Genomic DNA, 57,671 nt, shown 5'->3' with positions numbered 1-57,671 from the left:
CCACGGTCAGGCCCGGACGGTCACCGATCTCACGGACACCGAGCAGCACCCCCGGGACAAACGAGGTGCGGTCGATCGAGTCGTGCCGGATCGTCAGGGTCTCACCCTGTGTCCCGAAGAGGACCTCTTGATGGGCGACCAATCCGGCGAGCCGGACCGAATGCACGCGGACGCCGTCGACATCGGCACCGCGGGCGCCCTCGAGTTCGGCTGTGGTCGCATCCGGGCTGATCGGCACGCCGGCTTCGGCCCGAGCTTGCGCGATCAAGGCCGCAGTCCGGTATGCAGTACCCGACGGCGCATCGGCCTTGTGCGGGTGGTGGAGTTCGATCACCTCGACCGAATCGAAGAAGCGTGCCGCCTGCTTGGCGAATCGCATGCTCAGCACCGCGCCGATGGCAAAGTTCGGTGCAATCAGGACCCCGACTCCGGGCTTGGCTGCAAGCCAACCGCGAACAGTGTCCAGTCGCGCGTCGTCAAAGCCCGTCGTGCCGACAACCGCGTGGATCCCGTTCTCTATCAAGAACTTCAGGTTGTCCATCACCACGTCCGGGTGGGTGAAGTCCACCACGACAGAGGTCGAGGTCTCGACGAACCGCGACAACGGGTCGCCCTTGTCGACGCCTGCGCTGAAGTCGAGGTCTGCTGCGGCCTCGACACCCGCCACGATTGCCTGGCCCACTTTGCCGCCGGAACCGAGGACACCTACTTTGATCTGGTCAGTCACCCCGCCGAGTCTAGTCAGCTCGACGCGGCCACTCCGACCAGGGAGACCTGACATCCGATCAGAAGATCGGCGCCGAACCGCGAAGATGCTCGAACACCAGCGACGTGGTCGTTCCGGCCACCTCGGGCCGTGCATTGAGCGTCTCGATGAACTTTCGAAGCGCCTCGGTGTCCGCGGTGGCCACATGCAGAAGATAGTCGTCTGCCCCGGCCAGGAAAAAGACGTCGATGACCTCATCTTTCCGGCCGAGTTCAGCCACAAGTCGCCGGATCTGGCCACGCGCATCCGACTGCAGACTCACCGCGACCATGGCACGCAACGGCCGACCGACAGCAGCCGGATCGATGTCGGCGAAGAAGCCGCGCACCACCCCGATGTCGATCAGACGCCGGATCCGCCCATGGCATGTCGATGCCGCGATGCCCACCTCCGCTGCCAACGCACTGTTCGGCATGCGCGCGTCGACCTGCAGCAGGGCAAGCAGTCGCCGATCGATGTCGTCGAGCCCGGCCGCGCGGGCCCGAATATTGTTCGACTCAAGAGCCATCACGACCTCCAATCCCGCAACATCTTCACCAGAGACTACCTATTTGAGAATCTTTGTCACTGATCTTGCAGGCTTTCCGCTGTTTCTTCACCCTTGAAGTCAGGGCCGAGCCCCACCACTACCGAGGAGTCATTCATGCGCGTCGGCATCCCCCGCGAGATCAAGAACAACGAGTTCCGAGTTGCCATCACGCCTGCGGGTGTAGCCGAACTCACCCGCCGCGGCCACGAAGTGATCGTCGAACACGAAGCCGGCACCGGGTCCGCGATTGCCGACACAGATTTCAAGGAGGCCGGAGCGCAGATCCTCGGCACCGCCCGGGAAGTGTGGGAGCAGGCCGAACTGCTGCTGAAGGTCAAAGAGCCGATCGCCTCGGAGTACGAACTCATGCGCGAAGGCCAGACGCTCTTCACCTACCTGCATCTCGCTGCCGGCCGGGCCTGCACCGACGCCCTGCTGCAGTCCGGCACCACCTCGATCGCCTACGAAACCGTGCAGGAAGCCGACGGATCGCTGCCGTTGCTCGCCCCGATGAGCGAGGTCGCCGGACGACTCGCCCCGCAGGTCGGCGCCTACCATCTGATGCGCTCAGCCGGTGGCCGCGGCGTACTGATGGGCGGAGTCCCCGGAACCCTGCCGGCGAACGTTGTTGTCATCGGCGGCGGCGTCAGCGGAGTCAACGCAGCCACGATCGCGGTCGGGATGGGCGCAGAGGTGACGGTCTTCGACCTCGACATCAACAAGCTGCGGGCCATCGACGCGCGTTTCAACGGTCGGGTCCACACCCGTTACAGCACCAAGTTCGACCTCGACGAGGCAATCAAGCAGGCCGATCTCGTCATCGGAGCCGTGTTGGTCCCCGGCGCGAAGGCGCCGGTCCTGGTCTCCAATTCCCTGGTCGCACAGATGAAGCCCGGTTCCGTACTGGTCGACATCGCCATCGACCAGGGTGGCTGCTTCGAGGATTCCCGGCCGACCACTCACGACGACCCGACGTTCATGGTTCACGATTCGGTCTTCTATTGCGTGGCCAACATGCCCGGGTCAGTGGCCCGCACCTCGACGATGGCGCTGACCGGAGCGACCCTCCCCTACGTCCTGCGCCTCGCCGATCTCGGCTGGACCGAAGCCCTGCGGCGAGATCCGGCACTGGCCAAGGGTCTGTCCACCCATCAGGGTGAATTGCTCTGCGCGCACGTCTCCGAAGCTCTCGACATCCCGCTCGGCGTCTCACCCCTGCGGATCTGACCCGTCCGGCTCGGCCCATTGCCGGACCGACATGTAGTGGGACATATTGTCCATTCGCCGCTGGACTGCCGACACCTCACGGACCGCTTGTCCGACGAGGCTGCGGTCCAGCGGCGAAAGGCGTTGCATGGTCAGCACATCCGATGCCGCCTCACCATGATCGAGTTGCGCGACCTGGTAGGTCAGACGAATCTTCTGCAGCACCTCGAACACCTCGATGAGCGTGTTCGCGTTGTCTTCGCTGAGCATTGCGCTCCCGGCGGCCGCCGACAGCCGTCCGCGGGTTCCGAGTTCGGGACTCTGAACGCTCAGCGCTGCCCACCGGGCGATATTGATCACCGGAACCAGCGCATGACTTTTGATGTCGAACGTTCCACCCCGCCGCGCCAGCACGTCGCGCATCGACCGCAATTTCGCCTTGTACGACAGTGATTCGGCAAGCAGCAGCCGCATCGTCCCAGGGTGTCGGCGCAGATCACGGAACACCTCGGAGACCGCGGTCGCTCCCGGGTCACCCCAGATCGGACGGCCGTCGAGTAGCAACGAAGCCAGGATCATCCCCTTGTTGTCGAGCGGGGACTCGAGCCACTGTTCGGCAACCTCACGCCATTGGCTGTGGGTCCTGGAGAACAGCGGCATGTCCGCAGTGGCACCGTTGGTGTCTACGCCGAGTCCACTGCGGCGCAGCACTTCGCCGACGTCGGCGAACGCGGCACGGTAGGCGGCGATCCGTTCGGGATCGGACACCGACTCGTCGAATGAGACCGCAGAATCGACGTCTGAACTGAGCACCGACTCCCGACGTGCGTTGCTACCCAACGACAGCCAGGTCAGCGCGGCCGGATCGAGGTCGGGGCGCGAGGTCAGCTCGATCTCCAGAGCCCGCCGGACCACCGCGTCCGTCAGCACGGACAGGACCGCGGTCACCTCATAGGACGGCCGTCCCCGACGCAGGAGATCGGCTGCCACGTAGCGCATTCGCCGACCTCGCTCGGCCAACGTATCGAAAGAGTCGGCGCGCGCGATCTGTTCGCGAAGGGAGACACCGGCGCCGGCCGGTGCGTTGACGAAGTCCTCCGGAACCACCACACCGCGCAGCGTCCCGTGCGGGTCTGTCACCGGTATGCAGGTGACCCCACGGTCCAGGATGTCCACCAGGACATCGGATGCCGGGGTCGTCGTCAGTGCCGTGACCGCCGGATAGGACATCACCTGATGGACCGGCTGATTCAGGTCCGACCCGGTCGCCACCACGCGGGCGCGGATGTCACGGTCGGTCAGTACCCCGAACCGGCCGTCCGGACACGGGATCACGATATAGCCGCTGTGGTGTTCGGTGATCTTCTGCGCGGCCTGCTGGACGGTCATGTCGGCGGTCCCCACCACCGGCGGCGTCCGGATCAGTTCGTCGACTGTCCCGAAGTTGCTCACCAACGGTGAGTCGGCACGTTGCGCGACCGTGAGTTTGCGCGCCAGGAACTCCGCACCGGCCAGTGACGAGAAGACCGGGCGCACGGTGTGGCCCGGAATCCGGCAGACCCGGACCGGACCGGCCGCAAGTGCCAGCGGGCCGATGGACGATCCGGTGAGCATTCCCGAGTAGCCGAAAACACCGCCCGGGCCCAAGATCTCGTCGGGTCCGTCCGGTTTGTGATCGGGAGAGTTCCACAATTCGACCTGCCCGGAAACCACCACCGCAAGCTCTTCGATCGGCTCGGTGAAGCCATTCATGATCGTGCTGCCGGATCCGTGGTCTTCCATCCGCGACACGGCAGCGACCGTCGCCAACTCGTCGCCGGAGAGCGCATCAAAGGGCGGGTGCCCGGAGAGAAACTCGGCGATCGACGTCATGGCGCAATCGTGCCAGGTCGCCGGCCGCAGCGCGCCGCGCCCGTCAATTCACCAGCGAGGTCAATGACTTGGGTAGCTGGCGGTGGCTGCGGTATGGACCGATCACGGCCGCACCGAACGGTTGTCCGAGCAGTTCCCGAGCGACCCTGGTGGTGTCGGCAGCGTTCACACGGTCGATCTTGCGCAACGCCTCGTCGACCGTCATCCGCTTGCCGTAGTTGATCTCACCGCGACCATTGCGGTGCATCCGGGACTGCGAATCCTCCAGGCCCAGGACCATCGCCCCGCGGAGCGACCCCTTGGCACGGTCGAGCTCTTCTGCGGTGATCCCGTGTTCTGCCACCTCGGTCAGGATCGTGGTCATGACCGACGTGACCTCGGCGAGATGGTCGGGCGAGCAGCCCGCGTACACCGAGAACGCACCCACGTCGGCGAACGAGTCAACCGACGAATACACCGAATAGGCCAGTCCCCGCGATTCGCGAATCTCTTGGAACAGCCGGGAACTCAGTCCCCCACCCACTGCGGTGTTGAGGACCGACAGTGCCCATCGGTCGCCGCTGCCACGACCCGGCGCCCGCACGCCCAGCAACAGGTGCGCCTGCTCGGTGTCGCGATAGGACACCTCCAGCGTGGGTCGGCCGCCGATCGCTTTGGCACCCAATCGAATCGGTGCCGGTTTTGCTTCCTTGTCCAGATGTCCGGCGAACGTCGCCCGGGCCGCGGCAAGAACCTCGGCATGGTCGACGTTGCCCGCCACCGACAAAACCATCTTGTCGGGCGTGTAGCGGCGCTGGTGGAAGGAACGCACCTGCGTGCGCGTCATCGACGTGATCGACTCGGCCGAACCGATGACCGGCCGTCCGAGCGGATGATTGCCGTACATCGACGTCATGAACAGGTCGGCGAGCAGATCTTCGGGATCGTCGTCGCGCATGGCGATCTCTTCGAGGACCACCGCGCGCTCGATCCCGACGTCTTCGGTTCGGCATTCGCCCCGCAGGACGACGTCGGCGACGATGTCGATGGCTGTTGCCATGTGCTCGTCGAGGACATGGGCGTAGTAGCAGGTCTGCTCTTTGCCGGTGAAGGCGTTGAGCTCTCCGCCGATTGCATCGATCTGCTGCGCAGTGCTCGCCGCAGATCGGGTCGGCGTCGACTTGAACAACAGGTGTTCAAGGAAGTGTGCCGCCCCGGCAACCGAGGGCTTCTCGTCTCTTGATCCAACCGCGACCCAGAGTCCCACCGACGCCGAACGCACGCCAGGAAGATACTCGGTGACCACCCGGAGCCCACCGGGCAGTACGGATCTCCGTACTGCCCGGTGGGTAACTGAGGACACAGACTTATGCGTCCCGGTTAAATCTGCTGTGCGGCTCAGGCTTTCGCCTCTGTAGCAGCGTCGGTGGGAGCAGCGGGCTCGTCTTCGACGGGGACCAGGCTGATCTTGCCGCGATCGTCGATGTCGGCGATCTCGACGCGGATCTTCTCGCCGACGTTGACAACGTCTTCGACCTTGCTGATCCGCTTGCCCTTGCCCAGCTTCGAGATGTGGACGAGGCCGTCGCGGCCCGGGAGCAGCGAGACGAACGCACCGAAGGTGGTCGTCTTGACGACGGTTCCGAGGAACCGCTCGCCCACCTTGGGCAGCTGCGGGTTGGCGATGGCGTTGATCATGTCGATCGCGGCCTGGGCAGACGGTCCATCGGTGGCGCCGACGAACACGGTGCCGTCGTCTTCGATGGAGATGTTCGCACCGGTCTGCTCGGTGATCGAGTTGATCATCTTGCCCTTGGGCCCGATGACCTCGCCGATCTTGTCGATCGGAACCTTGACCGTGGTCACGCGCGGCGCGTACTTGCTCATCTCGTCCGGCTCGTCGATGGCTTCTGCCATGACCTCCAGGATGGTGTTCCGCGCGTCCTTTGCCTGGGCCAGAGCCGAGGCCAACACGCTCGAGGGGATGCCGTCGAGCTTGGTGTCGAGCTGCAGGGCCGTCACGAAGTCCTTGGTGCCTGCGACCTTGAAGTCCATGTCACCGAAGGCATCTTCGGCGCCGAGGATGTCGGTCAGTGCCACGTAACGGGTCTGGCCGTCGACCTCGTCGGTGACCAGGCCCATGGCGATACCGGCAACCGGCGCCCGCAGCGGCACACCGGCGTTCAGCAGCGACATCGTCGATGCACAGACCGAGCCCATCGAGGTCGATCCGTTGGAGCTGAGCGCCTCGGATACCTGACGGATGGCGTACGGGAACTCCGCGACGGTCGGGAGCACCGGCATCAGAGCGCGCTCGGCGAGTGCGCCGTGCCCGATCTCGCGACGCTTCGGCGAACCGACGCGACCGGTTTCACCGGTCGAGTACGGCGGGAAGTTGTAGTGGTGCATGTAGCGCTTGCTGGTCTCGGGTCCGAGCGAATCGACCTGCTGGGCCATCTTGACCATGTCGAGGGTGGTGACGCCCAGGATCTGGGTCTCGCCGCGCTCGAACAGGGCGCTGCCGTGTGCACGCGGGATGATCGCGACCTCAGCGGACAGCGAACGGATGTCGGTGACACCGCGTCCGTCGATCCGGAAGTGGTCGGTCAGGATGCGCTTGCGCACGAGCTTCTTGGTCAGCGAGCGGAATGCAGCGCCGATCTCCTTCTCGCGGCCTTCGAACTTGCCTGCGAGGTCGGTCACGATGTCCGACTTGAGCTGATCGGTCTTGTCGTCGCGCTCCTGCTTGCCTGCGATGCTCAGGATCTCTCCGAGACGCGCAGCGCCGGCAGCTTCGACAGCGGCAAAGACGTCATCGCCGTACGGCGGGAACAGCGGGAAGTCGCCGGTCGGCTTGGAAGCCTCGGCGGCGAGCTTCTGCTGTGCTTCACAGAGACGGGCGATGAACGGCTTGGCTGCCTCGAGGCCCTCGGCGACAATCGCCTCGGTCGGCGCCTGGGCGCCACCCTCGATGAGCTCGATCACGTTGTCGGTGGCCTCGGCCTCGACCATCATGATCGCTACGTCGGCGCTGTCTCCTTCACCGGAGACGATGCGGCCGGCGACAACCATGTCGAAGACTGCGCCTTCGAGCTGCTGAACGGTGGGGAATGCAACCCACTGGCCGGCCTTGTTCTCGTCGGTCGGGATCAGGGCGACGCGGACGCCACCGACCGGTCCGGAGAACGGCAGTCCGGCGATCTGGGTGGACGCAGAAGCCGCGTTGATCGCGACGACGTCGTACAGGTCCTTGGGATCGAGACTCAGGATGGTGACGACAACCTGGATCTCGTTACGCAGGCCGTCGACGAACGACGGGCGCAGCGGCCGGTCGATCAGGCGGCAGGTCAGGATCGCGTCGGTGGACGGACGGCCTTCGCGGCGGAAGAACGATCCGGGGATGCGGCCTGCGGCGTACATCCGCTCTTCGACATCCACGGTCAGCGGGAAGAAGTCGAACTGTTCTTTGGGGTGCTTGCCGGCGCTGGTGGCCGAGAGCAGCATGGTCTCTTCGTCGAGGTAGGCGACAACTGCGCCGGCTGCCTGCTGTGCGAGACGTCCGGTCTCGAAACGGATGGTGCGGGTGCCGAAGGTGCCATTGTCGATGATGGCGGTCGCTTCGGTGATCTCGTCGTCGTACTCCACAGCGTCTGTGCTGGTGACGTCGGTCATGTGTGGGAATCTCCTACTGTTGGCTTTCAGGTTCGCGACCGACCTGCAAACAGTCGGCCGGCTCGCGGGCAAACACACGCGAGTAGGCCCTGCGCCAGGAGAATGTGCGGCTGTCGCCGTGTGACGGCCGTCGATCGAAGCCGCCGGACGAAAATACCTACGTTCCGGGAGCCACTACCGAAGACCGCTCACCAGTGCGGACGCACAGACGAACATTTTCCTGACACAAAAGCCAAGCCGAGGATATCACTTGACATCCTCGGCTTTGACGATCTTGGGGTTTACATCTGTCCGGGCTGGCCGGTCAGACACGCTTTACCTGGCGAATCGCCGGGGCGAGTCGCCGACGGTAACTAGCGGCGCAGACCCAGGCGCTCGATCAGCGTGCGGTAGCGCTGCACATCGACCTTGGCGACGTACTTGAGCAACCGGCGGCGCTTACCGACGAGCAGCAGCAGGCCACGACGACTGTGGTGGTCGTGCTTGTGCTCTTTGAGGTGCTCGGTGAGATCGACGATCCGCTTGGTCAGCATTGCGACCTGGGCCTCGGGAGACCCGGTGTCGGTCTCATGCAAGCCGTACTCGGCGAGAATGGTCTTCTTTTCTTCAACGGTCAGTGCCACAAAAACTCCTGGTTATGACGATCGCGCGTGAGTGTGAGAACACCCGGCGATCTTTCGAACGCCGCGTGCACCGGTGCGGCCACCGCGAACCGCAGCGCACACCAACGAATGACTCTACCGGCGGCGTGACCGCCCGGCCAAATCGTCCGGGATCGGCGGTCAGCATGGCTACGGGAGCAGCAGGCGGGTCTGGTCCACATCTGCGGAGATCTGGTCGGTCAGGTTCGAGACCTCGTCGTACTTCACCTGACCGCGGATCCGGGCGACGAAGTCGACCGCCACGTGCTGGCCGTACAGATCGGCCGAGGTGTCGAGGACATACGCCTCGATGGTTCGGGTGCGGCCGGAGAACGTCGGGTTGGTACCCACCGAAACCGCTGCGCGGTAACTCTCCCCCGGTTCGACCTGTCCCACCACCGGACCGGCGCCGAGGACCGTGAACCAAGCGGCGTACACACCGTCGGCCGGGATCGCCGAATACATCGGCGGGGCGATGTTGGCTGTCGGGAATCCGAGGTCGCGGCCACGGCCGTCGCCGCGAACGACAACACCTTCGACGCGGTGCGGTCGTCCGAGCGCTTCGGTGGCGGTCGCGACGTCACCGGCGTCGACACACGATCGGATGTACGTCGACGACAACGTGACCGCATGTTCTCCGAGGAGTGAGACGGCCTCGACCTCGAAGCCGAACCGTTCACCGAACTTGCGCAGTGTGTCGACGTTGCCTGCGGCCTTCTTGCCGAACGTGAAGTTGTCGCCGACGACCACGACCTGGGCATGCAACCGCTCGACGAGCACCTCGTGCGCGAAATCCTTGGGTGACTGTGCGGCCAGGACGGGCGTGAACGGCATGACGCAAAAGACGTCGATGCCAAGTTCCTCGGCCAATTCGGCGCGACGCGTCAGGGTCGAGAGCTGCGGCGGATGGGTTCCCGGACGCACGACTTCGGCCGGATGGGGATCAAACGTCATCAGGACCGCAGGCACGCCACGTTCTTTGGCCGCCCGGATAGCCCTGGTGATCAATTGCGCATGTCCTCGGTGGACGCCGTCGAAAACGCCGATCGTGACCACACATCTGCCCCAGTCCGCGGGGATATCGTCGAGCCCTCGCCAACGCAACACCGCACAAGCGTACGACCCCGCACCGCCGGGTGCGACAGCGCACACTCCGTCCACGCGTCCAGACCCGGAAACGGCGCACTGTTGGTGCGGCAATGACACAGATCCCAGTCGGTCGTCATAAACTCGATCGGTGCCCTCCTCAGAGACTCCCCCCGAATCCACGGTGGACGCCGCCACCCTGGCCGGGCTGAAGGCGGTTTCCGAGCTGTCGACGGTCACCCAGGACTATCTGAAGGTCATCTGGACCGGGCAAGAATGGAAGCCCGAGAAGATAACCACCAAGATGCTTGCCGAAAAGCTCGGTGTGTCCCCGTCCACGGCCTCTGAGGCGATCCGCAAACTCGCCGACCAGGGTCTCGTGGTGCACGAGCGCTACGGGTCGATCACCTTGACCGACACCGGCCGTACCGCCGCGATCCTGATGGTCCGCCGCCACCGTCTGCTCGAGACGTTCCTTGTCCGAGAACTCGGATACAGCTGGGACGAGGTCCACGACGAGGCCGAGGTTCTCGAACACGCGGTCTCCGACCGGTTCATGGCACGCCTGGACATCAAACTCGATCATCCGACCCGCGACCCGCACGGCGATCCGATCCCGTCCATAGACGGTTCGGTCCCCACCCCGGATGCCTCGCTGTTGGCAGATCTGGAAGTCGGCGCCGGAGGACGCATCGCACGGATCGCCGACACCGATCCAGAGATGCTGCGCTACTTCGATTCCGTCGGTATCGCTCTCGACCGCAAGGTCACCATCCGCGAACTGCGGCCGTTCGCCGGAACCATCGAGATCAGCATCGACGAAGGCACACCCATCGACCTGGGAGACATTGCCGCCCGGGCGATCTGGCTCGTCACCGCCTAGCGGAGCTCAATGCCCGCGCAGGGTCGCCGGCCGCACAACCATGACCGAACTGGCGCGACGGCCCTTCTCTTGCAGCAACGCGATCGTGTGACCGTCCGGGTCGATGGCGGCGTAGGTGCCCTCCAAACCGATGGGCTCCAACCAGCGACCCTGGCTGATCGATTCGGCTTCTTCGGTTGTGATGTTCCGGTGCGGGAAGGCGAACTGTGCGGCCGCGTCGATGTCGAGGGAGACACCTGGATAGTCGGCGACTTCTTCGAGGGTACGGGCGACATCCAGTCCGAACGGCCCAACCCTGGTGCGGCGCAATGCCGTCAGGTGTCCCCCGACGTCCAGTGCGCTCCCGAGATCGCGGGCCAGCGACCGGATGTACGTGCCTGCCGAGCATTCGACCTCGACATCGACATCGGTGTAGGTGACGCCATCGGGATTGTTCTCGCCGGGCGGCACCAGGCGGACCTGCCCGACCTCAAAACGTGACACGGTGACCGGCCTGGCCTTCAATTCGAACTCGGCACCGTCGCGGGCCAGTGCATGCGCCCGACGGCCGTCGACCTTGATGGCGCTGACACGCGCCGGGATCTGGCTGATGTCGCCGGTCAGGGCCGCGACCTGTTCGGTGATCTGGCCGACGTCGATGTGCCCGGCGTCGGTCGACGAGATGATCTGCCCCTCGGCATCATCGGTGTCCGTTGCCGCCCCGAGACGGATGGTGGCCGTGTACGCCTTGGTGGTCAGGGACAGCAGGCCCAGAATCTTGGTGGCCCGCTCGACGCCGATCACCAGCACGCCGGTGGCCATGGGATCCAGAGTGCCTGCGTGCCCGACCTTCCTGGTCTTGAGTAGCTTTCGGCACGCGGCCACCACATCGTGACTGGTCAGCCCCTGGGCTTTGTCGACGATCAGCAGGCCGGCGCCGTCGAGGCCCGAACTCAATGTGCTCATAGCGAGATCACCGCGATGATCAGTCCGCGCTCGACAAGCCACCGGCCGTCGAACCCGAGAAGCGGTTCGCCGCCGTCGATCGTGGCACCGTCGACGAGCAACTCGCTGCGAAACGTGCCCATGGTCCCCGTCTCTGCCTGTTGGAAGGTGATGTGTGCGTCCTCGAAACCGAGCCATCGTTTGGTCAGCGGAAACCAGGCCTTGTACGTTGCCTCCTTGGCGCAGAACAGGAGTCGATCCCAGTGCATGGAATCATCCCGTGCTGCCAAGACCTCCCGCTCCGGTTCCAGACTCACCGCGTCGAGCACCCCTTCGGGCAGCGGTGCGTGCGGTTCGGCATCCACACCCAGCGACCGCACCTGCATCGAATATCCCGCGATGGCAGCACGATAGCCGTCGCAGTGGGTCAGGCTGCCGACGACCTGGCGCGGCCACAACGGCTCACCCTTGTCGCCACGCATGATCGGCACCGGCTCGATCCCCAACTGGCCCAGAGCTTCTCGTGCACAATTTCTCGTGGTGACGAATTCCTTGCGACGCTTCTCGACAGCCCGCGCGACCAACCCGGCCTCGGCGGCCAAGGGTGCAAGATCGGGCATCTCACCAAACGATTCGGCCACCGCAACCCCGGAGGGCAACAGCTTTTCGATCATGGTGTCCCGCCTCGATTCTCTTCACGCTGCGCTCTGCGCGCCTTGATGTCTTCACGCTTGCGCGTCAATTGTTCGGTGAACTCCGCCGCCCGCTCCCGATAATCGGGCGGTAATTCGAACCGGGCGCCGTGTTCGGGTAGGTGCTCGGGCCGCAGACCCTCGTCGGGCGCGATCTTGCGGAGCAAGGGTTCGGGCAGACCACGCCGGTTCCATTCGCGGGGATAGCCGACCGATACCTCTTCGAAGCGGATGTCGTCGTACCAGGTGGTCCGTGGGATGTGCAGGTGTCCGTACACGCAGCACGACGCCTTGTATCGCGTGTGCCAGTCGGCGGTCAGCTCACTGCCACACCACAACGCGAACTCGGGATACATGAGTGCGTCGGTCGGTTCACGACGCAAAGGCCAGTGGTTGATGAGCACCTTGGGCTCGGTCCGATCGAGTTGATCCAACCGCTTTCGGGTCTGCTCGATCCGGGCGCGTCCCCATGCGTCACGGGTCGGGTAGGGCTCTGGCGAGAGCAGGAACTCGTCGGTGGCCACCACGTTGTTCTCACGGGCCACAGCCAGCGCCTGCAGCTTGTTCGTGGTTCCTGCCGGGCGAAAGGTGTAGTCGTACAACAAGAACATCGGGACCACGCGGACCGGGGTCGACCCGTCACCGGCATCGAATAGCGGATAGATGTCTTCGGGCGTGACGACGCCGAGGTCGCGGCACATCTGGACGAGGTAGTCGTATCGCGCCACTCCGAAGATCTGCATCGGGTCTTTGGCTGTGGTGTACAGCTCGTGGTTGCCCGGGACCCAGATCACGGTCTCGAACCTTGTCTTCAGGCGGCGCAGCGTGTCAGAGAGGTCGTCGGTGCGCTCACTCACGTCACCGGCGACGATGAGCCAGTCACCTTCGCTCTGCGGCTGGATCCTGTCGATCACCGATTCGTTGCCGCGATGTGCGACATGTAGGTCGCTGATCGCCCACAATGTCGCCATGGATATCCCTTCGCGCGCGCCTGAAAGAGGCGGTTTGCCCCAACACGCGAGGGTAGTCGACTACCGGACGGTGCTGTGTCCGGGCTCTTCGGCGCCCCGCGTCGTCAGCTGTGCTGCGACGGTTTGATATCGGTCGTCACCGACGCCATCGATCCACCACTTGACACCGGCAACCGGCAGCGAGCCACCGCGCTCGACAACCCACCGCCGATACACGTCGTCGGCCAGGTCCACGGCGACGTCGGCGTCCTGATACGTCCCGGCGCGGCGTTCGAGTACCCGCCATCCGCGCTGGAAACGTGAACCGAACCGTTTCGCAGGCGTCAACGAATCGACCATCGCACTCAGTGCGTTCAGTACCCGGTAGGGAAGTTTCAACGTCTTGTGCAGCATCACGTCCTGCGGCTCGGTGACAAGCCGACTGTCTGCGAACACCAGCCCTGCCGCACGCGCCTCGTCGACCATCCACTTGAGTGATCTGTTCGCGAGCTCGCACTCCTCGTAGCCCCCGCCGACATCGCTGTGCACACCGTCGAACCAGATCTGTCTGACGTCTGGGGTCGCCTTCTTTTTCTTGTTCTCCGTCCACAGAGCCGGCGCAAAAGCCCGCCGACGCTCGTGAATTGCCAAGGCGTGCCTGGCTGTCGCGACCTGGGGTGTCAGCGCCACGTTGTGGAAGCGGTAGTTCCGGCGTGTCACACCCGGAACACCCAGGGTCCCGACCGTGTCGAACACCCCGAGGAACCGGACGATGACGTCATTCTGGTCGTAACAGTCGGTCTGGAAATCGGCCACACTCCTGGACCATTCGGGGGTGGGCTTCTCACCGTCGGCCGGTCGTCCCCGATACAGCCCCATCACCTTCGACAGGTTGTTCTCCGCCAGCCCGTCGGGTGTGAGCAGACCGATCGCATCGATCATCCCCACCAGGCTCCGCGCCGTGTAGGCACCGCGACTGAATCCGAAAACGTAGATATGGTCTTCCTTTTCGTAATTCAATGACAGGAACCGGTAGGCCCCGACGATCGCCGCGTCGAGTCCCAGACCGAAGGCGCCGCCGACGAGCTTCTCGAATCGCGTGGCACCGGTACCGACCCCGGCGGCGTAGTAGACGATCTGGACCGGAAGATCTTTCGGTGTGGTCTCGATCGCCCGGGCGATCTTCTCGATGTTCGAGACGTCCTTGTCATCGGCGTTCTTCCACGTGCCGTCACAGCACACCACCAGGTTCTTCACGCCATGCCCTCCCCCGAAGCAGTTGTCAGTTCTCGTTTTTCAGCAACGTCGCCAAGTCCGCGCGGTCAGAGAGGTCGAGTTTGGTGCACGCCCGGTAGATGTGTCCTTCGACGGTGCGCACGGACACCGTCAGCCGCTCGGCGATCGCCTTGTTCGACAAACCTGCCGCGACCAGCGTGGCGATCTCCCGTTCCCGGGCGGTCAGCGGCAACGGATGGGCGGCCGCGATCATGGCCGGGGTCCGCAGTCCGCCACATTCCGCGGAGAGCCGGGCCGCAGTGGACGCCGACGCCGCCATCGCTGCGCGTTCGTCGGCGGCGTCGTGGACAGTGGCGGCCTGCGCGGCCGCGTCTGCGGCAGATACGAGCGCACCGATCTGCGCGAACTCGTCGGCACTGGCGTCCAGTGCGGCACCGTCGCCTGCGGTCACCGCATTGGCGTGACGTGCGTACGCACCGACCAGAACACCGTCGATCTGACCTGCCAGTTCGGTCAGCCGCGGTGCTGCGGTCTCGTCACCGAACCGGGCCGCGGCATGCAGGGCTTCGGCCTCGATGCTGTACTGGCCCGCGTCGGCAGCCTGCTCGGCCGCCGCGCGGGCACCTGAGATCGCCTCGCCCGTGACCCCTTGTGCCGCGGCGAGCCACGCCGCGGTGAGCTGCACCTGCGGGCCGAACACACTCACGTAACGACCACTCCGCTGCTGGGCATCGGTCAGGACGCGAAGCGCATCGGCATCGCGACCCAGCGCCGAATAGCATTGGGACAACATTATTCTGGCCGGAAAGGTCCAGGCCGCAGCAGAGGTGGTCTCGAGGGCGGCCAGAGATTGTTCGAAGCGGCCGACGGCCGGCTCCAGGCGCCCTCGGGCCAGGTCGACCAAACCCATCACGACGTTGGCTATCGCCCAACCCAGGAACTGCCCCGCAGCCTTGAATTGCAGATTGCGGCCGGCCTCTTCCTCGGCCTCATCGAATCGCCCGGTGTAGACCAAGCCCAGAACGCCTCCGTATCCGGCCATGAACTTCAGCAGACCATCGATCTTCAGTTCCACCTCCCGGCCGCGTGCGGAGATCTCGGCAACTTCGGAGCCACGCCCGCTGAGAGCCCGCGCACAGCCACCACCAAAACAAGCCCATTCCAACGCCCAAGGAGACGTCTGCGGCGCCTCGAGTACCCGCTGCGACCGCTCCAGGGCCTCGTCCAGGCGCCCTTCGAACAGGGCGCAGGCCGACGCGATGCCGTCGACCGCCTGCTCCAGCGCGGGATGATCGACCCGCTCGGACACCAACGCGAGCACCTCATCGGCGCGACGGCTCTCGCCCATCGACCACAGCAGGTTGCTGATGCGGGTCAACCCCCACTGCACCAGCTGCACCGGATCCATCTCGTCCGGGTCGAAGGCGGTGAGAGTCTTCTCGGCAGCCTCGGCCCGTCCCTGCCAAAGCAGTGCCCGGGCAAGCAGATTCGCTGCAGCAAGACCTCCACCGCCATCAAGCGACGCCTGCGCGAAACGTTCACCGAGGGGCACATTCGCCAAGGAGATCGCATCATTGGCCGCCCGGCCGAGCAACTCGGCGTCCACCTTCTCGTCGCTGTCGAGGGAGAGCTCCGCCAACCGGATCCGCTCCGCCGGGCCGCCGACTTCCCGGCCGGCCAGCGCTTTCACCAATTGACCACGCAGCCGGCGTGACGACGCGATACCGAGCCGGCGTCGGATCACATCACCGAACAGCGGATGTGTGTAGTGGACGTTGAACCGCGAACCCTCACGCGCAACCCGGATCAGTCCTCGGGCCTCGGAATCGTCGACGGCCGCGTCACCGGCGAGTTCGCTCAACACGTCCATGTCCAACGGTTCGCAGAACGTCAGGAGCTTGAGCACCTGCAGCGACGAGTCCTCGAGTTGGTCGATCCGGCTCTCGAGCAACGATGCCAGCTCGGATGTGACCGCGGCCCGCCCCCGCAGTTGCCACACGCCGCGGACCTGCCGCAACGCACCGGACTCCAAGGCGCCTTCGACGAGGTGGTGCAGAAAAAGGGCGTTGCCGCCGGAGGCGTTCCAGATCACGTCGGCGCTCAGACCTTCGAGGTGGCCGCCGAGGACTGATTCGATCAGCTCGACACTCTGCTCCTTGGAGAACGGTGAGAGCACCAGACGCACCAGGTGCCGGTCTTTCCAGAGCGAGGTCACCGCGTCGGGAACCACTTCACCACTGCGCACGGTCGCGATGATCCGGACCGCCCGATCGATGGCGAGTTGATGCAGCAACGTCGCGGACAGTTCATCGAGGAGGTGCGCGTCGTCGACACCGATCACCGTGTCGCCACCGGCCAGCAGGGCCGCACGAGCAGCGGACATGAATGTGACCGGGTCGGTCGACGTCGACGGCCCGACCAGATGCGCAAACGCACCCAGCGGGATGCTCCGCGCCGATTCGGTTCCGGCCACCCAGCGCACCTGCCCGGACAACGTGCCGGTGGCATAGCGCGCCAGAGTGGTCTTGCCCACGCCGGGTTCACCCGTGAGGACAACACCGAGGTCTGGTGCCTCGGACGCGAGAGCCGACTGGATCGTCTTGAACTCCCGCTCGCGTTCTATCAACGGCCATGTGCGAGCCACGGATAAATACTAGGCCGCAAATGCCCAGGCTGGAGGTTAACTTTGCGGCGAATGCACGTTCGCCACCGCAGTCCACCGGCCACCACGGACCCGCCACACGCCCGTGATCAGTCGAAGTGCCATGAACACAACCAATCCCGACCAGATTCCGGCCAGACCCCAGTCGAAGATCAGCGACAACCAGATCAACGGAAAGAATCCGAACAGGGCACATGCCAATGTCGCATTTCGCAGGAATGCCGCGTCCGCGCTGCCCAGGAGAACACCGTCGAGGGCGAACACCACACCGGCGACCGGCAACATTGCGACGAAAAACCACCAGGGTGTGCTGACCGCATCGAGCACATCTGGATCAGAGGTGAAGATCTTCGGCACCAGCGAACTCCCCAGCGCAAACAGCACGGCCAGCACGATCGACACCCCGACCGACCACTGGGTCACGCGGCGGGTCACCCGCCAGGCGGCCGGAACCGCACCGGCACCGAGCGCCGCACCGACCAGCGCCTGGGCGGCGATCGCAAACGAGTCGAGCAACAGCGCGACAAAGTTCCACAGCTGCAACACCAACTGATGCGAGGCCACCGCCGCCACCCCGAAACGACTGGCCACCGCAGCGGCGGACAGAAAGCAGATCTGGAAAGACAGACTCCGCAGAATCAGGTCGCGTCCCAATGCCAATTGCGAAATGATGACCGACCACCGGGGCCGACGACTCGGCACTTGCTCTCGTGCACACTCCGCGACCACACGCACCGCGAACAAGACGCCGGCGACGCCCTGCCCGACCACGTTCGAAACCGCGCTGCCTTCCAGGCCCATCTCGGGTGCACCCAGCAGACCGTGTACAAGCAGCGGACACAACACAGCTGAGATACCCAGTCCAACAACCACATACACAATCGGTCGACGGGTGTCCTGCACACCTCGCATCCACCCGTTGCCTGCCATCGACAGCAAGATCAGGGGTACCCCGCACACCGCGATCCGTAGCCATGCGGTCGCCTCCTGCGCCACCGATCCCCCACCGGTCAACACGTCCAGAATCCACGGCGCACCGAGCTGGACCAGCGCGACGATGGCGGTGCCAACCCCGAGCGCGATCCAGGACGCCTGCATTCCCTCGGATACGGCGCCGGCGCGATCACCCGCACCGAACTTCTGTGCGGCGCGTGCAGTTGTCCCATAGGACAAGAACGTCAGTTGGGTGCTGACCACCCCCAACACCAGGACGCCGACCCCCAGTGCGGCGAGATCGGTACCACCGAGCCGGCCGACCACCGCCAGGTCGAGCATCAGATACAGCGGTTCGGCGATCAAGACCACCAGGGCCGACATCGACAGTCGCAGGATCCGCCTATTGGTCGGCATTACTTCCGGCGCTGATTCAGCGATTCCGGATCCTCCGGATTCCGTACTCACACGGAGGAGAGGAACTGCTCGACCACCTCGGCGGCCGTCCCGGAGGCTCCGAAGCCGGCCGCGAGCTGATGACCACCGCCACCATGCATCAGTGCGATGGGCACCAGATCAACCTTCGACTTCGCCCTCATCGACACAGTCCACTGGCCGGGGGAAGACTCTTTGAACACCACTGCGACTTCTGCTTCAGCGGTGGTCCGAACGATGTCGACCACGCTTTCGCTTTCTTCCCAGCCCAATTCGGCCGCGGAAGCATGGTCGACCACGGCGTACACCAGTCCGAGTCCGTCAAATGCCGTCTTCACCAGTACCGCGGATTCGAGTGCGGCTGCAACCATGGCAAGCCAGCCAAATCTATGGGTGTCGAGCAGAGTCCTGGTCCATCGCCGACCGTCGACACCGACTTCGAGCATTCGCGCAGCGATCAGGTGCGACTTCGGCCGGCCCCACTTGAAGGATCCGGTGTCCGTCACAACGCCCGCGTAGATGCAGGTCGCCATGTCGAGCCCTATATCGACACCGAGCACGTCGATGATCGACAAGACGAGTTCTGCGGTGCAATCTGCCTGCGGATCAATATAATTGATCGTTCCGAAACCGGCATTGGACACGTGGTGATCGATGACGATCGAATGCGTCGCCGCCTCGACCACCGTCGAAAGTGCTTCGAGACGGTAAATGCTCGCACAGTCGACTGCAACCACCACGGGATAGCCGACGATATCCGCGGGATCGATGATCAGATCTGCGCCGGGTAGTTGGGCCAGCGCTGTCGGCAGCTCCGTTGGTCCGGCAAAACTCACCTCGACGACAGCACCCAACCGCCGCAACGCATCCGCGATCGCCAGACCGCTGCCGATCGTATCGGCGTCGGGCCGGGTATGGCAGAGAACCGTGACCTCCGGAGCCGCCGACAACACCTCGGCGACAGAGCCCAGGACCGGGTCGGACGGAACCGGGGTGCTACTCACCGCTCGCCTGAGCCCGGAGCACCGTCCCCGGAATCCTCGTCGTCATCATCAGCACGTGGTTCACGGTATGGGTCGGCTTCTCCGGCCGGAGCGGCATCCCGCGCCAGGCGGGCCACCTCTTCGTCCTGAAGACGGGCACGTTCGAGCAGCTCTTCCATCTCCCGCGCAGTGTCGGGGATCCGGTCGAGCACAAAACTCAGCGTCGGGGTGAACCGGACACCGGTTCCCGCACCGACTTTGGACCGCAGAACTCCGGTGGCCTTGGCCAATCCGGCCGCTGCGGACGAATAGTCGGGCGGCGTATCAAGTGATGGACCCATCACCGTGTAAAAAATCGTCGCCTCATGGAGGTCGCCGGTGACCTTGGCGTCGGTCACCGTCACATAGGCGAGCCGGGGATCCTTGATCTCACCGGCGATCGCCGACGCGACGATCGTCGAGATCCGCTTGGCCAGCCGCTGTGCCCGTGCTGGGTCTGCCATGGCAGCTCACTCTCCTGGTTTCCGGTGCATCCGGCGCCAGCCGGATCACCCATTGTCTCTCATCCGCAATCGTCGTTGTCGCAAGCACTTCGCCAAGCGTCGCTGCCGCGCACGGTCTGAATCGTCGCTGCCGCGAACAGTCTCAATCGTCGCTGCCGCGAACTGTGCGTCGAACCGACAATACTTCGATCTCGGGGCGACCCGAGACCAAAGCCTCACAGGCGTCGAGAACCTCACCGACGTGCCGGGTGTCGCCGGCAACTGCGGCGACACCGATACGGGCACGGCGGTGAAGGTCATGATCGTCGACCTCGGCGACCGACACCCGCAGACGCGCCAGTGATGCGACGATGGGTCGCACCACTGAGCGCTTCTGCTTGAGCGAGTGGATGTCGCCGAGCAGTAGGTCGATTTCCAGTGAACCGACGAACATCTCAGCCTGCCGGGACTATCAGTCCCGTGCCTTTTCCCGCAACTCGTAGGTCTCGATCACGTCATCGACCTTGATGTCGTTGTACGTGATCGTCAGACCACATTCGTAACCGTCGCGAACCTCGGTGACATCTTCCTTCTCACGCTTGAGCGAGGAGATGGTGAGGTTTTCGGCCACGACCTTGTTGTCACGCAGCAGACGAGCCTTGGCGTTACGCCGCATGATGCCCGAGGTGACCAGACAGCCGGCGATGTTGCCGACCTTGGACGACCGGAAGATCGCACGGATATCCGCCCGGCCCAGCTCGACCTCTTCGTAGACCGGCTTGAGCAGACCCTTGAGTGCGGCCTGGATCTCGTCGATGGCCTGGTAGATCACCGAGTAGTACCGGATGTCCACGCCTTCGCGGTTCGCCAGCTCCGTCGCCTTGCCCTCGGCCCGGACGTTGAACCCGATGATGATCGCGTTCGACGCCGACGCCAGGTTGACGTTGGTTTCGGTGACGCCACCGACACCGCGGTCGATGACGCGCAACTGCACCTCGTCGTCGATCTCGATACCCATGAGTGCCTCTTCGAGGGCTTCCACGGTTCCCGAGTTGTCGCCCTTGAGGATCAGGTTCAGCTGCGAGTGCTCCTTCAGTGCCGAATCCAGATCTTCCAGGCTGATCCGCTTGCGGCCGCGTGCGGCCAGCGCGTTGCGCTTACGCGCATTGCGACGGTCGGCGATCTGCCGGGCGATACGGTCCTCGTCGACCACGAGCAGGTTGTCGCCTGCACCGGGGACCGACGTGAAGCCGATGACCTGGACGGGGCGCGACGGCGTGGCCGCCGTGACATCCTCGCCGTGCTCGTCGACCATCCGACGGACACGTCCGTAGGCGTCGCCGGCCACGATCGAGTCGCCGACGTGGAGCGTTCCGCGCTGGATGAGCACGGTGGCCACCGGGCCACGACCGCGGTCGAGGTGCGCCTCGATGGCAACACCCTGCGCGTCCATGTCCGGGTTCGCCCGCAGGTCAAGCGAGGCATCCGCGGTCAGCAGCACTGCTTCGAGCAGTGCGTCGATGTTGGTGCCCTGCTTGGCCGAGATGTCGACGAACATCGTATCTCCACCGAAGTCTTCGGCAACCAGCCCATATTCGGTGAGCTGGGCACGAATCTTCTGCGGATCGGCGCCTTCCTTGTCGATCTTGTTGACCGCCACCACGATCGGCACGTCGGCCGCTTGTGCGTGGTTGATCGCCTCGACCGTCTGCGGCATGACGCCGTCATCCGCCGCGACCACGAGGATCGCGATGTCGGTGGCCTTCGCACCACGGGCACGCATGGCGGTGAACGCCTCGTGACCGGGGGTGTCGATGAAGGTGACCAGGCGCTCGTTGCCATCCAGTTCGGTGAGGACCTGGTAGGCACCGATGTGCTGTGTGATGCCGCCGGCTTCGCCCTCGCGGACGTTCGCCTTACGGATCGTATCGAGCAGTCGGGTCTTACCGTGGTCGACGTGACCCATGACGGTCACCACCGGCGGACGCTGTTCCAGATCTTCCTCGCCACCGGCATTCTCGCCGTAGGTGAGGTCGAAGGAGTCGAGCAGTTCGCGATCTTCGTCTTCCGGGCTGACGACCTGAACGGTGTAGTTCATCTCGCCGCCGAGCAGCTCCAGCGTCTCGTCGTTGACCGACTCGGTCGCCGTGACCATCTCGCCGAGGTTGAACAACGCCTGCACAAGTGCTGCCGGGTTCGCATTGATCTTGTCTGCGAAGTCGGACAGCGAAGCTCCACGAGCAAGGCGAATTGTCTCGCCGTTGCCACGTGGCAACCGGACGCCGCCGACTGCGGGAGCCTGCATGCTCTCGTACTCGGCGCGTTTTGCCCGCTTCGACTTGCGACCACGACGAACGGCACCACCCGGACGACCGAAGGCACCTGCGGCACCGCCACGTCCACGGTTACCGCCGCCGGGACGACCCCGGAATCCACCGGGAGGGCCACCGGGTGCACCTGTGGGTGCACCGGCACCGGCACCGCCGCCACCTGGACCGCCACGGTAGCCACCGCCACCGCCTGCGCCACCGGGACGACCGCCGCCGCCACCGGGTCCACCACGGCCTGCGCCGGGTCCACCACGAGCGCCGCCGGGTCCACCGGGACCGCTGGGACGTGCCGAACGTGCCGGCATCGCACCCGGGTTGGGGCGAGGAGGCATGCTGCCGGGGCTAGGACGAGGTCCGCCTTGTCCCGGTGCGGGACGAGGACCGCCCTGACCCGGGGCCGGACGGCCACCGGCGGCTGCGCCACCGGCGCCGGGACGCTGTCCCCCGCCTGGGCGGGGTCCACCGGCACCTGGTGCCGGACGCGCAGCGGGGCGCTCTACCGGTGCTGCACTCGAATAGGGGTTGTTGCCGACACGCGGTGCACGCGGGCCGGGCTTGGGGCCACCGGGACGCGGTGCCTGAGCCGGACGCGACGGAGCTGCGGCAGGCGGGGTTGCTGCTGCTGCCGGTGCTTCGGGCGCGGCCGGAGCGGGAGTGCTCTTGGCCGGTGCGGCCGGTGCGGGTGCACTCGGCGCCGGTGCGCTGGACACGGGCTTCGACGGGGCCGGAGCCTGCGCAGCGGGGCGCGGAGCTGCCTTTGGCGCAGGGGTCGGCCGCTGTGCACCGGGCTTGGCGCCGGTGGACGGTGCTGCCGGAGCACCTGCATTGCTGGTGGATACCGGTCCCGGACGCGCTGCGCCCGGCTTTGCCGGTGATGGTTTTCCGGCCGGGGCATCGCCTCCGGCGGATCCTGCTTGTCCCCCGGCGTTACCGGCGGGGGTGTCCTGTCCTGGGAAGGACTGGCGAAGTCGCCGGGCCACGGGGGCCTCAACGGTCGACGACGCAGATTTTACGAACTCGCCCTGCTCGCTGAGACGTGCAAGCACTTCCTTGCTTGTCACTCCCAGTTCCTTGGCCAATTCATGCACGCGGGCCTTGCCTGCCACTGCTCTCCTCACTTGGAGGTCGAGCGGCATTGCCCGCTACGACCTCGGTTTACGTCCGAAACGTGCTCATCGCAAGAACTTCACGGTGTGCTCATGTCTTCTGCTACCTGTTCCTTAGTGGCCGACTGCTGCCGGCCTCTCTGTTTGGCTACCGTTTCGATTTCTCGGCTCAGTAGATCGGTATCGACGGTCAACCCGCCGACCCGAAATGCCCTGGCGAAAGCCTTCCGCTGAATCGCGGTTCCCAAACAATCGAGATCCGGATGCAGCCAGGCGCCACGCCCTGGCATGGTCTTCCGATGGTCCATCACAACCACCTTTGCGCTGTCGTCGCGCCGCACGACCAGCCGAACGAGTTCGGCGGCCGGGTGACACTGTCGACATCCGACGCAGGTACGCATCGGCAGATTTTCGCGGTGGCGCGAAGGATCACTGTGGACCACCGGTGAGTCTACCGTCCACGGCGAGCTAGATGCTAATGACACCCGTCTCGGCGCGTTTCTGCTCAGCTCGCACCTGCCGCAGACGGCTCGGAATCCGAGTCGGTCTGGGCATCGCTACGGATGTCGATGCGCCATCCGGTGAGGCGGGCAGCCAGGCGGGCGTTCTGCCCTTCCTTGCCGATGGCCAGCGACAACTGGTAATCGGGCACCACGACCCTGGCGGCTTTTGCCACTGGATCGACGACTGTGACCGATACCACCTTCGACGGCGAGAGTGCGTTGCCGACAAACACGGCCGGGTCGGTGTCGTAGTCGATGATGTCGATCTTCTCGCCGGCGAGTTCGCTCATGACGTTGCGGACACGCTGCCCCATCGGTCCAATGCAGGCACCTTTGGCGTTGAGTCCGGCAACCCCGGTGTGGACGGCGATCTTCGACCGATGACCGGCCTCCCGGGCCACCGCGACGATCTCGACCGACCCGTCCTCGATCTCGGGAACCTCGAGAGCGAAGAGCTTGCGCACGAGATTGGGGTGGGTACGCGAGAGTGTGATCTGCAGGCCGCGGGATCCGCGTGCGACGCCGACGACGTAGCACTTGATCCGCTCGCCGTGCACATAGGTTTCACCGGGTACCTGCTCGGCAGGCGGCAGTACACCTTCTTGGCCGGTGGCTTCGCTACCGATGCGCACGACCACCATGCCGCGGGCGTTCGCGCGCGCGTCCTGCTGCACCACGCCGCCGACGATCTCACCCTCATGCGTGGAGAACTCGCCAAAGTTTTTGTCGTGCTCGGCATCTCGCAGACGCTGCAGGATCACCTGGCGGGCCGTGGTGGCCGCGATGCGCCCGAAACCTTCAGGGGTGTCGTCCCATTCGGAGATGACGTTGCCATCGGCGTCACGCTCTTGCGCCATCACGCGGACCTTGCCGGACTTGCGATCGACATCGATGTACGCGTGTGGTGCAAACCCGTCGGTGTGCCGGTAGGCCGTCAGCAATGCCGACTGGATGGTCTCGATGACGGCATCGATCGTGATGCCCTTTTCGGCCTCGATCATACGAAGCGCTGCAATGTCGATATTCATTTGTTCCCTTTCCTTCTTGCCTCGATCTGCTCGGGATCAAGGCCGCACACCTCGAGTTCGGCAGCACTGGGCTCACCGAAGTCGACCTGTACAAACGCTTTGCGTACTGATGCCAATGCCACGGTCGTGGTGGCGAAACCCTTGCTTGTCTTCGTGACCAGCTGCACGCTCGACTGGTCGTCGTCGAGTGCCCCGATCCGGCCGGAGAGTCGCTCTGGCGGATCGGCGATGAGGTCGACCACCACTTTGCGTCCGGCTGCGCGGCGCCAGTGCCGCGGCTGTGTCAGCGGGCGGTCGACACCCGGCGAGGTGACCTCGAGGGTGTAGGTCGGTAATGCGGCCAACGCGTCGTCACCCTCGGCGCCGGTCTCGTCGTCCGTACCGTCGAGGATCGTCGAGACCGAGCGGCTCAGCTCGGCCAGCTCATCGAGCGACGCGCCGCCGTCGCGATCGACGACCAACTTCACCAGGTTCTCCGGGCCCGTCGCCACCACTGACAGTTCCTCGACGTCGTACCCCTTGTCGGTGACTGCCGGTTCGATCAGTCCACTGATCCGTTCGTGGTCGATTGCCCCGGGCATCGGTGTCTCCTCCATGTGCAGTTGTCAGGTCTTTACTCCGAACAGCTTAACGCCCCTGACCGCCTGTCCTTGACCATCGACTGCGCCATCCGGTGACGAATGGGCCACAGTCGGACGGCGAACCGCCGAGCGGTGCGCGGGATCTGCCCTCGCCGACGCGGGCTGGCACTATTGACCGTGTGACGGTCAGTGAAGTTCCAACATCAGATGGCATTCGGGGAATCACGTCCTCCCGCCGCACTTTCCTGCAATCGGCAGTGGCGCTCGCCGCGGGCGCGAGCGCGATCTCTGCGGTCGCGGCCTGCGGATCGGACGGCACGACAAGCGCGCAGCAACAACTGGCCGATCAGCTGCTACCCCAGGTCACCGCGGCCAATACCGACGCCGCCGCCGCGACGGCGGCGATTGCGGGCAACCCGGACCGGGCGGCGGCACTCACCGTCATCGCCGAACAGCGAACAGCCCATTCGGTCGCACTGACCGACGAGATCACCCGGCTCGACTCCGGCCGGGCGCGGATCGCGTCGAGTTCAGCGACACCGAGCCCCGCGGTGACCGCACCACCGACAATCGATGAACTCCGAACGCAGCTCACGGCGTCTGCGAACTCCGCCGGAAACCTGGCCATCGAACTCTACGGTTACGTCGCCGGCCTTCTCGGGTCGATCAGCGCCGGGACCACAACTCTTGCGGCGGTGCAGCTCTCATGACCCCAACGACCGATGCACTCGCCGTTGCCGTGACCGCGGAGAACGCCGCAATTTTCACGTACGGCGTAGTTGCGGCACACGCGGCACCCTCGCGCGAGCAGGCGATCAGCGAATACACCGCCGAACACCGCGCACTGCGAACCGAGTTGGAAACGGCTCTGACCGCGGTCGGCGCCCCGGTACCACCGGCGGCGGCCGGCTACAACCTGCCGATCGCCGTCACCGATCCCGCGTCGGCGCTGAAAGTCGCGCTGGCCGCCGAAGAGGACTGTGCAGTGGCCTATCGCAGCCTGCTCGAGCGGGCGTCCGATGTAGGCAGTCGCCGGCTCGGCCTTCAAGGACTGACCGGCAGTGCCCTCCGGGCAGCGAATTGGCGGGTGGTCCTGAGGATCTCACCGGCAACCGTCGCCCTGCCAGGCGGAGACGCAGCGTAGCGGAGCTCGACCAGGTGGGGCGGAGACCCAACGTAGCCCGAACCGCGGATCGGCCCGATCAATGATCGGGCCGATCGCGCGAACCGACTAGCGATTGGCGAGCAGTGCCTCGACCGCGGAGTCGGAGGCGACCTCGGTCGCCTCTCCGGTGAACCGGTCGCGGATCTCGACGGTGCCGTTGGCCCAGCCGCGTCCGACGACCACGACCACCGGCATGCCCAGCAGCTCGGCGTCCTTGAACTTCACACCCGGGCTCGCCTTGCGGTCGTCGAGGAGCACGGACATACCCGCGGCATCGAGATCGGCGGCAAGACTCTGCGCACCGGCCCAGGCCTGCTCGTCCTTGTTCGCGATGACCAGGTGGATGTCGTACGGCGCCACAGACTTCGGCCAGCGCAGGCCTTTGTCGTCGTGTTGCTGCTCGGCGATGACGGCAACCATCCGCGAGACGCCCACACCGTACGAGCCCTGGATCAACCGGACCGGCTTGCCGTTCTCGCCGAGGACGTCGACCTCGAAGGCATCGGTGTATTTGGTGCCGAGTTGGAAGATGTGACCGATCTCGATACCGCGGGCTGCGACAAGGGTGCCCAGGCCGTCCGGCGACGGGTCACCGTCGCGAACCTCGGCGGCCTCGACGGTGCCGTCCGGCACGAAGTCCCGGCCGACCACCAGGTCGACAACATGCTTGCCCAGTTCATTTGCACCGGTGATCCAGGACGTACCTTCGACGACCCTGGGGTCCACCAGGTAACGCACCCCGTTGTCCTGCAATGCTTTCGGGCCGATGTAGCCACGAACCAGGAATGCGTTGGCGGCAAAGTCGGCGTCGCCGATCATTTCGACGGCGGCCGGTTCGACGGCGGCTTCGAGCCGCTTCATGTCGACATCGCGGTCACCGGGGATACCGATCGCCAGCAGTTCGGTCTTGCCGTCGGGCCGACGCAACTTCACCACGACGTTCTTCAATGTGTCCGCGGCGGTGAAGCCGCGGTCGGGGAACGTCTCCTGCGCCCAGGCGACCAGCGTGTCGATGGTCGGGGTGTTGCCGGTGTCGTACACGGTGGCCGCGGGCAGACCCTCGATCGGCAGTGCCGGCGGCGCCGGGGTCACGACGGCCTCCACGTTGGCCGCATAACCCGACTCCGGGCTGCGCACGTAGGTGTCCTCGCCCACTTCACTTTCGGCCAGGAACTCCTCTGATGCCGAACCGCCCATGGCACCGGAGGTGGCGGCGACGATCACGTACTTGACCTGAAGACGGCGGAAGATTTCCTGGTAGGCCTCGCGGTGGGCGTCGTAGGACGCCTTGGCACCGTCGAGATTCAGATCGAACGAGTACGAGTCCTTCATGATGAACTCGCGCCCGCGCAGGATGCCGGCCCGGGGACGCTCTTCGTCGCGGTACTTGGTCTGGATCTGATAGATCGTCAGTGGCAGATCTTTGTAGGACGAGTACTCCCCCTTGACCAGCTGGGCGAACAACTCTTCGTGGGTGGGTCCGAGCAACATGTCGGCACCCTTGCGGTCCTTGAGCCGGAACAGCGCGTCGCCGTATTCGGTCCATCGTCCGGTCGTCTCGTAGGGCTCGCGCGGCAGCAGCGCGGGCAACGAGATCTCCTGGCCACCGATGTTGTCCATCTCCTCACGGACGACGGCCTCGACCCGCCGCAGCACCTTCAGTCCCAGTGGCAGCCAGCTGTAGACGCCGGGGGCGACGCGGCGGACATATCCGGCGCGGACCAGCAGCCGATGACTTGGCACCTCGGCGTCGGAAGGATCGTCGCGCAGAGTGCGCAGGAAAAGGGTCGACATGCGTGTGATCACGTCAGACACCATATCTCTGCGACCACACCGGCCCTGCATCCCTGTGACCAGAGGCGGCTGCATCTCTCGAACCGGGACAAGCGCAGGCCCTCCGAGCAGACCGGGCCGGGGCGGTGGCCGGGGTGGACCGATACGGTCTATCACTGTGTTGATCGTGCTGCCCCCCTCAGAGACCAAGGCCACCGGTGGCCGTGGCGCTCCCCTCGACCTCGACCTGCTCTCGCTGTCCACCCTGACGCCGCTGCGCCGCAAGATCGCCGACGCGCTCGTCACGGTGGCCGGCGACGCGGCGGCCAGTCAGAAGGCGCTGGGGCTGGGCGTATCCCAGTTCGACGAGATCGAGCGCAACGCCCAGTTGTGGTCGAGTCCGACCTGCCCGGCGATCGAGCGGTACACGGGCGTGTTGTTCGACGCCCTCGACTTCAAGTCACTGACGCGGTCCGCGAAAGCGAAGGCCGCAGATCGGTTGGCGATCGGTTCGGCGCTGTTCGGTGTGGTGCGCGCTACCGACCCAATTCCCGCATATCGGCTGTCGGCCGGGTCGAAACTGCCCGGATTCGGCACCCTCGCGGCCAACTGGAAGCCGGTGCTCACCGATGCGCTCGTCGGCCTGGACGAGGATCTGATCGTCGATCTGCGGTCAGGTGGCTACCAGCAACTGGGACCGGTCCCCGATGCCATCACGGTCACCGTGCTGACCGAGGCAGCGAACGGCACCCGGACGGTGGTCAGCCACTTCAACAAGCATCACAAGGGGGTGCTGACGCGATCGCTGCTCGGCTCCCGCAAGCAGGTACGCGACGTCAACTCGTTGGCGGCGGTTGCCGTCGCGGGCGGTCAGCGTGCCGAGATCGGCTCGGACCGCGAGCTGATCATCCTCACGGACTGACCGGCTTCGACCTGCGCTCAGGCCGTCAACTCGTCGGGATCGACCGAGGTGTGGGCGACTTCTTGGGCCGCCTGCCCTTCAGCCACGTCCTCCGGTGTGAAGCGCATGAACAGGACGACGATTCCGGCCGCAACCGCGATCAACGCGCAGCAGACGAAAGCCAGTCCGTAGCCGCTTGCCAACGCATCGAGCTGGCTCGCATCCATCTCGTCGATCGGCCCGGTGGTCCCGCCTTCGGAGAGGGTGCGGCTGGTCACCATCGCGCCGACCGCGACCAACGCGATCGCACCACCGAGGTTTTGGGCCACCTGGGCAAGAGCGGTCAGCGGGCCGATCTCGTTGGGGCCGACTCCGGCCACCACCGACAGGGTGAGCGGGATGACCGCCATGCCGACGCCTGCACCGATCACGACGACCGGCACAAAGATGTGAGGGAAGTACGCCGGGGCATCGCGCGCGATGCTCGCCGCGTACGCGCAGCCGGCAACCACCACCAGACCGCCGACGAGGACCAGCCAGCGTGGCTGGTATCGGAGCGCGAGTTTGGAGGCGATGGCCGCCGCGGTACCGAGCCCGAAGGCAAAGGGCACCACTGCCATACCGCTCTGGATCGGCGAATACTTCAGGATTCCCTGCAGGTACAGCGAGATGAACACCGCCATGCACATGATGATGGCGCCGGCCAGCAGGATCGCCACCAGCGCCGCCACCCGGCTGCTGTTGGCGAACAGTGAAAACGGCAGGATCGGATTCGCGGCGCGGCGCTCGACGAATACGAACGCGATCAGCGAGACCAGTCCGACGATCAGCGGGATCACCACCACCGGACGCAGCCAGCCGCCCGGTCCTTCGTTCACAGCCAGCACGACCAGGGTGCAGCCCAGCGTTGCCAGGACCGCGCCCTTCACATCGAGGGACATCCGCTCGCCCTGCGATTCGCGCAGACACATGACCGCCCCGAGCACGACCAGCAGGCCGATGGGCACATTGATCAGGAACACCAGGCGCCATGAGAGTTCGGTGAGCACTCCGCCTGCGATCAACCCGGCGACCGATCCGATGCCGGTCATCGCCGCATACACGGCAAACGCCTGGTTCCGTGGCTTGCCGGGCGCAAATGTGGTCGCGACCAGCGCCATCGCGGTCGGTGCGGCCACCGCCGCAGACGCACCTTGCAAGGCGCGTCCGATGATCAGGCTGATCGGATCCCAGGCCAGACCACACAGCAGTGAGGTGACCGTGAACGCGGCAACACCGGCGACGAACATACGTTTACGACCGAAGGTGTCACCCAACCGTCCGCCCAGCAGCATGAGGCCACCGAAGGCCAGCACGTAGGCGGTGATGATCCAGGCGCCGCCGCTGTCGGACAGGCCCAGCGCGTTCTGGATTCTGGGGAGCGCCAGCGCCGCGACCGTGCCATCGAGCACGACCAGCAGTTGCATTCCGCCCAGCACGGCGATCTGCGGGCCCCACACACGGGTCTGGCCGACGTCAGCGGCCACGGCTGGTGATGAGGTCATGGGGATCGAGGCTACCGGTGCCGGACTCCCGCTTCACAATCATGGTTGTAACGATCGCACGGTGGATCGACGTGTCACAGCGCCGCATCAAAACCGGCAACCGGTCCGATGACCACGATCGCGGGTGGCCGGACCTGCGCGTTCTTGGCGTCCACCGCAGCCTCGCCGAGCGTTGTCCGGACTACCCGCTGGCTGCTCAGTGTGGCGTTTTCGATGATGGCAACCGGGATCGTCGCGTCACGGCCGCCATCCATCAGCGCGTCGGCGAAGATGTCGAGACGTTCGACCGCCATCATCAGGACGATGGTCCCCCGCATCTGCGCCAGTGCCGGCCAGTTGACCAGGGAATCGGGGTGATCAGGCGGGATGTGCCCGGAAACGATCACGACTTCGTGGGTCACGCCTCGGTGGGTCACCGGGATGCCGGCCGCCGATGGTCCGGCGATGGCACTGGTGATCCCGGGGACCACGGTGACCGGGACGCCCGCGGCAACGCACGCCTCGAGTTCTTCGAAGCCGCGCCCATAGACGTACGGATCGCCGCCCTTGAAACGGACCACGAACTTGCCTGCCTTGGCACGGTCGATGAGGACGTCGTTGATGGCCTCCTGCTTCATCGCACGGCCGTAGGGCACCTTCGCGGCATCGATGATCTCGACGTGGGGCCCCAGTTCGGCCAGCAATGCCGGTGGCGCGAGCCGGTCGGCGACCACAACATCGGCAGCGGCAAGTAGACGTCGTCCCCGCACGGTGATCAGATCCGGGTCGCCGGGTCCGCCACCGACCAGCGCCACACCGGCCGGCTGCCGTTCCTGAGCGGCGGCTTCGAGCCCGGCTGCGCCGAGCTCTCCGCCGCCGAGCGCCTGACCGATGGCCGTCCGCACGGCGGCCGAGCGACGGTGATCACCAGCTGCCAGGACGCCGACCGTCAGATTGTCGTGACGCAGCGAGGCAGGCGTGACGGCGGTGCCGTGGCGGGCGTCGTCGGCGCGGACACAGAAGATCCGGCGCTGCTCGGCCTCGGCAACCACGGCGGCATTGACGTCCGGGTCGTCGGTAGAGGCCAGGGCGTACCACGCGCCGTCGAGGTCACCGGGTTCATAAGGACGGGCGTGCAGGGTGATGCCGGGAAACGACTCCACCGTTGGCGTGGCCTCCGGTGTGATCACGTGGATGTCGGCGCCGCTGTCGGCGAGTGTGCCGAGCCTGCGCTGCACCACCGAGCCGCCGCCGATGATCACCACCCGCCTGCCAACAAGATTCAGCCCGACGAGGTAGTGGTCGTGGCCCATCTCGGGTGTCGATTCGGTCATGCGTAGACCGTACTGTGGGCCTTCGGCGGCAATTGAGTGGACACCGACCACGCAGTCTCAGAGAGGCAGTTCCCCGGTCTCCCGGATCCGGGCCCACACGTCGGCGGTGGGTATCCCCTGCCGATGTGCAGCCGATGCGATCATCCGGGCCAACATGCGCGAGGCAAGGTATTCGGTTTCGGTACTGTCCGCGGAATCCGCACGGATCTGGTTCCACCAGCTGATGTTCCCGCAATGCGCAGCCTCTGCCATCGCGATCACCGCGTCGAACGGAACCTTCCGTTGCCCGACGTCCTCGATTGTCACGACGCTTCCCGTTCATCGCGTGCGAGCATGCGCGCACGCGACCGTTCGAATCGATCGACTTTGCCTTGCAGGTCTTCGAGGAATACGGCCAACTCGTCGCGGGTGCGTTCGCCTTCGGGACCGAAATCGTTGCGCTCGAATATGTTCCACTTGCGCAGGACCGGTTCGACAACCTCGTGCAGGTGCTGCGGGAGATCGTAGATCCCGGCCTTGGCGATCAGCACGGCGTTGCGACGGAACCCCGGCATCGAGGCACCCGGCATCTGGAACATGGACAGGACCAGGGCAATCGCCTTGATGGTCTGATCGGGAGTCAGGTCGAGCGCGCCTGCAAGGATGTTGCGATAGAACAGCATGTGCAGGTTCTCGTCCGCGGCAACCCGCGCGAGCATCCGGTCAGCGATCGGGTCGCCACATGCCTTGCCCGTGTTGCGGTGTGACACGCGCGTCGCGAGTTCCTGGAAGGTGACGTAGGCCACCGCAAACAGCATGTCCGAGGACCGATCTCGATCCCCGTCGTCGGCGGGCATCGGGTTGAAACCCTGGGTCATGTGGATCATCCGGGCTTCTTCCAACGCCACCGGATCGACACCACGGGTGACGACCAGGTAGTCACGCATGACCACGCTGTGCTTGTTCTCTTCCGCGGTCCACCGGCCCACCCAATAACCCCAGGCGTCGTCGAGGGTGAAGTTCTGCGCTATCACCCGGTGATAGGACGGCAGATTGTCCTCGGTCAGCAGGTTGGTGAACATCGCCGCCTTGGCCGTCTCGTCCAACTGGGACTGGCTCGGATCCCAGTCGATTCCACCGAGTGCGGCGAAGTTCCGTCCCTGATCCCACGGCACGAAGTCGTGCGGGTGCCAATCCTTCGACATCGCCAGATGCCGATTGACCTCTCCTTCGCAGACAGGCAACAACTCGCGCAGCAGATCCGACCCGGACATCGTTTTCATGCATCCGAGTCTGCCTCCGGACATCTTGTCCGCGCGTGGGTCAAAAGTCCCTGTTCACCGGGGCGATCGCCTCGTTTTGTGGTGCGGTACTTTGAAATCCATGACGGCGAAAATCAGGGCATTTCTGGTCGATGATCACGAACTGGTACGCCGCGGGCTCCGCGATCTCCTCGGGACGGCAGACGACATCGAGGTGGTCGGTGAGGCCTCAAGTGTCAGTGAGGCATTGGTTGCGATCACCGCCGCGGTCCCCGACGTGGCCATCCTCGACGTCCGGCTGCCCGACGGCAACGGCGTCGAGTTGTGTCGCGAGATCCGCAGTGCCACACCGTCGGTTCAGTGTCTGATGCTCACCTCTTACGCCGACGACGAGGCGTTGCTGGCGGCCGTGATGGCCGGCGCCGCCGGGTTCGTCCTCAAGCAGATCCTGGGGCACAACCTGGTGGCCGCGGTGCGCACGGTCGGCACCGGTGGATCACTGCTCGACGCCGGGAGCACCGCCGCGTTGATGGCCAAACTGCGGGCCGACGGCAACGGCGTCGATCCACTCGCCGAGTTGACCGGTCAGGAACGTGAGGTCTTTGCACTCGTCGGCGAGGGGATGACCAACCGCCAGATCGCGGCGAAGATGTTCCTCGCCGAAAAGACCATCAAGAACTACGTGTCCCGGATCCTTGCCAAACTCGATCTGCAGCGGCGGACACAGGTTGCGGTGATGGCCACCAAACTGAAGGAAAAGAACGAGCGCGGCCGTCAGTCCTAGCGGAGTTACAGCGGCACGGTCCAGCTGATCGTGGTCCCGCCGCCGGCGGTGTCGGAGATGGCGAACGTGCCATCGTTCTGTTCGGCCCGGCGCGCGAGATTGTTCAATCCGCTGTGCGCCACGGTCGCACCGATCCCTGTTCCGTTGTCGGTGATCGAGATACTCAACACTTCGTCCGCAGAGACGAGGACGTCGATCCGTTCTGCCTTCGAATGCCGTAGCGCATTGGAAATTCCTTCGCGCAGAACAGCTTCGATATGCCCATCCAGCCGCGACGGGACCAGGGTGTCGACGGGTCCGGCAAAGCGCACCGACGGTGAGATCGGTGCATGAGCCGACAACTCCGTGACGATGTCCAGTGCCCGACGCCGCAAGGTGGCCGAATCCTGTGCGCTCTCCCCCGAGGTGTTGAGATCGAAGATCGACGTGCGAATTTGCTCGACGGTCCGGTCCAGGTCGACGATCGCCTGGCTGAGCTGACCATCGTCACCGATCCGAGACGAGAACGACTGCAACGACATCCCGATCGCGAACAACCGCTGGATCACGTGATCATGGAGGTCCCTGGCGATCCGGTGGCGATCGGTGAGCATGTGCATCTCCCTGGTCACCGCCTGCTGCAGCTCGTATGCCAGTGCCATCGAGGCGATGTCGGCCGTGGCGATCAGACCCGACTCCTCCTCCTCGGCCCACACGGGACGCGCGGTGTGCGTCAGCATCATCACGCCGAAACGCCCACCGGCGCGCAGCAGCGGCACCATGCTCACCCACGCCGCCCCGCCGCGCACCAACGGTGCCGGGACATCAGTTGCCGGGGCGACCTCGATACCCGAGAACTGACCCAGCTCGAATGCGCCCAAACGCGGTAGTTCGCCGGTGTGCGCCAGCACGTTGGCCCGATTGTCATCGGTCCCGAGAATGAAAACGTCTGTGGCGCCGGCCAAGTCCGCAAGGTCGACGGCCAGCGCGGTGAGGGTGTCCTCGAGCGCGGCCCCCACCAGCGGTCCGGCTCCCCGGCGCGCGAGCATCCGCATCCAGCGTTCCCGCGTGCGTGCACTCTCGAACAGCCGGGCGTTGTCGATCGCGACACCGGCCGCCGCCGACAGCACCCGTACCGCCACCTCATCGGCTTCGTTGAAACCCCCGCCGGTGACCTTCTCGGTGAGATAGATGCTGCCGAACACCGCGCCGCGGACGATGATCGGCGCCCCGAGGAACGTCGCCATCGGCGGATGGTTGGCGGGGAATCCCACCGCGCTCGGGTGCGCACCCAACTCGTCGATACGCAGCACCTGCGGATGGTTGATCAGCAGCCCCAGCACACCACGGCCCACCGGCAGATGGCCCATCGTCGCCCGCACCTGAGGTTCGATGCCCGTGTGAACAAAAGCCGAGAGCTGCCCGTCATCACCGCGCACACCGAGCGCGCCGTATCGGGCATCGAGTGCATCCACGGCGACATTGATGATCCGCTGCAGGGTGGCGTCGAGATCCAGGCCACTGCCGACCGCCAGCACCGCTTCGAGCAGCTCCCGCATGACCACCGGACTGTCGCTGAGCTCGGACATGTCGATCCCGGCCAACAGGCCCGCCGTCAGATCCAGCTCCGCTGATCCACCGCTCATCGCTGCTCCACAGGGGCTCGGCGCGCGGCAGCCACCAGACGCGACACCGCCTCCGGATTTCCCGCCGGATGCGTGTGCAGGTACGACGCGTGAACCTGGGCACCCGGCCGAGCCGACGTCCAGCCTTCCCTCTCGGCCACCCCGTCCCGGCGCCAGCCCCAGGCCGAGGGAACCGAATCATCCACTGCCGTAACCGTGGTGCGATGGAACTCGTGTCCCCGAACCCTCGTGCCTGCGGGGAACAACACGGAATCGGTGATGGCCACCGCATCGCGATAGCCCAACGTCAGCCTCTTGCCGAACGTGCCCCGCAACGGCAGCACTCCGGCCATCGCGTGGTTGTCGAGACTCTGCGACAGATACAGCAGGCCTGCGCATTCGGCATGGATCGGGATCCCCGAACCGGCCGCCGCACGCAGCGCGGTGAGCAGCGGTCTGTTCGACGCCAACGCCGCGGCGTGTTCTTCGGGGAATCCGCCTCCGATCACCACTGCCGTGCAACCGTCCGGGAGGAGGTCGACCACCGGATCGAAGGTGACCACGTCGGCACCGGCCGCCCGGAGCAGTTCGCTGTGCTCGGCATAGCCGAATGTGAACGCCGCACCGGCGGCAACCGCGATCACCGGCCGCGGGCCCTGCTGTTCCGGTGTTCCGACCTCCTCATCAGCAGACCAGATCGGACCGGAACGGCCGGCAGGCCCGATGTCGGCCGCCGCCACCAGTGCCGGCACATCCACTGCGCCACCGACCAATTCGGTCATCGCGTCGATGGCGGCAATTGCTTCGGGGCCGCGTTCGGCGGCCGGGATGAGTCCGAGGTGACGCGAGGGCACCGCCATCTCCGGGTTACGCGGCACCGCACCGAAAACCTGAAGTCCGGCGCGGTCGCAAGCCTGTCGCAATACGTATTCGTGTCGCGGTGATCCCACCCGGTTGAGGATCACGCCACGGATGTCGATGCCCGGGTCGAAGCTGACGAACCCGTGCAGGATCGCTGCCAGGGACTGGCTGTGCCCGGATGCGTCCACGACCAATACCACCGGCGCCCCGAGGAGGTTGGCCACCTGCGCGGTAGATCCGGGAGCGATCGCGGGCATGTGGTCTTCGGTGATCCGGCCATCGAACAGGCCCATCACGCCTTCGATCACCGCGATGTCGCATCCGGTCGAACCCGATCGGTACAGCGGACCGATCCGTTCCTCGCCGACCAGAACCGGATCGAGGTTGCGGCCCGGCCGACCGGCGGCGATGCCGTGGTAGCCGGGATCGATGTAGTCCGGCCCCACCTTGAACGGTGCGACCTGATGCCCCGCCCGCGCCAGCGCACCGATCAAACCCGTTGTGATCGTGGTCTTTCCACTCCCTGATGACGGGGCCGCGATCACTATCGCAGGGGGAGACGAGCTCACTATCGCAGGGGGAGACGAGCTCACCATTCGATGCCCTTTTGACCTTTGCGCCCGGCGTCCATGGGATGGCGCACCTTCACCATCTCCGTGACCAGGTCGGCGGCCTCGATCAGCGCGGCAGGCGCCCGCCGACCGGTGATCACCACATGTTGCTTACCCTCGCGGCTGCCCAGCACGTCGAGGACATCGTCGAGATCGATCCATCCCCAGTTGATGGGATACGTGAACTCGTCGAGGACATAGAACTGATGCTCCCCCGCGATGATGCGTCGGCGGATCTCGGCCCATCCCTGCGCAGCCTGCTCGGCATGGTCGGCATCGCCGCCTGCGTGGCGTATCCACGACCAGCCCTCGCCCATCTTGTGCCACTGCACCGGACCGCCCTGACCGGTGGTGCTGTGGAGCTCTCCGAGCGCGATGAGCGCGCTCTCCTCGCCGACCTTCCACTTCGCGCTCTTCACGAACTGGAAGACGCCGATGTCCAGACCGGCGTTCCAGGCGCGCATGGCCATTCCGAAGGCCGCGGTCGACTTACCCTTGCCGTCGCCGGTGTGCACAGCGAGCACCGGCTGATTGCGCCGCGCACGTGTGGTCAGTCCGTCGTTCGGAATAACAGATGGAACACCCTGGGGCACAACATTTCCCTTCTACACCACGACTCGCCGAGGACTCATCCGAGTCGCTCATGCCGCCGATCTGACAACTGCGGCGACGCCACCGGCGGTCAGATCGGCAAGCTGCACACAATCGCCACCCAACTGGCCGGCCAGCGACCGGGCCAGACCGAGGCGGACCAAACCCTGTTCACAGTCCACCACGATCGCCGACGTGCCGTCACGACGCAGTCGGTCTGCGGCGGCACCGGCGCGAGCCAGGGCTCCGCTTCCCGAGGTGGCCCGGCCGTCGGTCAGCACAACCATCAGCGGTCGCCGGTTCGGTTCTTTGTAAGCATTGCGGCGCACCACGTCTCGAGCCGCGATCAGCCCTTCTGCCAGCGGCGTCCGGCCACCCGTCGACACACCGGTCAGCCTGCGCACAGCGGCGTCCACCGAACGGGTGGGTGGCACGGTGACCTCGGCGCCTGCGCCTCGGAGGGTGACCACCGCGACGCGGTCGCGGCGCTGATAGGAATCGGTGAGCATCGACACGACCGCGCCGGACACGGCATCGAGTCGCTTGCGCGCGGTCATCGAACCCGACAGGTCGAGCACGAACACCACGAGATTGCCCTCTTTGCCCCGCCGCTCGGCGTACCGGATGTCTTGCGGCAGCACGTGCAGTCGGGCCTGACCGCGTTCGATGTGCTCGTCGGCGGCCGCCAGGATCGTGCCCATCAGGTGCACCCCATGGCCGCCATCGCGCACCCCACGGAGAGCCTGTCCCCGACTGCTCAGCGACGGTGACCGTCGCCCCGGTTCGCCGTTGCCGACGCCGGTGGCGCGCAGTGCCTTTACCGCGCCACCACGGCGGTCCGGCGAGAAACCCGGACCCGGTGGTGGCACACCACCGCCTCCGGGGTTGTCCGGATCGGGATCAGGTTCACCGGATTCGGGCGCCCCGGCATCGGGTGGTGCCGAATCCTGTGGTGCCGATTCATTTGGGGCATCGTTGTTCTCGGTGCCGGGGTCCTGTGGCGCCTGCTGATCAGCCCTCTCGAGGGCATCGTCGATCTGCTGCTCGGTGAGGCCGGGTTCATCGAACGGATCTCGCCGACGTCGGTGCGGCAGTGCCAATTCGACGGCGCGGCGAACATCGATGTCCTCGACCTCCACAGCTCCGCGCCACGCAGCATGGGCCCGGGCAGTGCGGGTGACCACCAGGTCGCCCCGCAGACCGTCGACCTCGAGCTCAACGCAGATCGCCGCGATCCGGTGCAGCTGCGCAGTCGGAAGGACAACCGATTCAAGTGCAGCCCTTGCCTTTTCGATCGCAGCGGCGATCTCGGCGTCGGCGTCGGCGTACTCCGCAGCGAATCCCGCGGGATCGGATTCGAACGCCATCCGGCGTTCGATCACCGCAACGCGCTGCGACACCTCGCGCGGTGCGGTCACATCGACGGCCAGCCCGAATCGGTCCAGCAGCTGCGGTCGCAGCTCACCCTCTTCGGGGTTCATCGTGCCGACCAGAACAAATCGCGCAGATTGGGTGTGCGACACACCATCTCGTTCGATGACCACCCGGCCGGTCGCAGCCGCGTCGAGCAGCACGTCGACAAGATGATCGGCGAGGAGATTGACCTCGTCGATGTAGAGGACTCCGCCATCTGCATGTGCCAGCAGCCCGGGGGTGAAAGCCTTTGCCCCTTCGGCGAGGATCTTCTGTAGATCCAGCGAACCGATCACACGGTCCTCGGTGGCACCGATCGGTAGTTCGACAACCGTCGCCGCGGAATCCCCGTGCCCGGGCAGCAATGGACCCAGTGCACGAACCACCGTCGTCTTGGCTGTCCCCTTCTCGCCGCGGATCAGCACCCCACCGATCGACGGTGCGATCGCGGACAGGATCAGAGCAAGCTTGAGCTGCTCCGATCCGACCACCGCGCTGAACGGGAACCGGATATCCGGTTCCGCCCGAGTTGTCACACCGTCAGCGATATCCGCCACGCTTCATCGGCGTATGCGGGACACCGTCGAGAAGGTATTCCTCACCATCGACGACAAACCCGTGCTTGGCGTACATATCGACCAGGTAGGTCTGTGCGTGAATATTGCACAGGTCTGATCCGACGTCGGCCAAAGCGGTCTGCAGCAGACGACTGGTGTGACCTTGGCCACGACGCGAACGCTCGGTGCAGAGTCGGCCGATCCGGAACGACTTGCCACCGTCGTGCTCTTCGATCAGACGCAGGGTGCTGATGATCTCGCCGTCTTCTTCCAGCCACAGGTGCCGGGTGTCGGGATCGAGGTCGCGACCGTCGAGTTCGGCGTACGGACAGGCTTGTTCGACGACAAACACCTCCAGCCGCAACTGGAAAATCTTGTACAGCGTCGGCATGTCGATGTCCTGGGCCCAGCTGCGGTGCAGGCTAGCGGTGGCTGTCATATGGGATACCTATCACACGCCGGCAGGTGCTGCCAGGTGAGCAGATGCCTCACCGGTGCCCTGACCGTTGTTGTCGACCAAGTTCAGTACTTTCGATGACCAATCCCACACCTGACCGAACAGATCGGGGTTGTCGTTCAGCTTGGTGCCGTACGACGGGATCATCTCGGTGAGCAGTGGCTCCCAGGACTGGAAATGCTTCGGGAAGCAGCGTTGCAGGACGTCAAGCATGGCCGGGACCGCCGTCGAAGCGCCCGGTGAGGCACCCAGCAGACCCGCGATGCTGCCGTCCTCGGCAGCGATCACCGCGGTGCCGAACTCGAGCGCACCGCCGTGACCCTTCTTCCGGATGACCTGCACCCGCTGACCGGCGACAATCATTTCCCAGTCCTCGGCAGCAGCGCGCGGCACGAACTCGGACAGTGTCTCCACGCGGTCCGCGGGACCGGCGGCGAGTTCACTGATCAGGTACTTCAGCAGACCGAATTCCTTGGGAGCGATCGACAGCATCGGGATCGCGTTGCCCGGCTTGATCGACGCGAGCAGGTCGGTGTTCTTGCCCTCTTTGAGGAACTTCGGCGACCAGCCGGCGTAGGGACCGAACAGCAGGCCCGCGGTGCCGTTGATCACGCGGGTGTCGAGGTGCGGGACCGACATCGGAGGTGCGCCCACCGCCGCCTTGCCGTACACCTTGGCGCTGTGCTCGGCGATCAACTCTTTGTTGGTGCAGCGGAAGAACGCGCCACTGACCGGGAAGCCACCAAATCCCTTGGCCTCCTTGATGCCCGACTTCTGCAGGAGCTGCAGTGCGCCACCACCGGCACCGACGAACACGAAGCCCGCCTTGACGGTGGACTTCTCCTTGGTACGCAGGTTCTTGATCTTCAGCTGCCAGCTGCCGTCCGATTCCTTGTTCAGGTTCGTGACGGAATGACCGAAGTTGACGGTGGCCCCGGAGCGACCGACAAAGCCGAGCAGTTGCTGGGTCAGTGCACCGAAATCGACGTCCGTGCCGCCGGTGAACCAGTTGAGCGCCACCGGATCCGAGAAGTCGCGACCGGCCGACATCAGCGGCAGGCGCTTGGTGAACTCGGCGGGGTCGGTGATGTATTCCATGCCCTTGAAGAGGGTCTCCCCGGCAAGGTTGTCGTAACGCTTGCGGAGATAATCGACGTTCGACTGGCCGTGAACAAAGCTCACATGCGGGATCGGGTTGATGAACTCCTCGGGAGAGGAGAGCACACCGGTCTCGACCGAATTGGCCCAGAACTGCCGAGACACCTGGAACTGTTCGTTGATCGTCAGCGCCTTGGTGATGTCGACATCGCCGTCAGCGGTCTGCGGGGTGTAGTTCAACTCACACAACGCTGAGTGACCTGTACCCGCGTTATTCCACGGATCACTGCTCTCGGCAGCGGCCGCGTCGAGTCGCTCGAAAATGCTGATCGACCATTCCGGCTGCAGACGATGCAACAGCGTCGCCAGCGTGGCGCTCATGATTCCGGCGCCTACCAGCGCAATGTCGGTTGTGATCACTCCACCGTCGCGCGGGGTTGCAGACTCAGACACTCCAGCTCAACTTCCTGTTCCAGCCTATCTACGTGTGGCGACCATTGTCTCTCATCAGTCCCGGTGCACTGCAACTGGTCCGCCCTTGCCGCACCACGACGCCGCCGCCCGCGGCGCTGGCTACAGTGAACAACCGTGGCACCTTCATCCTGGCAGCCCGACGCCCTCGGCCCGGACTTCTCGACACTGACCTTCGACCTGGGAACCGATCCCGACGGAGAAGGCGAGATCGTCGCAACCCTGATCCGGCACCAGCGGCCCGAGGCGACCACGGCAGCAGTCCTCTATGTCCACGGATTCACCGACTACTTCTTCCAGCGCGAACTGGCTGAGTTCTTCACCTCGCGCGGATACGCATTCTATGCGTTGGACCTGCGTAAATGTGGCCGTTCCCAACGCCAGGGACAAACGCCACACCAGATCACCGACCTGGCGGCCTACGACACCGAACTCGACCTGGCGATGGCCCAGATCAACTCCGACACCGCCTCAGCGCCGGTGATCGTCGTCGCCCACTCCACCGGAGGCCTCGTCACTCCACTCTGGCTCGACCGGCGCCGCGCGCGTCCCGGTACCGCGGTCGGCAGGCCGGCCGGGCTGATCCTCAACTCCCCCTGGTTCGATCTGCAGGGTGCACCGCTCCTGCGCACCGTCGGAACCACGGTGATCAATTCGGTCGCCCGCGTTCGGCCGACGACAGCCATCCCGCGCAAGCTCGAGGGCGCCTATGGCCGAAGCCTGCACAACTCGGTGTACGGCGAATGGGACTACGACCTGAACTACAAACCGCTGGACGGATATCCGGTGACCTTCGGATTCCTCAGCGCGGTCCGCCACGGCCAGGCCCGCCTGCACCAAGGCCTCGACGTCGGCGTCCCGTCGTTGGTGTTGCGCTCCGACGCGACCACTCTGGCCGGGCCCGGCCCGGACGGCGTGGTTCCGCACATAGATTCGGCCGACGGTGTGTTGGACACCCGCCAGATCGCGCGTTGGGCCGGGTGCCTGGGCAACCGCGTCTGCGTGGTCCCCGTACCCGGCGCGCGGCATGACGTCTTCTTGTCGAAAACGGGCGTACGCGAACTCGCGTACGCCGAGATGGACAACTGGTTGCAGAGCAACCAAAAACGAATACGAGGTGGACAGAATGCCTGAACCGACATTGGTTGATCTGGCGATCATCGGATCGGGTACCGGTAATTCGATTCCCGACGAGCGGTTCGAAGACCAGCAGATCGCGATCTTCGAGGAGAGCATCTACGGCGGGACCTGCCTGAACGTGGGTTGCATCCCCACCAAGATGTTCGTCTACGCCGCCGAGGTCGCCGAGACCATCCGCGAAGGCGCCCGTGTGGGTGTCACCGGCTCGGTCGACAAGGTCGATTGGCCGGGCATCGTGCACCGCGTCTTCGGACGCATCGACCCGATCTCCGCAGGCGGCAAGCGCTACCGCGTGGAGGACTGCGACAACATCACGGTCTATTCCAGCCACGTGGAGTTCGACGGTGTCGATGCCGACGGACGATACCGTTTGCGCACTGCGGCAGGCGATCTCGTTCTGGCCACCAAGGTTGTCATCGCTTCGGGTTCGCGGCCGGTGATACCCGATGCCATCACTGACAGCGGCGTAAAAGTACACACCAACGACGACATCATGCGACTGCCGGAGGTGCCCGAACATCTCATCATCGTGGGCAGTGGCTACATCGCGGCCGAGTTCGCCCACGTCTTCGGGGCACTGGGTTCGAAGGTGTCGATCATCGCGCGCAGCGGTGCACTGCTGCGGGCCCAGGACCACGACATCTCCGCACGATTCACCGAGATTGCCACCGAGGCTTGGGATGTGCACCTCAACTCCAAGCTGACCACCCTCAAGCCCATGGAGCGGGGCCTTCGGATGGAACTCGCCGACGGCACCGTCCTGGACGCCGACGCATTGCTTGTCGCTGTCGGCCGGACACCGAACTCAGACAAACTCGGGCTCGAGACCATCGGGGTCGGAGTCGACGACGAAGGCCGGATCCGGCGTGATGCGTTCGGCCGCACGGCAGCTCGAAACGTATGGACGCTCGGTGACGTCAGTTCGGCGTACCAGCTCAAGCATGTCGCCAATCACGAAGGCCGCATTGTGCAGGCAAACCTGTTGCGGGACTGGAACGGAACCGATCTCGACTCCTTCGACAACCGGTTTGTCCCGGGTGCGGTCTTCACCCACCCTCAGATCGCATCAGTTGGGATGACCGAACACGAAGCCGCCGCTGCCGGTCTCGACATCACCGTCAAGGTCCAGGCCTACGGCGACGTCGCCTACGGCTGGGCAATGGAAGACACCACCGGCCTGTGCAAGGTGATTGCGGAAAAGGGCACCGGCCGGATCCTGGGTGGCCACATCATCGGGCCGCAGGCGCCGACGGTGATCCAGCCGCTGATCCAGGCGATGTCCTTCGGCACCGACGCGCACACCTTGGCACGCGGCCAGTACTGGATCCACCCCGCGATGCCCGAGGTTCTCGAGAACGCACTGCTCGGCCTGGAGATTTAGTCGGTCCTCCTAACAGAATCGAATGTCAGACCCCTCGGATAGCATCGCATGTATGTTCGAGGGGGAGATCGAAGATGCAGGTGGGGACGATGAGATCGGCCCTGCCCATCTGCTGCGTCCAAACGAACTGTTACGCAACACCGACCTGGCGATGAAGCGGCAGAGTCGGATGGAGTGGGAACGCTATACCGCCGCTGCGGAGTTGCACCGTCAGTTGGTCCAACCGTCCGCAGGCACCGAGGTCGAGATGCGGGCGCTCGATCCGTTTGCCCAGTGTGCTGCGAGATTGTCGGCAGCTCAGGGAATCACGCAGCAAGCTGCGGAACGTCAGATCAACTGCGGGCTTGCGTTACGGGACCGACTCCCCCAGGTCAACGCTCTGCTCAAGGCAGGACGGATCCGTGTTCACCACATCGCAGACATCATTTCCCGGACTGATCTGATCGACGGTTCGGAGCATATGGCCGACATTGATCGTGAGATCGCCGAACACCTGCGCAGGCGCGGCTCGTGGTCGAAGCCCCGGATGCGGGACATGGTTGATGCCACCATCTTCCGCCGTGACCCTGACCTTGTGCGCAACAACCGGCAGGACGCGAAGAAGAATCGTGGGGTGTGGGGTTCGAACGCCGACCACGGCATGGCCGTGATGGACGCCCACGGCACGGCGGAAGAAATGACGATGATCATGGCCCGCCTGGAGAAGCTGGCTATGTCGACCTGCAAAGCTGATCCGCGCCGCAAATCCGACCGGATGGCCGATGCACTGTTCGCCACAGTGATGGGCCGCGAGTTCTACTGCCAGTGTCCCAACGACCCCAAACATCCGTGCACCGCCGAGATCACCACCGTCCCGGCCGATCAGGTGGTCTCGGGTGTTGATGTGAAGATCGTGCTCCACGTGATCACCGATCAGGCCACCCTGGACGGCACTGCCGACAATCCCGGGTTCTTGGACGGGCACGGGGTGATCTCCGGCGACCATGTCCGCGATATCGCAACCCGGCCGGAGTCGATCACGCGGCCGATCGGCAACAAGGCCACGCATCCCGGCGGCAGCATGCCGGCGGGCAACCGCAAGACCCGTCGGTCGAAGAAGGCGCGGGCGATCAAGAAGATGTTTGCCCAGGCACCGCCGATTCCCGACGTCGCGGACTTCCCGGATTCGTCCGAAACAGTGGAAGTGCCGTGGGTGCAGGTGGTTCCGGTGCCCGCGACCCAGCCCGGCGACAAATACCGGCCCTCAGCTGTGCTCGACAGCTATATCCGCATCCGAGATGTCTACTGCATGTGGCCCGGTTGCAACCACAACGCCTGGGGCGCCGACCTGGATCACACCTGCGAGTACAACCACAACGATCCCGAGGCCGGTGGCTGCACCCATCCGTCAGAAATGAAGACGCTGTGCCGTTTTCATCACCTGCTCAAGACCTACTCTGACTGGCTAGATGATCAGTATCCTGACCCCTCGACCGGTCGTACCCGCCTGGTCTTCACCACCCCCGAAGGACGCCATTACCACGGCCCAGGCTGGACCGGCGACGATCTGTTCCCGACGCTGCGGCTGATCGTCTTCGACAACCAACGCGGCTCACCAAGCCTGCGGCCGCCAACACGACCAGAATCAGGTCAGCACCGCAAACAGTCGCGCACCATCGCGAAACACGCACGCCGCCAACAAGAACGACTTGCGAACCGTCGACAGCGTGAACTGGAAGCGCAACTCACCCGTGAACTCCGCGAGGAACGGGGACGAAACTGTCCGCCACCGACGTACTAGATCCTCACCAGACGGATGAACGCAGTGCGACCTCGCTGGCAACGGCGGCGGGGGCGTTCTGCGGGATCCAGTGATCCATCCCCTCGAGCGCGGAGAAGCGGAAGTCGGAGTAGACGAATCGTCCACTGGCCTCGGCCTGTTCACGTCCGAGGGCGGCGTCGCCGTCGCCCCAGAGTACTGTGGTCGGCGCCTCGATCGGCCCGCAGGCGAGGTTGGTCTTGATGTCGCCGGTGAAGTTGGCGCGGTACCAGTTCAACGCCGCCGTCAGTGCCGGTCGCTCGGTCAGGGGCAGAACGCTGTCGTCGGGCACGAGATCGCGGAGGATCTTCGCGTTGTCGGCCAGCATCACGTCCTCGGCCCCGGTCTTCACGAAATCGAGGATGTACGCCGAGCGGTCGCGCTGGTCACTGGATGCCAGTGACGCCGCAATGGCCGACGGATGGCCGACGCTGATCGCAACGAGTCCGGTCACCCGGTGCGGATGCTTCGATGCCAGATGCCAGGCGACCAGCGACCCGAGATCGTGGCCGACCACCATCGTGTAGCCGACACCGAGCGCATCGAGGATGCCGATCGCGTCGGCAACCAGATACTCGAGCTGATAGTTCTCGGCGCCGTCGGGCCTGGCGCCGGCGCTGTAACCACGCTGATCAGGGACGATCGTTCGGAGGCCGGAATCGTGCAATCGGCCGACCACATGGTCGAAACAGGCTCCGGTGGTCGGGAATCCGTGCAAGAGGAGTACGGACGGCCCGTTTTCTGGGCCACCGATCCGGACGTCGAATTCCAGGTCGCCCACAGTGATGCTGCGGTGTTCGATGCTCACCTGCGTCAGCCTACGTGCCGAGACCCTCGCCGCGGGTGAACTCGACACCACATCGGCGATGGGTCGGAGTCTTGTTGATCAGGTCAACGCGGTCGTGATCACCGGCAATCCGCTCGGCGCCCCATTGGCGATGATCTCGCTCACGCGATCGAAATCGAGGTGTGTCTCCACCAGATCGGCGATCAGATCGAGCTGAGCCATGCGCGCGGCTTCGAACGAGACCCGGCCGGCCACGAAACCGGCCAGCCCCGCCTGCTCCGCCACCCGCATCAGGTACTCCCGACGGAACTCGTCGCAGGCGAGCAGTCCGTGCCAATGCGTGCCGACGACCACACCCGCGACGCTGCCCTCCGGACCGAAATCGTTGTCGGTGAGCAACGCGGCATCACCGCTGCCGACGACCCGCCCGTGATGGATCTCGTAGCCGTGCACCGGTTTTCCGAATGCGGAACCGCTGACCTGTCGAAGAATCTTGTCGGTCTCGAACCGCACCCGCAGATCGAGGAGACCGAGCCCCTGTACTGCTCCCGCGCTGCCTTCGACGTTGTCGACGATTTCCCGTCCGAACATCTGATAACCACCACAGATGCCGAGCACCGACTTGCCCTGACCAACCCGGTTGATCAACTCGGTATCGAGGCCTCGGGATCGCAACCAGGCCAGATCCGAGACCGTGGCCTTGCTGCCGGGCAGCACCGCAAGATCTGCCGTCGCCACCGCGGCCGCGTCGTCGACCCACCGGACATCGACACCCGGCTCGCACGCCAACGCCTCGACGTCGGTCGAGTTCGAGATCCGTGGCAACCGGATCGCAGCCACCGACAGGCGATCGGTACCCACCGCCGGGGCGGCACGGCCGACCGTATGACCGACCACCGAGGCCAGGGAATCCTCCGCATCGAGCCACAAACCCTCGGCAAAGGGCACCACACCCAGCGTCGGTCGGCCGGTGAGTTGTTCGAGCTGCACCAACCCTGGTTCCAGCAGCGAAACAGATCCGCGGAATTTGTTGATCACGAACCCGGCTATGCGGGCCTGATCCGAAGGACTCAGGCACGCCAGTGTGCCGAACAGATGGGCCAACACTCCCCCGCGATCGATGTCGCCGACCACCAGCACCGGCAAGTCCGCGGCCTGCGCCAGGCCCATGTTCGCGATGTCGGAGCGCCGCAGGTTGATCTCCGAGGGAGACCCCGCACCTTCACAGATCACCACGTCGAAATCAGCACGCAGAGAAGCCAATTCCTCGGCGACGATCTGAGCCAATGCCGTCCGCCGCGTGTGATAGTCGGACGCGCCGACCGTTCCGTCCACCCGGCCGCGCACCACCACCTGCGATTGGCTGTCACTGCCGGGTTTGAGGAGCACCGGATTGAACCGGACCGACGGCGCCAGACCACAGGCAGCGGCCTGCATGGCCTGCGCCCGGCCGATCTCACCGCCATCGAGTGTGACCGCAGAGTTGTTCGACATGTTCTGCGCCTTGAACGGCGCGACCGACACACCGCGTCGATGCAGCGCCCGGCACAGACCGGCAACGATCAGGCTCTTACCGGCGTCGGAACTCGTTCCGGCGACCAGCAAAGCGCCCCGGATCGGCTGCGGGGCCGACACCGATCAGGCGTCCGGCAAAGTCAAGATCTCGGCGCCCGAGTCCGTGACAACCAGTGTGTGCTCGAACTGAGCGGTCCACTTCTTGTCAGCGGTCACCACGGTCCAGCCGTCGTCCCAGATGTTGTATTCGAGCCCGCCCAGGTTGATCATCGGCTCGATGGTGAACACCATGCCCGATTCGATAACCGTGTCGATGTTGGGCTGGTCGTAATGCAGGATCACCAGGCCGTTGTGGAATGTCTCTCCGATGCCGTGACCGGTGAAATCGCGGACCACGTTGTAGCCGAACCGATTTGCATACGATTCGATGACCCGGCCGATCACGTTCAGTTCCCGGCCCGGACGCACGGCCTTGATTGCGCGGGCGGTGGCCTCTCGCGTGCGATCGACCAGGTCGACCACGTCCTGCGCCACGTCACCGGCGAGGAACGTCGCGTTGGTGTCTCCGTGCACTCCGTTGATGTAGGCGGTCACGTCGATGTTGACGATGTCGCCGTCCTCGATCACCGTCGAGTCCGGGATGCCATGACAGATCACCTCATTGAGCGAGGTGCAGCACGATTTGGGAAAGCCCTTGTAGCCCAAGGTCGACGGGTACGCGCCGTGGTCGATCATGTACTCGTGTGCGATCCGGTCCAGCGCGTCGGTGGTGACACCCGGCGCGACGGCCTTACCGGCCTCGGCGAGCGCATTGGCAGCGATCTTGGACGCCAGGCGCATCTTCTCGATGGTTTCCGGGGTCTGCACCCACGGTTCATCGCCTTCTTTGGCAGTGGATTTCCACACATACTCTGGTCGAGCGATGTTGCTGGGGACCGGCAGTGTGGGTGAGATCTTTCCGGGGGCGAGGGCGGCACGAACTGGCATGCGCTCCAGCCTAGCCCGCGAAGGCGACCGCAATGCCCGAGGCCACGAAACGACAAGTAAGGTTATGCTTACATACCTTTGAGATGGAGTGGTGCATGACACACAACCGGGGGCCGGTACTGCGCGGCCGCATAGCCGTCACCGCACTGCTGGTTGTCCTGACATGTGGAATGGCGGGCTGCTCCACGGCCCCGATGACTGATTCGGCCACGAGTTCGGCAGCGCCCGATGAGTTCCTGCGATCCGGCTCGCAGACCGCGGTCATCGACGGACCCGTCGTCGAACCGGTCGCCGCCAACCCGAGACCGGTCCTCCCGGTGACCGTCCCCTCGCTCGGCCATGGCGACGTCACCGTGACCGACGTCAGCCGGATCATCCCGATCGACCGCGGCGGAACGATCGCCAACATCGTCTACTCGCTGGGTCTGGGCCCCAACGTGGTCGCCAAATCGCGCGCCGCCGGTATCCCCGAAGCAGTAAACCTGCCGACGATCACCGACACCGGCCATTCGGTCAACATCGAAGCCGTTCTCCAGCAGAATCCAACCGTGGTGCTCATCGACGAATCGACAACGCCGCCGGGAACAATCGACCAGTTGATCGCGGCGGGCCAGACCGTCGTGGTCCTGAGCAGCGAGCGCACCCTCGCCACCACCGGAACCATGATCCGGGATGTCGCCACGGCGCTCGGAGTCCCCGACGAAGGCGAACAACTCGCAACCCGCACCGACGACCAGATCAAGGCTGCGCAAGAACAGGTCCCGGACGATGCCCGCGGCGCGAAGATGGCTTTTCTGTACCTCCGCGGACCGCGCCTGCAATTGCTCGCCGGCCCCAACTCCGGTGCCGATGACCTGATCACCGCGCTCGGGGGTGTCGACGCGGGCACCGCTGCCGGACTCACATCGGCATTCACCACGGTCAACACCGAAGCCATGATCAACGCGGACCCGGACGTGATCATCGTGATGACACAGGGCGCCGACTCGGTCGGCGGCCTCGACAAGGTCGCCACGTTGCCTGGACTGGCGCAGACCGACGCCGGACGCGACAACCGCGTCGTCCAGATGGATGAAGCCGAGGTCCTCACCTTCGGACCCAACACCGGCCGGGTGCTCGCAGCCCTGTCCCAGGCGATCTACCGGTGACATCGCTCAAGGAGCGCGTCGGCGCACCATCCGGTATGCGGACGACCCTCTCTGCCCGCAACACCGCGATCATCGTCGGGATGCTGGTGCTGCTTGTTGTCCTGGTGGGCTGGTCCGCATCCATCGGTCAGGTCCGGATCCCACCCGCAGAGGTGTTCGGCTCGGTCATGCATCACCTCGGACTCGACATCGGCCCGATGCCCAGCTCACCCAACGGCGAAGAGACCCTATGGGCAGTGCGCTTTCCGCGGATCGTGATGGGCCTGCTCGTCGGGGCGACACTGGCCTGCGGCGGCTGCCTCCTGCAGGGCGTATTGGCGAACCCGCTGGCCGAACCCGGTGTCATCGGGGTGTCCGCCGGTGCCGCCGTCGGAGCCTGTCTGGTCATCGTGTCCGGCGGCGTCTGGGCGAGCGTCTGGGGGCTGGCCGGGGCTGCATTCGTCACCGCGCTGATCACCGCGGCGTTGGTCTACACGCTGTCGATGCGTGATGGCGCCACCTCTCCGGTGATGTTGATTCTCATCGGCATCGCGGTCAACGCCTTCGCCGCCGGGATCATCGCGTTCCTGACCTTTGTCGCCGATACCAACGACCGCGAGCAGATCGTCTTCTGGCAGCTGGGTTCATTGCAGGGCGTCGGATGGAAGCCGGTCTGGGTCGTCCTGCCGATCGCGATCGTGGGCATCTCGATCAGCATGCTGCTGGTGCGACGCCTCGACCTGCTCTCACTCGGCGAGATCCAGGCCGCGGCGCTGGGTGTCCGGGTGGAACCCGTGCGGCGCATCGCGATCTTCCTTGTTGCGCTGTTGACCGCGGCGGCAGTCGCTTTCACCGGCATCGTGATGTTTGTCGGACTGGTGGTGCCGCACGTGATGCGGCTCATCGTCGGTCCACGTCATCTCATCCTGCTGCCCACCAGCGTCATCGGTGGTGCCATCGTGGTCTGTGCCGCCGATCTGGGATCGCGGACGCTGATCGACGGGGCCGACCTGCCCCTTGGTGTCCTCACCTCACTTGTGGGTGGGCCGGTGTTCTTCCTGCTGCTCCGCCGAAGCCGGCACGCGGGGGTCGGCTGGTGACCGTACCCGCGCTCAACACATCCGGTGTCGAGGTGTCGATCGGTGGCCGACGCATCGTCACCGATATCGACCTCGAGCTGAACCACGGTGAGATCGTCGCGCTCGTCGGCCCCAATGGGTGCGGCAAATCGACGCTGCTATCCGGACTGACCGGTTTGCGACCACTGTCGGCAGGCACCGTGACACTCGACGGCACCGACCTCACCAAGATCGGCGCGCTCGAACTCGCACGCCGGCGTGCGCTTGTCACCCAGTCGGGACGGACCGATATCCCGTTCCTGGTCCACGAAGTGGTCGAGATGGGCAGGTTCCCGTGGAGTCGGACCCCCGAGGCTGCCGAGTCCGCGGCCATCGTCGCCGAATCGATGACCGAGTGCGACCTGCTCGAGATTCGGGACCGACCGTTCAGCCAACTGTCCGGCGGGCAACAGGCCCGGGTCTCACTCGCCCGCGCCCTGGCGCAGCACGCAAACATCCTGATGCTGGACGAACCGACCGCGGCTCTGGACATCCACCATCAAGAACGTGTGCTGGCTTTGCTGTCCAAACGAAGGTCAGCGGGCGCAGCGATTCTCATGGTCGTCCATGATCTGTCGCTTGCGGCGGCGTATGCCGATCGGGTGCTGCTGATGAAGGCCGGGCAGATGGTGGCGGCCGGACCGACCGCATCGGTGATGACCGCCGAACTCCTGTCGAGGATCTACGACCATCCGGTGTTGACGTGGACGCATCCCGAAACCGGCCAATTGTTGGTTCTGCCGGACCGGGCGTCGCACACCTCTGAACGTCCCTCGGACCGGCGAGGCACTCCCCTCTAGTGCCCCGCCGGCCCGAGTCATGATCTGACGCCGGTGATCCATCTACGGTTCCGCTGACAGCGGAATCCGTAAATAGCGGCAATCGGGGAAATTATAGGCAGGGCGTCTTTTAGAAAGCCAGCGACCCGGCGGCCTGCCCTCACTCCGGCAGGGCGGCAAGCATCTCGTGGGTGACGGCCACGGCATTGTCGGAGCTGCCCCCAAGGACAACCAGCGTCGCAAATGCCAGGTCCCCGCGGTATCCGGCGAACCACGCATGCGATCCACCGGCGACCTCGGCCTCTCCGGTCTTGCCGTAGACAACGCCGAGATCGGCCATCCGCAGCGCGGTTCCGGACGCGATCACCTCACGCATCATCGGACGGATCCCGTTGATCGCGTCGGCGTCGGCCGTCGGATGGGGTCCGGCGATCGTGGTGTCACGACCGAGGATGAGTTGCGGGACCGGGGTCGAACCGTGGGCCACCGTCGCGGCGACCATCGCCAATCCGAACGGACTGGTGAGCACCTTGCCCTGACCGAAACCGTCCTCGGTCCGTTGCACCAGCTCCGGCGCAATGGGCACCGATCCCGAATCGAGAGGCAGTCCGACCACCGAATACTCCGGCCCGATCCCCATCGAAGCCGCAGCGCGGGTCAGATCGGACGGCCCCATCTGACTGGCGAGTTCGGCAAATGTGGTGTTGCACGACCGGGCGAAAGCCGTCTGCATCGGCACCACGCCCAGTGCGAATCCGTTGTAGTTGGGCACACTTCGTTCACCGATGGTGATCTCCCCCGGGCACCCGACCATGGTGGATGGCGTGGCCAGACCGGTCTCCATCGCCGCGACCGATGTCACCACCTTGAAGGTCGAGCCCGGCGGGTAGAGGCCGATCGTCGCGATCTGCCCGTCCTTGTCGGCGAGTTCGTTCTGCGCCACCGCCAGAATGCGCCCGGTCGACGGCTGGATGACGACCATCGCGACCTGAAAGTCGTTGCGGGTGTTGACCGCTCGCTGTGCTGCTTCCTGCACCTGACGGGACAGACTGATCTCGACGGACGGTGCCGGATCCGGTGGTGTCTCGGCCAGGACACCGGCGTCGGCACCATTGGGATTCACCGCCACCACTTGCCAGCCGGCATCCCCGTCAAGATCCTTGGACACTTCCTTTTTGACCTGCGCCAGCAACGCCGGAGCGAAATCGGGGTTGGGAGCCACCAGGTCTGCCTGTTCGATGGCGTCGACCCCGGGCAACCCGGCCAGCCGATCACGCACCAGGTCGAAGTCGCGTTCGGTCAGGGTGATCACCGAATACGCGCCGCTGCGTCCGGTCGCCTGCTCGGCAATCACCTGCGCAGACAGACCCGGTTCGAATCTGCCCAACGCGTCGGCGAGCACGCTTGCCGTGGATGCCACCGCATCCGACTGTGCGGCAACAGCTGCGTCGAACTGGATGTTGAGAACCGTTCCCGGCACCAAGACATTGGTTCCATCACTCTCGCGCACCGGGGCGCGGTCCGGCGTGAGGGTCCGCAACGACATCGTCTGGGTGCCACCGAGCTGGGGATGGATCGCGGCGGGAACCCAGCGCACCAGCCACCCGGTATCGGTCCGGGACATCTGCAGCGTCGCCGAATACTCCCAGCTCTCCTCGCCGGGAAGCTCCCACGTGTAGTCGGCATTGACCGTCGCGGTGTCGCCGGTGATCTTCACCTGACCCGCGTCGGCCGACATGTCACTTGCCCGCAGACCGTCCCAGGTGGCACTCACCGCAGTTGCCGCCGGGTCAGGATGGTCGGTCGACTGACCCGCGCGCTCCGGATCGTTGTCGGCGAAGGCATCCAAGAATCGCTGCGCGGCAGCGCCGGGTCCGGTGTCGTTTGCGGAACAGGCCAGAGCAGTGCCCGCCAAGCCGATTGTGGTGACAACAACCACGAGCATCTTCATCGGCCGTCGGCGCGCGATTTGTATCATTGTCGGCCATATTCCCACACCACCGGGCCGTCGTAACGTTAAGAGCCCCAACGCCTGACCACGTGTCGCACACCTGGTGTCTCGCCTTTCCCAGGGCCGGTGCGGTTCAGAAGCCAAAACCCCCAGCGCCAAACTCTGTAGAACCGCTTCGACATTGGAGCATCTGTTCTGATATGTCGAAAAGGACTTCCATGAACGACGGGGTTACGCTGGCCCGAACCACAGCTCGCGTCAAGTGGTTCCACACACAAGGAGTTCAATGTCCCCCGCTGCTCGGCGAGCTCTACAGGTGCTGGATTTCCTCACCGTGAACAAGCGGGGCTCGTTCACGCTGAGCGAGCTGTCCAAGTCATTGGATGTCAGTCCCGCGTCGATGTTCTCGGTGCTCAAGGCGATGAGCGACGGGGGTTACGTGAGCAGGCACCCGCGCCACAAGACCTACACGCTGGGGCCGGCAGTGGTCGCCGCCGGGCACGCGGCCGCCGACGCCCACCCGGTCATCGAACTGGCACGATCTGAGATGGCCAACCTGGCAGCGAGTACCGGCCACGAATGCTCGGGCACTGTGCTGGTTGGCACCGACATACTCTGTATCGCGGTCGAGGGCAGACCAACCGGACAACAGCTTGCACTGGCGCCCGGTCAGCGCATACCTCTCATACCTCCGTTCGGACAGCCCTTCATGGCGTGGATGCCGCCTGCTGCGCTACGGGACTGGATCGCCGATCTACCGGAAGAACTACAGGAACGCGTCACCGCATACACACAGGCCTATGGCCCGGTGGTCAGGCAGCGGGGCTACACGATCGGCCTCGACGACCCCAGCCCCAAACGACGCTCGCTGACCAAACAGCTGGCCGATCGCCCGAACGAACCGGGGCTGCGCGAAGCCCTCCTGCAGCAATTCTTCGACGAGCAACCCGGTTATGCCGTACTGGATTTCGAGCCCGATATCGAATATCTGGTCGGGAACATCGGGGCACCGATCTTCGACCCAGATGGACGCGTGGCCTTCTCCGTCACCCTGCTCCATCTCGGAAGCCTCAAGGGCAGCGAGATCGCCGCGGCCGCGCAACCGGTGATTGCATCGGCACAACTGCTGACGCGCCAAATAGGCGGACGCGCACCAGACCACGATTGGGATTGATCTGTCAGAGGCGAACACCGGCAACGGTTCACCTGCGCTCGGGTTCCATTGCCGCGCGCGAGGTTTCTGCCGTCCCCGACTAGTTCGTCAACCACATCTCTTCGGGCAACGGTGAACCCAGACCGTACATATCGATGCCCTGAACATTGGTGCCGGAGATCACGGAGGGCACAGCACGGACGAAGAAGATGCCCGGAACCAACTCCACGAGCCGTTCCTGCACGGCGTCGTAGGCCTCTTTACGTTCGTCGACCGTGGTGCCGACCCGTCCGGCATCGAGTGCCGCATCGAGCTGGGGATCGCTGACTCCGGTCATGTTGCCCGGGGATTTCGAGTGGAAAGCACCCCACAGTTCGGTATCGGGGTCCAGGATCATCGCGGTGGACACCACCATGTCGAAGTCACGGGCTGCCACGACTGAACCGATCGCAGTGGAATCGAGCGCGGTGATACCCACTTCGACGTTGTCGTAGGCGCTGAGCTGAGCTTGTACTGCCTCACCGGTTTGTTTGTTCTCTGTGGACGAGAACGAGGTGAAATCGAACGAGACGGGTTTGCCGTCGGCGGCCAACTCGTCGAACAGCGCCTGCGCCTCGGCTTTGTTGCTCTCACGCAACGGAATATCGCTGTAGAACGGGGAGACCTCCGGGAACAGGGTCGTCGACGCGTCTCCGGCACCGTTATAGACCACCATGTTGAGCGTGTCGAGATCCAGGGCCAAGGACACCGCCCGGCGCGCTCTCACATCATCGAAGGGCGCACGGCGAAAGTTCATCGCCATGTAATAGCCGCCACCGGTTTCCACGAGATCGGTCTTGAGCCCGGCCGCTTCCGCCTTGGCGAAGTTCGCGGCATTCGATTCCGACGCCTGGTCCACTGCGCCGCTGGTGACAGCGTTGAAACGCTGAGCGGCATCGGGCACGAACTGAATGGTGAGAGTGTCGAGGTACGGCTTGGGAGCATCCCAGTAGCCCGGATTCTTCGCCATGGTCAGCTTGTCCTGACGGCTCCAATTGGTCATCGTGAACGGACCGGCACCGACCGGGGCCTTGTCGAACTCCACCTTCCCCTTTTGCAACGCGGTCGGCGACGCAACCCAGTTCAGCGAAGTGCTGACCACAGCCTGAGCAAAGTGCTGATTCGGGGCCACCATCGCGACCTTCAACGTCGTGGGGTCGACCACCTCGGTCCCGGAGATCTGGGGACTGACCTTGCTCGCGCCTGAACCGAGTGACGGGTCACGCATGCGCTCCCAGTTGAACTTGACCGCCGCGGCATCGAGCGGGGTGCCGTCGGTGAACATCAGTCCCGGCCGAAGCTTCAGCGTGTAGCTGCTGCCGCCATCAGTGGTCGAAAAGTCCTCGGCCATCTTGTATTCGATGTCGAGCGACTCGACATCGTTGACCATCAAAGTCCCGTACAACGCATTGCCCAACTGTGGTTGCGTCGCGTACACGTTCGACAACACCGCCGGGTCAAGGCTGCGCGGCTCGGCGGTCTGGATGATACGCCCGGCACCCCCGGCGACCGGTTCGCCGACATCCTCCGAAGCTCCGCCCGAGGTTGAGGATGAACCGCAGGCGGTGAGCAACAGGGTCACCGAGCTCACCGCAGCGATCGCCGCGCTGAGAAGACGTCTTTGCCGAAACATCGTCGACCTTTCACTGATAACAAGAGTGTTGGGGGGTATCGGGAGCGAGGGAACTGAAATCAATTGGTAGAGAAAGTAAGAACGGGCCCGATGTCGGGGGTGACGGCTCAGATCGCTTCGCGATGCGGTCCGGCGAGCTGACCGCCGTCGACAACCAGCGAAGTACCTGTGCAGTACGAGCTTTCGTCCGAGGCGAAGAACAACACCGCGTTGGCGATGTCTTCCGGCTTGCCGAACCGGGCGATCGGCTGCTTCTCCATCGCCGCCACGAGACGAGCGCGCACTTTGCCGGTGTTCTTGAGCATCATCGGTGTCTCGATGAATCCGGGATGGATCGAGTTGACCCGCACGCCGAGTGGGCCTCCCTCGAACGCCACGGTTTTGGTCAGTCCCGTGACAG

50 protein-coding genes (2 of these 50 running past the window's edge) are annotated in these 57,671 nt (G+C 64.9%); 13 read left to right on the top strand and 37 right to left on the bottom strand.

Annotated elements, in window-relative coordinates; translation table 11 throughout:
• Both dapB and AC1TQG_RS17855 read right to left on the bottom strand, forming a co-directional pair.
• On the bottom strand, nucleotides 1–727 hold the 5' portion of the coding sequence (gene dapB / locus AC1TQG_RS17860; RefSeq protein WP_482139157.1) for a 4-hydroxy-tetrahydrodipicolinate reductase. It extends 26 nt beyond the left edge of the window; 727 of the gene's 753 nt are visible here — the first part of the coding sequence; it begins with the start codon at nucleotides 725–727; its stop codon lies beyond the left edge, outside the window.
• 58 nt (nucleotides 728–785) lie between these two features.
• Complete coding sequence (locus AC1TQG_RS17855) at nucleotides 786–1,274, bottom strand: Lrp/AsnC family transcriptional regulator (RefSeq protein ID WP_482139155.1); 489 nt, start codon at nucleotides 1,272–1,274, stop codon at nucleotides 786–788.
• Nucleotides 1,275–1,409: 135 nt separating this feature from the next.
• Here AC1TQG_RS17855 and ald point away from each other — a divergent pair, with 135 nt between their 5' ends.
• Nucleotides 1,410–2,522, top strand: a complete 1,113-nt coding sequence (gene ald, locus AC1TQG_RS17850) for an alanine dehydrogenase (RefSeq protein WP_482139153.1) — start codon at nucleotides 1,410–1,412, stop codon at nucleotides 2,520–2,522.
• Here the strand turns inward: ald and AC1TQG_RS17845 are convergent.
• The 5 genes from AC1TQG_RS17845 to AC1TQG_RS17825 all read right to left on the bottom strand — a co-directional run bounded on the left by AC1TQG_RS17845 (nucleotide 2,505) and on the right by AC1TQG_RS17825 (nucleotide 9,772).
• Entirely contained in the window at nucleotides 2,505–4,373 is a 1,869-nt protein-coding gene (locus AC1TQG_RS17845; RefSeq protein WP_482139151.1) for a putative nucleotidyltransferase substrate binding domain-containing protein, read from the bottom strand. The genes ald and AC1TQG_RS17845 overlap by 18 nt on opposite strands.
• Nucleotides 4,374–4,416: 43 nt before the next feature.
• Nucleotides 4,417–5,715 (bottom strand): M16 family metallopeptidase, encoded by a 1,299-nt coding sequence (locus AC1TQG_RS17840; protein ID WP_482139149.1) that lies wholly within the window; start codon nucleotides 5,713–5,715, stop codon nucleotides 4,417–4,419.
• A gap of 35 nt (nucleotides 5,716–5,750) precedes the next feature.
• Complete coding sequence (locus AC1TQG_RS17835) at nucleotides 5,751–8,024, bottom strand: polyribonucleotide nucleotidyltransferase (protein ID WP_482139148.1); 2,274 nt, start codon at nucleotides 8,022–8,024, stop codon at nucleotides 5,751–5,753.
• A 353-nt stretch (nucleotides 8,025–8,377) separates the two neighbouring features.
• Nucleotides 8,378–8,647: a 30S ribosomal protein S15 gene (rpsO, locus tag AC1TQG_RS17830; RefSeq protein ID WP_482139146.1), complete on the bottom strand. Its 270-nt coding sequence runs from the start codon at nucleotides 8,645–8,647 to the stop codon at nucleotides 8,378–8,380.
• Nucleotides 8,648–8,815: 168 nt separating this feature from the next.
• Nucleotides 8,816–9,772: a bifunctional riboflavin kinase/FAD synthetase gene (locus tag AC1TQG_RS17825; protein WP_482139144.1), complete on the bottom strand. Its 957-nt coding sequence runs from the start codon at nucleotides 9,770–9,772 to the stop codon at nucleotides 8,816–8,818.
• Between the two features lie 163 nt (nucleotides 9,773–9,935).
• On the opposite strand from AC1TQG_RS17825, the gene AC1TQG_RS17820 reads away from it, so the two are divergent.
• Nucleotides 9,936–10,634 carry a metal-dependent transcriptional regulator gene (locus AC1TQG_RS17820; RefSeq protein ID WP_482139884.1) on the top strand — a complete coding sequence of 233 codons (699 nt, stop codon included), beginning with the start codon at nucleotides 9,936–9,938 and terminating at the stop codon, nucleotides 10,632–10,634.
• Between the two features lie 6 nt (nucleotides 10,635–10,640).
• Here AC1TQG_RS17820 and truB read toward each other — a convergent pair whose 3' ends face one another.
• From truB to rimP, 13 genes are all read right to left on the bottom strand, one after another.
• On the bottom strand, nucleotides 10,641–11,579 hold the full coding sequence (truB, locus tag AC1TQG_RS17815) for a tRNA pseudouridine(55) synthase TruB (protein WP_482139143.1): 939 nt from the start codon (nucleotides 11,577–11,579) through the stop codon (nucleotides 10,641–10,643).
• Complete coding sequence (locus AC1TQG_RS17810) at nucleotides 11,576–12,232, bottom strand: 4'-phosphopantetheinyl transferase family protein (protein ID WP_482139141.1); 657 nt, start codon at nucleotides 12,230–12,232, stop codon at nucleotides 11,576–11,578. The genes truB and AC1TQG_RS17810 overlap by 4 nt, the downstream gene beginning before the upstream one ends.
• On the bottom strand, nucleotides 12,229–13,221 hold the full coding sequence (locus tag AC1TQG_RS17805) for a metallophosphoesterase family protein (RefSeq protein ID WP_482139139.1): 993 nt from the start codon (nucleotides 13,219–13,221) through the stop codon (nucleotides 12,229–12,231). Before AC1TQG_RS17805 ends, AC1TQG_RS17810 begins: the two co-directional genes overlap by 4 nt.
• Before the next feature lie 60 nt (nucleotides 13,222–13,281).
• Nucleotides 13,282–14,457 carry a DUF2235 domain-containing protein gene (locus AC1TQG_RS17800; RefSeq protein WP_482139138.1) on the bottom strand — a complete coding sequence of 392 codons (1,176 nt, stop codon included), beginning with the start codon at nucleotides 14,455–14,457 and terminating at the stop codon, nucleotides 13,282–13,284.
• Nucleotides 14,458–14,482: 25 nt separating this feature from the next.
• Nucleotides 14,483–17,080, bottom strand: a complete 2,598-nt coding sequence (locus AC1TQG_RS17795) for a LuxR C-terminal-related transcriptional regulator (protein WP_482139136.1) — start codon at nucleotides 17,078–17,080, stop codon at nucleotides 14,483–14,485.
• A gap of 36 nt (nucleotides 17,081–17,116) precedes the next feature.
• A complete protein-coding gene (locus AC1TQG_RS17790) occupies nucleotides 17,117–18,448 on the bottom strand; it encodes an MATE family efflux transporter (RefSeq protein WP_482139134.1) in 1,332 nt (443 codons plus the stop codon).
• Nucleotides 18,449–18,495: 47 nt separating this feature from the next.
• Nucleotides 18,496–19,470 carry a DHH family phosphoesterase gene (locus tag AC1TQG_RS17785; protein ID WP_482139132.1) on the bottom strand — a complete coding sequence of 325 codons (975 nt, stop codon included), beginning with the start codon at nucleotides 19,468–19,470 and terminating at the stop codon, nucleotides 18,496–18,498.
• The gene (gene rbfA, locus AC1TQG_RS17780) at nucleotides 19,467–19,952 is read right to left on the bottom strand and encodes a 30S ribosome-binding factor RbfA (RefSeq protein ID WP_482139130.1); all 486 of its coding nucleotides are present in this window, start codon (nucleotides 19,950–19,952) and stop codon (nucleotides 19,467–19,469) included. Before rbfA ends, AC1TQG_RS17785 begins: the two co-directional genes overlap by 4 nt.
• 142 nt (nucleotides 19,953–20,094) lie before the next feature.
• Nucleotides 20,095–20,385 carry a DUF503 domain-containing protein gene (locus tag AC1TQG_RS17775; RefSeq protein ID WP_482139128.1) on the bottom strand — a complete coding sequence of 97 codons (291 nt, stop codon included), beginning with the start codon at nucleotides 20,383–20,385 and terminating at the stop codon, nucleotides 20,095–20,097.
• Between the two features lie 18 nt (nucleotides 20,386–20,403).
• Nucleotides 20,404–23,367, bottom strand: a complete 2,964-nt coding sequence (gene infB, locus AC1TQG_RS17770; protein WP_482139126.1) for a translation initiation factor IF-2 — start codon at nucleotides 23,365–23,367, stop codon at nucleotides 20,404–20,406.
• 80 nt (nucleotides 23,368–23,447) lie between these two features.
• A complete protein-coding gene (locus AC1TQG_RS17765) occupies nucleotides 23,448–23,768 on the bottom strand; it encodes a YlxR family protein (RefSeq protein WP_482139124.1) in 321 nt (106 codons plus the stop codon).
• Nucleotides 23,769–23,872: 104 nt separating this feature from the next.
• Nucleotides 23,873–24,898 (bottom strand): transcription termination factor NusA, encoded by a 1,026-nt coding sequence (nusA, locus tag AC1TQG_RS17760; RefSeq protein ID WP_482139122.1) that lies wholly within the window; start codon nucleotides 24,896–24,898, stop codon nucleotides 23,873–23,875.
• Nucleotides 24,895–25,479 (bottom strand): ribosome maturation factor RimP, encoded by a 585-nt coding sequence (gene rimP, locus AC1TQG_RS17755; protein WP_482139120.1) that lies wholly within the window; start codon nucleotides 25,477–25,479, stop codon nucleotides 24,895–24,897. The genes nusA and rimP overlap by 4 nt, the downstream gene beginning before the upstream one ends.
• 179 nt (nucleotides 25,480–25,658) lie before the next feature.
• On the opposite strand from rimP, the gene AC1TQG_RS17750 reads away from it, so the two are divergent.
• Together AC1TQG_RS17750 and AC1TQG_RS17745 are read left to right on the top strand one after the other, a co-directional pair.
• Nucleotides 25,659–26,189, top strand: coding sequence for a hypothetical protein (locus AC1TQG_RS17750; RefSeq protein ID WP_482139118.1), 531 nt, complete (start codon nucleotides 25,659–25,661; stop codon nucleotides 26,187–26,189).
• On the top strand, nucleotides 26,186–26,623 hold the full coding sequence (locus tag AC1TQG_RS17745) for a ferritin-like domain-containing protein (RefSeq protein WP_482139117.1): 438 nt from the start codon (nucleotides 26,186–26,188) through the stop codon (nucleotides 26,621–26,623). Before AC1TQG_RS17750 ends, AC1TQG_RS17745 begins: the two co-directional genes overlap by 4 nt.
• A gap of 87 nt (nucleotides 26,624–26,710) precedes the next feature.
• Here AC1TQG_RS17745 and AC1TQG_RS17740 read toward each other — a convergent pair whose 3' ends face one another.
• Nucleotides 26,711–28,450, bottom strand: a complete 1,740-nt coding sequence (locus AC1TQG_RS17740; protein ID WP_482139115.1) for a proline--tRNA ligase — start codon at nucleotides 28,448–28,450, stop codon at nucleotides 26,711–26,713.
• A gap of 145 nt (nucleotides 28,451–28,595) precedes the next feature.
• On the opposite strand from AC1TQG_RS17740, the gene yaaA reads away from it, so the two are divergent.
• Nucleotides 28,596–29,339: a peroxide stress protein YaaA gene (gene yaaA, locus AC1TQG_RS17735; protein WP_482139113.1), complete on the top strand. Its 744-nt coding sequence runs from the start codon at nucleotides 28,596–28,598 to the stop codon at nucleotides 29,337–29,339.
• 17 nt (nucleotides 29,340–29,356) lie between these two features.
• Here the strand turns inward: yaaA and AC1TQG_RS17730 are convergent, their stop codons facing one another.
• From AC1TQG_RS17730 to AC1TQG_RS17715, 4 genes are all read right to left on the bottom strand, one after another.
• Nucleotides 29,357–30,862 (bottom strand): MFS transporter, encoded by a 1,506-nt coding sequence (locus tag AC1TQG_RS17730; protein WP_482139112.1) that lies wholly within the window; start codon nucleotides 30,860–30,862, stop codon nucleotides 29,357–29,359.
• 74 nt (nucleotides 30,863–30,936) lie between these two features.
• Nucleotides 30,937–32,175 (bottom strand): uroporphyrinogen-III C-methyltransferase, encoded by a 1,239-nt coding sequence (gene cobA / locus AC1TQG_RS17725; protein WP_482139110.1) that lies wholly within the window; start codon nucleotides 32,173–32,175, stop codon nucleotides 30,937–30,939.
• Between the two features lie 57 nt (nucleotides 32,176–32,232).
• Nucleotides 32,233–32,481, bottom strand: a complete 249-nt coding sequence (locus AC1TQG_RS17720) for a hypothetical protein (protein WP_482139109.1) — start codon at nucleotides 32,479–32,481, stop codon at nucleotides 32,233–32,235.
• Nucleotides 32,478–33,437, bottom strand: coding sequence for an acyl-ACP desaturase (locus AC1TQG_RS17715; RefSeq protein WP_482139107.1), 960 nt, complete (start codon nucleotides 33,435–33,437; stop codon nucleotides 32,478–32,480). Before AC1TQG_RS17715 ends, AC1TQG_RS17720 begins: the two co-directional genes overlap by 4 nt.
• A 100-nt stretch (nucleotides 33,438–33,537) precedes the next feature.
• On the opposite strand from AC1TQG_RS17715, the gene AC1TQG_RS17710 reads away from it, so the two are divergent.
• Nucleotides 33,538–34,200 carry a response regulator transcription factor gene (locus AC1TQG_RS17710; protein ID WP_482139105.1) on the top strand — a complete coding sequence of 221 codons (663 nt, stop codon included), beginning with the start codon at nucleotides 33,538–33,540 and terminating at the stop codon, nucleotides 34,198–34,200.
• A 5-nt stretch (nucleotides 34,201–34,205) separates the two neighbouring features.
• Here the strand turns inward: AC1TQG_RS17710 and AC1TQG_RS17705 are convergent, their stop codons facing one another.
• From AC1TQG_RS17705 to mqo, 6 genes are read right to left on the bottom strand one after another with little or no spacing between them, the layout of a single operon-like run.
• The gene (locus AC1TQG_RS17705; protein WP_482139104.1) at nucleotides 34,206–35,825 is read right to left on the bottom strand and encodes a GAF domain-containing sensor histidine kinase; all 1,620 of its coding nucleotides are present in this window, start codon (nucleotides 35,823–35,825) and stop codon (nucleotides 34,206–34,208) included.
• Nucleotides 35,822–37,261, bottom strand: a complete 1,440-nt coding sequence (locus AC1TQG_RS17700; RefSeq protein ID WP_482139102.1) for a cobyrinic acid a,c-diamide synthase CobB — start codon at nucleotides 37,259–37,261, stop codon at nucleotides 35,822–35,824. Before AC1TQG_RS17700 ends, AC1TQG_RS17705 begins: the two co-directional genes overlap by 4 nt.
• A complete protein-coding gene (gene cobO, locus AC1TQG_RS17695) occupies nucleotides 37,255–37,869 on the bottom strand; it encodes a cob(I)yrinic acid a,c-diamide adenosyltransferase (RefSeq protein WP_482139100.1) in 615 nt (204 codons plus the stop codon). The genes AC1TQG_RS17700 and cobO overlap by 7 nt, the downstream gene beginning before the upstream one ends.
• A gap of 48 nt (nucleotides 37,870–37,917) precedes the next feature.
• Complete coding sequence (locus tag AC1TQG_RS17690) at nucleotides 37,918–39,816, bottom strand: VWA domain-containing protein (RefSeq protein ID WP_482139098.1); 1,899 nt, start codon at nucleotides 39,814–39,816, stop codon at nucleotides 37,918–37,920.
• A 4-nt stretch (nucleotides 39,817–39,820) separates the two neighbouring features.
• Entirely contained in the window at nucleotides 39,821–40,276 is a 456-nt protein-coding gene (locus AC1TQG_RS17685; RefSeq protein WP_482139096.1) for a GNAT family N-acetyltransferase, read from the bottom strand.
• A gap of 12 nt (nucleotides 40,277–40,288) precedes the next feature.
• Entirely contained in the window at nucleotides 40,289–41,773 is a 1,485-nt protein-coding gene (gene mqo / locus AC1TQG_RS17680; RefSeq protein ID WP_482139882.1) for a malate dehydrogenase (quinone), read from the bottom strand.
• 207 nt (nucleotides 41,774–41,980) lie between these two features.
• On the opposite strand from mqo, the gene AC1TQG_RS17675 reads away from it, so the two are divergent.
• Genes AC1TQG_RS17675 through AC1TQG_RS17665 form a run of 3 tightly spaced genes read left to right on the top strand, consistent with a single transcriptional unit; the run spans nucleotide 41,981 to nucleotide 46,164 of the window.
• On the top strand, nucleotides 41,981–42,997 hold the full coding sequence (locus AC1TQG_RS17675; RefSeq protein ID WP_482139094.1) for an alpha/beta hydrolase: 1,017 nt from the start codon (nucleotides 41,981–41,983) through the stop codon (nucleotides 42,995–42,997).
• On the top strand, nucleotides 42,990–44,384 hold the full coding sequence (locus tag AC1TQG_RS17670; RefSeq protein ID WP_482139092.1) for a mycothione reductase: 1,395 nt from the start codon (nucleotides 42,990–42,992) through the stop codon (nucleotides 44,382–44,384). Before AC1TQG_RS17675 ends, AC1TQG_RS17670 begins: the two co-directional genes overlap by 8 nt.
• A 52-nt stretch (nucleotides 44,385–44,436) precedes the next feature.
• On the top strand, nucleotides 44,437–46,164 hold the full coding sequence (locus AC1TQG_RS17665) for an HNH endonuclease signature motif containing protein (protein ID WP_482139090.1): 1,728 nt from the start codon (nucleotides 44,437–44,439) through the stop codon (nucleotides 46,162–46,164).
• 4 nt (nucleotides 46,165–46,168) lie between these two features.
• On the opposite strand, the gene AC1TQG_RS17660 is transcribed toward AC1TQG_RS17665, so the two are convergent.
• From AC1TQG_RS17660 to map, 3 genes are all read right to left on the bottom strand, one after another.
• Nucleotides 46,169–46,990 carry an alpha/beta fold hydrolase gene (locus AC1TQG_RS17660; RefSeq protein WP_482139088.1) on the bottom strand — a complete coding sequence of 274 codons (822 nt, stop codon included), beginning with the start codon at nucleotides 46,988–46,990 and terminating at the stop codon, nucleotides 46,169–46,171.
• A 78-nt stretch (nucleotides 46,991–47,068) separates the two neighbouring features.
• Entirely contained in the window at nucleotides 47,069–48,586 is a 1,518-nt protein-coding gene (locus AC1TQG_RS17655) for a cobyric acid synthase (RefSeq protein WP_482139881.1), read from the bottom strand.
• Nucleotides 48,587–48,607: 21 nt separating this feature from the next.
• A complete protein-coding gene (map, locus tag AC1TQG_RS17650; RefSeq protein WP_482139086.1) occupies nucleotides 48,608–49,471 on the bottom strand; it encodes a type I methionyl aminopeptidase in 864 nt (287 codons plus the stop codon).
• Between the two features lie 95 nt (nucleotides 49,472–49,566).
• On the opposite strand from map, the gene AC1TQG_RS17645 reads away from it, so the two are divergent.
• The 3 genes from AC1TQG_RS17645 to AC1TQG_RS17635 are packed head-to-tail and all read left to right on the top strand — an operon-like array spanning nucleotide 49,567 to nucleotide 52,516.
• Entirely contained in the window at nucleotides 49,567–50,619 is a 1,053-nt protein-coding gene (locus AC1TQG_RS17645; RefSeq protein WP_482139084.1) for a heme/hemin ABC transporter substrate-binding protein, read from the top strand.
• A 35-nt stretch (nucleotides 50,620–50,654) separates the two neighbouring features.
• Nucleotides 50,655–51,698, top strand: a complete 1,044-nt coding sequence (locus AC1TQG_RS17640) for a FecCD family ABC transporter permease (protein ID WP_482139879.1) — start codon at nucleotides 50,655–50,657, stop codon at nucleotides 51,696–51,698.
• Nucleotides 51,695–52,516: a heme ABC transporter ATP-binding protein gene (locus tag AC1TQG_RS17635; RefSeq protein ID WP_482139082.1), complete on the top strand. Its 822-nt coding sequence runs from the start codon at nucleotides 51,695–51,697 to the stop codon at nucleotides 52,514–52,516. The genes AC1TQG_RS17640 and AC1TQG_RS17635 overlap by 4 nt, the downstream gene beginning before the upstream one ends.
• Nucleotides 52,517–52,655: 139 nt before the next feature.
• Here AC1TQG_RS17635 and AC1TQG_RS17630 read toward each other — a convergent pair whose 3' ends face one another.
• Nucleotides 52,656–54,446: a penicillin-binding transpeptidase domain-containing protein gene (locus tag AC1TQG_RS17630; protein WP_482139081.1), complete on the bottom strand. Its 1,791-nt coding sequence runs from the start codon at nucleotides 54,444–54,446 to the stop codon at nucleotides 52,656–52,658.
• A 286-nt stretch (nucleotides 54,447–54,732) separates the two neighbouring features.
• On the opposite strand from AC1TQG_RS17630, the gene AC1TQG_RS17625 reads away from it, so the two are divergent.
• Entirely contained in the window at nucleotides 54,733–55,620 is an 888-nt protein-coding gene (locus AC1TQG_RS17625) for an IclR family transcriptional regulator (RefSeq protein WP_482139079.1), read from the top strand.
• Nucleotides 55,621–55,699: 79 nt separating this feature from the next.
• Here AC1TQG_RS17625 and AC1TQG_RS17620 read toward each other — a convergent pair whose 3' ends face one another.
• Nucleotides 55,700–57,271 (bottom strand): ABC transporter substrate-binding protein, encoded by a 1,572-nt coding sequence (locus AC1TQG_RS17620; RefSeq protein WP_482139077.1) that lies wholly within the window; start codon nucleotides 57,269–57,271, stop codon nucleotides 55,700–55,702.
• Nucleotides 57,272–57,378: 107 nt separating this feature from the next.
• Nucleotides 57,379–57,671: the 3' end of an SDR family NAD(P)-dependent oxidoreductase gene (locus tag AC1TQG_RS17615; protein ID WP_482139075.1), read on the bottom strand. It continues 478 nt past the right edge of the window; the window shows 293 of its 771 coding nt (coding positions 479–771); the start codon falls outside the window, past its right edge; it ends in the stop codon at nucleotides 57,379–57,381.

Source organism: Williamsia sp. Y844, from assembly GCF_056786475.1.
The sequence above is the reverse complement of the archived record's forward strand: the minus strand, read 5'-3'. Positions and strand labels throughout refer to the sequence as shown.

Bases quoted from the DNA above. Each gene is read 5' to 3' on its own strand.
- AC1TQG_RS17855 (WP_482139155.1), bottom strand. From the start codon at position 1,274: ATGGCTCTTGAGTCGAACAATATTCGGGCCCGCGCGGCCGGGCTCGAC.
- ald (WP_482139153.1), top strand. From the start codon at position 1,410: ATGCGCGTCGGCATCCCCCGCGAGATCAAGAACAACGAGTTCCGAGTT.
- AC1TQG_RS17845 (WP_482139151.1), bottom strand. From the start codon at position 4,373: ATGACGTCGATCGCCGAGTTTCTCTCCGGGCACCCGCCCTTTGATGCG.
- AC1TQG_RS17835 (WP_482139148.1), bottom strand. From the start codon at position 8,024: ATGACCGACGTCACCAGCACAGACGCTGTGGAGTACGACGACGAGATC.
- truB (WP_482139143.1), bottom strand. From the start codon at position 11,579: ATGAGCACATTGAGTTCGGGCCTCGACGGCGCCGGCCTGCTGATCGTC.
- AC1TQG_RS17810 (WP_482139141.1), bottom strand. From the start codon at position 12,232: ATGATCGAAAAGCTGTTGCCCTCCGGGGTTGCGGTGGCCGAATCGTTT.
- AC1TQG_RS17805 (WP_482139139.1), bottom strand. From the start codon at position 13,221: ATGGCGACATTGTGGGCGATCAGCGACCTACATGTCGCACATCGCGGC.
- AC1TQG_RS17790 (WP_482139134.1), bottom strand. From the start codon at position 18,448: ATGCCGACCAATAGGCGGATCCTGCGACTGTCGATGTCGGCCCTGGTG.
- rbfA (WP_482139130.1), bottom strand. From the start codon at position 19,952: ATGGCAGACCCAGCACGGGCACAGCGGCTGGCCAAGCGGATCTCGACG.
- AC1TQG_RS17775 (WP_482139128.1), bottom strand. From the start codon at position 20,385: ATGTTCGTCGGTTCACTGGAAATCGACCTACTGCTCGGCGACATCCAC.
- AC1TQG_RS17765 (WP_482139124.1), bottom strand. From the start codon at position 23,768: ATGCGTACCTGCGTCGGATGTCGACAGTGTCACCCGGCCGCCGAACTC.
- nusA (WP_482139122.1), bottom strand. From the start codon at position 24,898: ATGAATATCGACATTGCAGCGCTTCGTATGATCGAGGCCGAAAAGGGC.
- rimP (WP_482139120.1), bottom strand. From the start codon at position 25,479: ATGCCCGGGGCAATCGACCACGAACGGATCAGTGGACTGATCGAACCG.
- AC1TQG_RS17745 (WP_482139117.1), top strand. From the start codon at position 26,186: ATGACCCCAACGACCGATGCACTCGCCGTTGCCGTGACCGCGGAGAAC.
- AC1TQG_RS17730 (WP_482139112.1), bottom strand. From the start codon at position 30,862: ATGACCTCATCACCAGCCGTGGCCGCTGACGTCGGCCAGACCCGTGTG.
- cobA (WP_482139110.1), bottom strand. From the start codon at position 32,175: ATGACCGAATCGACACCCGAGATGGGCCACGACCACTACCTCGTCGGG.
- AC1TQG_RS17715 (WP_482139107.1), bottom strand. From the start codon at position 33,437: ATGAAAACGATGTCCGGGTCGGATCTGCTGCGCGAGTTGTTGCCTGTC.
- AC1TQG_RS17710 (WP_482139105.1), top strand. From the start codon at position 33,538: ATGACGGCGAAAATCAGGGCATTTCTGGTCGATGATCACGAACTGGTA.
- AC1TQG_RS17705 (WP_482139104.1), bottom strand. From the start codon at position 35,825: ATGAGCGGTGGATCAGCGGAGCTGGATCTGACGGCGGGCCTGTTGGCC.
- AC1TQG_RS17700 (WP_482139102.1), bottom strand. From the start codon at position 37,261: ATGGTGAGCTCGTCTCCCCCTGCGATAGTGAGCTCGTCTCCCCCTGCG.
- AC1TQG_RS17685 (WP_482139096.1), bottom strand. From the start codon at position 40,276: ATGACAGCCACCGCTAGCCTGCACCGCAGCTGGGCCCAGGACATCGAC.
- mqo (WP_482139882.1), bottom strand. From the start codon at position 41,773: ATGAGCGCCACGCTGGCGACGCTGTTGCATCGTCTGCAGCCGGAATGG.
- AC1TQG_RS17670 (WP_482139092.1), top strand. From the start codon at position 42,990: ATGCCTGAACCGACATTGGTTGATCTGGCGATCATCGGATCGGGTACC.
- AC1TQG_RS17665 (WP_482139090.1), top strand. From the start codon at position 44,437: ATGTTCGAGGGGGAGATCGAAGATGCAGGTGGGGACGATGAGATCGGC.
- map (WP_482139086.1), bottom strand. From the start codon at position 49,471: ATGCCAGTTCGTGCCGCCCTCGCCCCCGGAAAGATCTCACCCACACTG.
- AC1TQG_RS17645 (WP_482139084.1), top strand. From the start codon at position 49,567: ATGACACACAACCGGGGGCCGGTACTGCGCGGCCGCATAGCCGTCACC.
- AC1TQG_RS17640 (WP_482139879.1), top strand. From the start codon at position 50,655: ATGCGGACGACCCTCTCTGCCCGCAACACCGCGATCATCGTCGGGATG.
- AC1TQG_RS17630 (WP_482139081.1), bottom strand. From the start codon at position 54,446: ATGAAGATGCTCGTGGTTGTTGTCACCACAATCGGCTTGGCGGGCACT.
- AC1TQG_RS17625 (WP_482139079.1), top strand. From the start codon at position 54,733: ATGTCCCCCGCTGCTCGGCGAGCTCTACAGGTGCTGGATTTCCTCACC.
- AC1TQG_RS17620 (WP_482139077.1), bottom strand. From the start codon at position 57,271: ATGTTTCGGCAAAGACGTCTTCTCAGCGCGGCGATCGCTGCGGTGAGC.